The organism is Hymenobacter sp. BT491, from assembly GCF_014349165.1.
Taxonomy (GTDB): Bacteria; Bacteroidota; Bacteroidia; order Cytophagales; family Hymenobacteraceae; genus Hymenobacter; species Hymenobacter jejuensis.
Genome location: NZ_JACSJJ010000003.1, coordinates 288,358 through 346,028, shown reverse-complemented (window position 1 = coordinate 346,028; position 57,671 = coordinate 288,358). Strand labels below are relative to the sequence as shown.

Annotated in this window: 47 protein-coding genes (2 of these 47 only partly in view); 27 read left to right on the top strand and 20 right to left on the bottom strand. The window is 56.2% G+C overall.

The genetic code is table 11. The features are described from left to right. The 5 genes from H9I52_RS12955 to H9I52_RS12935 form a co-directional block, all read left to right on the top strand. Positions 1-535, top strand: partial view of a hypothetical protein gene (locus H9I52_RS12955; protein WP_187454220.1) — the 3' portion only. It extends 176 nt beyond the left edge of the window; 535 of the gene's 711 nt are visible here — the last part of the coding sequence; its start codon lies off the left edge, out of view; its stop codon occupies positions 533-535. A 221-nt stretch (positions 536-756) separates the two neighbouring features. Next, complete coding sequence (locus H9I52_RS12950; RefSeq protein WP_139516164.1) at positions 757-1,152, top strand: BlaI/MecI/CopY family transcriptional regulator; 396 nt, start codon at positions 757-759, stop codon at positions 1,150-1,152. Next, positions 1,152-3,830 carry a M56 family metallopeptidase gene (locus H9I52_RS12945; protein WP_187454219.1) on the top strand — a complete coding sequence of 893 codons (2,679 nt, stop codon included), beginning with the start codon at positions 1,152-1,154 and terminating at the stop codon, positions 3,828-3,830. Before H9I52_RS12950 ends, H9I52_RS12945 begins: the two co-directional genes overlap by 1 nt. A gap of 223 nt (positions 3,831-4,053) precedes the next feature. Continuing rightward, positions 4,054-6,603: a DUF5916 domain-containing protein gene (locus H9I52_RS12940; RefSeq protein ID WP_187454218.1), complete on the top strand. Its 2,550-nt coding sequence runs from the start codon at positions 4,054-4,056 to the stop codon at positions 6,601-6,603. A 69-nt stretch (positions 6,604-6,672) separates the two neighbouring features. After that, positions 6,673-7,068, top strand: coding sequence for a VOC family protein (locus H9I52_RS12935; protein WP_187454217.1), 396 nt, complete (start codon positions 6,673-6,675; stop codon positions 7,066-7,068). Between the two features lie 91 nt (positions 7,069-7,159). Here H9I52_RS12935 and meaB read toward each other — a convergent pair whose 3' ends face one another. The 4 genes from meaB to H9I52_RS12915 form a co-directional block, all read right to left on the bottom strand. After that, on the bottom strand, positions 7,160-8,140 hold the full coding sequence (gene meaB / locus H9I52_RS12930; protein ID WP_187454216.1) for a methylmalonyl Co-A mutase-associated GTPase MeaB: 981 nt from the start codon (positions 8,138-8,140) through the stop codon (positions 7,160-7,162). A gap of 79 nt (positions 8,141-8,219) precedes the next feature. Further along, positions 8,220-9,323, bottom strand: a complete 1,104-nt coding sequence (locus H9I52_RS12925; protein ID WP_139516169.1) for a PD40 domain-containing protein — start codon at positions 9,321-9,323, stop codon at positions 8,220-8,222. A gap of 108 nt (positions 9,324-9,431) precedes the next feature. Then, positions 9,432-9,971: an NUDIX hydrolase gene (locus H9I52_RS12920; protein WP_187454215.1), complete on the bottom strand. Its 540-nt coding sequence runs from the start codon at positions 9,969-9,971 to the stop codon at positions 9,432-9,434. Positions 9,972-10,053: 82 nt separating this feature from the next. Beyond that, entirely contained in the window at positions 10,054-10,785 is a 732-nt protein-coding gene (locus H9I52_RS12915) for a murein L,D-transpeptidase family protein (protein WP_262386068.1), read from the bottom strand. Between the two features lie 184 nt (positions 10,786-10,969). Here H9I52_RS12915 and H9I52_RS12910 point away from each other — a divergent pair, with 184 nt between their 5' ends. Continuing rightward, the gene (locus tag H9I52_RS12910) at positions 10,970-12,118 is read left to right on the top strand and encodes an NAD(P)/FAD-dependent oxidoreductase (RefSeq protein ID WP_187454214.1); all 1,149 of its coding nucleotides are present in this window, start codon (positions 10,970-10,972) and stop codon (positions 12,116-12,118) included. Between the two features lie 97 nt (positions 12,119-12,215). After that, positions 12,216-12,662 (top strand): DUF4174 domain-containing protein, encoded by a 447-nt coding sequence (locus tag H9I52_RS12905; protein ID WP_187454213.1) that lies wholly within the window; start codon positions 12,216-12,218, stop codon positions 12,660-12,662. 3 nt (positions 12,663-12,665) lie between these two features. Here the strand turns inward: H9I52_RS12905 and H9I52_RS12900 are convergent, their stop codons facing one another. The 4 genes from H9I52_RS12900 to H9I52_RS12885 form a co-directional block, all read right to left on the bottom strand. After that, positions 12,666-13,457, bottom strand: a complete 792-nt coding sequence (locus H9I52_RS12900) for an SDR family NAD(P)-dependent oxidoreductase (protein ID WP_187454212.1) — start codon at positions 13,455-13,457, stop codon at positions 12,666-12,668. A 108-nt stretch (positions 13,458-13,565) separates the two neighbouring features. Next, entirely contained in the window at positions 13,566-14,498 is a 933-nt protein-coding gene (locus tag H9I52_RS12895; RefSeq protein ID WP_187454211.1) for an NAD-dependent epimerase/dehydratase family protein, read from the bottom strand. A 495-nt stretch (positions 14,499-14,993) separates the two neighbouring features. Then, positions 14,994-15,797, bottom strand: a complete 804-nt coding sequence (locus H9I52_RS12890; protein WP_187454210.1) for a class I SAM-dependent methyltransferase — start codon at positions 15,795-15,797, stop codon at positions 14,994-14,996. 358 nt (positions 15,798-16,155) lie between these two features. Then, complete coding sequence (locus tag H9I52_RS12885; RefSeq protein ID WP_165699397.1) at positions 16,156-16,959, bottom strand: class I SAM-dependent methyltransferase; 804 nt, start codon at positions 16,957-16,959, stop codon at positions 16,156-16,158. A gap of 202 nt (positions 16,960-17,161) precedes the next feature. On the opposite strand from H9I52_RS12885, the gene H9I52_RS12880 reads away from it, so the two are divergent. Together H9I52_RS12880 and H9I52_RS12875 are read left to right on the top strand one after the other, a co-directional pair. Then, on the top strand, positions 17,162-18,139 hold the full coding sequence (locus H9I52_RS12880) for an alpha/beta hydrolase (protein ID WP_187454209.1): 978 nt from the start codon (positions 17,162-17,164) through the stop codon (positions 18,137-18,139). Between the two features lie 185 nt (positions 18,140-18,324). Next, on the top strand, positions 18,325-18,819 hold the full coding sequence (locus H9I52_RS12875) for an ankyrin repeat domain-containing protein (RefSeq protein WP_139516178.1): 495 nt from the start codon (positions 18,325-18,327) through the stop codon (positions 18,817-18,819). Between the two features lie 80 nt (positions 18,820-18,899). Here the strand turns inward: H9I52_RS12875 and H9I52_RS12870 are convergent, their stop codons facing one another. The 5 genes from H9I52_RS12870 to H9I52_RS12850 form a co-directional block, all read right to left on the bottom strand. After that, entirely contained in the window at positions 18,900-19,283 is a 384-nt protein-coding gene (locus tag H9I52_RS12870; protein WP_187454208.1) for a YybH family protein, read from the bottom strand. Between the two features lie 121 nt (positions 19,284-19,404). Further along, a complete protein-coding gene (locus H9I52_RS12865; protein WP_187454207.1) occupies positions 19,405-21,024 on the bottom strand; it encodes an SBBP repeat-containing protein in 1,620 nt (539 codons plus the stop codon). Between the two features lie 422 nt (positions 21,025-21,446). Next, positions 21,447-21,887, bottom strand: coding sequence for a hypothetical protein (locus tag H9I52_RS12860; RefSeq protein ID WP_187454206.1), 441 nt, complete (start codon positions 21,885-21,887; stop codon positions 21,447-21,449). A gap of 2 nt (positions 21,888-21,889) precedes the next feature. Then, complete coding sequence (gene scpA / locus H9I52_RS12855) at positions 21,890-24,022, bottom strand: methylmalonyl-CoA mutase (protein ID WP_187454205.1); 2,133 nt, start codon at positions 24,020-24,022, stop codon at positions 21,890-21,892. Between the two features lie 105 nt (positions 24,023-24,127). Next, on the bottom strand, positions 24,128-25,915 hold the full coding sequence (locus tag H9I52_RS12850; RefSeq protein ID WP_187454204.1) for a methylmalonyl-CoA mutase family protein: 1,788 nt from the start codon (positions 25,913-25,915) through the stop codon (positions 24,128-24,130). Positions 25,916-26,115: 200 nt separating this feature from the next. Here H9I52_RS12850 and H9I52_RS12845 point away from each other — a divergent pair, with 200 nt between their 5' ends. From H9I52_RS12845 to dnaA, 3 genes are all read left to right on the top strand, one after another. Next, positions 26,116-26,877 (top strand): 5'-nucleotidase C-terminal domain-containing protein, encoded by a 762-nt coding sequence (locus tag H9I52_RS12845; protein ID WP_187454203.1) that lies wholly within the window; start codon positions 26,116-26,118, stop codon positions 26,875-26,877. 108 nt (positions 26,878-26,985) lie between these two features. Next, a complete protein-coding gene (locus H9I52_RS12840) occupies positions 26,986-27,912 on the top strand; it encodes a bifunctional metallophosphatase/5'-nucleotidase (protein ID WP_187454202.1) in 927 nt (308 codons plus the stop codon). Positions 27,913-28,055: 143 nt separating this feature from the next. Next, a complete protein-coding gene (gene dnaA, locus H9I52_RS12835) occupies positions 28,056-29,552 on the top strand; it encodes a chromosomal replication initiator protein DnaA (RefSeq protein WP_139516186.1) in 1,497 nt (498 codons plus the stop codon). 85 nt (positions 29,553-29,637) lie between these two features. On the opposite strand, the gene H9I52_RS12830 is transcribed toward dnaA, so the two are convergent. Then, positions 29,638-30,141 carry a hypothetical protein gene (locus H9I52_RS12830; RefSeq protein WP_139516187.1) on the bottom strand — a complete coding sequence of 168 codons (504 nt, stop codon included), beginning with the start codon at positions 30,139-30,141 and terminating at the stop codon, positions 29,638-29,640. A gap of 124 nt (positions 30,142-30,265) precedes the next feature. Then, positions 30,266-30,709 (bottom strand): OsmC family peroxiredoxin, encoded by a 444-nt coding sequence (locus tag H9I52_RS12825; RefSeq protein ID WP_139516188.1) that lies wholly within the window; start codon positions 30,707-30,709, stop codon positions 30,266-30,268. A gap of 151 nt (positions 30,710-30,860) precedes the next feature. Here H9I52_RS12825 and H9I52_RS12820 point away from each other — a divergent pair, with 151 nt between their 5' ends. The 5 genes from H9I52_RS12820 (at position 30,861) to H9I52_RS12800 (ending at position 36,708) form a co-directional block, all read left to right on the top strand. Then, the gene (locus H9I52_RS12820; protein ID WP_187454201.1) at positions 30,861-32,357 is read left to right on the top strand and encodes a GH3 auxin-responsive promoter family protein; all 1,497 of its coding nucleotides are present in this window, start codon (positions 30,861-30,863) and stop codon (positions 32,355-32,357) included. A 511-nt stretch (positions 32,358-32,868) separates the two neighbouring features. Then, complete coding sequence (locus H9I52_RS12815) at positions 32,869-33,333, top strand: 3-oxoacyl-ACP synthase (RefSeq protein WP_187454200.1); 465 nt, start codon at positions 32,869-32,871, stop codon at positions 33,331-33,333. Between the two features lie 70 nt (positions 33,334-33,403). Then, positions 33,404-34,567, top strand: a complete 1,164-nt coding sequence (locus H9I52_RS12810) for a 1-deoxy-D-xylulose-5-phosphate reductoisomerase (RefSeq protein WP_187454199.1) — start codon at positions 33,404-33,406, stop codon at positions 34,565-34,567. Between the two features lie 150 nt (positions 34,568-34,717). Further along, positions 34,718-36,058 (top strand): RIP metalloprotease RseP, encoded by a 1,341-nt coding sequence (gene rseP, locus H9I52_RS12805; RefSeq protein WP_262386067.1) that lies wholly within the window; start codon positions 34,718-34,720, stop codon positions 36,056-36,058. Positions 36,059-36,213: 155 nt separating this feature from the next. Continuing rightward, positions 36,214-36,708 (top strand): DUF6702 family protein, encoded by a 495-nt coding sequence (locus H9I52_RS12800; RefSeq protein WP_187454198.1) that lies wholly within the window; start codon positions 36,214-36,216, stop codon positions 36,706-36,708. Positions 36,709-36,755: 47 nt separating this feature from the next. On the opposite strand, the gene H9I52_RS12795 is transcribed toward H9I52_RS12800, so the two are convergent. Both H9I52_RS12795 and H9I52_RS12790 read right to left on the bottom strand, forming a co-directional pair. Beyond that, on the bottom strand, positions 36,756-38,099 hold the full coding sequence (locus H9I52_RS12795; protein WP_187454197.1) for a gluconate:H+ symporter: 1,344 nt from the start codon (positions 38,097-38,099) through the stop codon (positions 36,756-36,758). A 369-nt stretch (positions 38,100-38,468) separates the two neighbouring features. Further along, positions 38,469-40,472, bottom strand: a complete 2,004-nt coding sequence (locus H9I52_RS12790) for an OmpA family protein (RefSeq protein ID WP_262386066.1) — start codon at positions 40,470-40,472, stop codon at positions 38,469-38,471. A 270-nt stretch (positions 40,473-40,742) separates the two neighbouring features. Here H9I52_RS12790 and lon point away from each other — a divergent pair, with 270 nt between their 5' ends. The 4 genes from lon to H9I52_RS12770 all read left to right on the top strand — a co-directional run bounded on the left by lon (position 40,743) and on the right by H9I52_RS12770 (position 46,930). Beyond that, on the top strand, positions 40,743-43,253 hold the full coding sequence (gene lon / locus H9I52_RS12785) for an endopeptidase La (protein WP_410403030.1): 2,511 nt from the start codon (positions 40,743-40,745) through the stop codon (positions 43,251-43,253). A 132-nt stretch (positions 43,254-43,385) separates the two neighbouring features. After that, positions 43,386-44,453 (top strand): type IX secretion system protein PorQ, encoded by a 1,068-nt coding sequence (gene porQ, locus H9I52_RS12780; protein WP_262386065.1) that lies wholly within the window; start codon positions 43,386-43,388, stop codon positions 44,451-44,453. Between the two features lie 241 nt (positions 44,454-44,694). After that, entirely contained in the window at positions 44,695-46,110 is a 1,416-nt protein-coding gene (gene hslU, locus H9I52_RS12775; RefSeq protein WP_187454196.1) for an ATP-dependent protease ATPase subunit HslU, read from the top strand. 91 nt (positions 46,111-46,201) lie between these two features. Then, positions 46,202-46,930 (top strand): SDR family NAD(P)-dependent oxidoreductase, encoded by a 729-nt coding sequence (locus H9I52_RS12770; protein WP_187454195.1) that lies wholly within the window; start codon positions 46,202-46,204, stop codon positions 46,928-46,930. Between the two features lie 80 nt (positions 46,931-47,010). On the opposite strand, the gene H9I52_RS12765 is transcribed toward H9I52_RS12770, so the two are convergent. Together H9I52_RS12765 and H9I52_RS12760 are read right to left on the bottom strand one after the other, a co-directional pair. Next, positions 47,011-48,327, bottom strand: a complete 1,317-nt coding sequence (locus tag H9I52_RS12765; protein WP_187454194.1) for a RagB/SusD family nutrient uptake outer membrane protein — start codon at positions 48,325-48,327, stop codon at positions 47,011-47,013. 108 nt (positions 48,328-48,435) lie between these two features. Then, the gene (locus tag H9I52_RS12760; protein ID WP_187454193.1) at positions 48,436-51,645 is read right to left on the bottom strand and encodes a SusC/RagA family TonB-linked outer membrane protein; all 3,210 of its coding nucleotides are present in this window, start codon (positions 51,643-51,645) and stop codon (positions 48,436-48,438) included. Positions 51,646-52,348: 703 nt separating this feature from the next. Here H9I52_RS12760 and H9I52_RS12755 point away from each other — a divergent pair. The 6 genes from H9I52_RS12755 (at position 52,349) to H9I52_RS12730 (ending at position 57,154) form a co-directional block, all read left to right on the top strand. After that, a complete protein-coding gene (locus H9I52_RS12755; RefSeq protein ID WP_187454192.1) occupies positions 52,349-53,239 on the top strand; it encodes a universal stress protein in 891 nt (296 codons plus the stop codon). 44 nt (positions 53,240-53,283) lie between these two features. Next, a complete protein-coding gene (locus H9I52_RS12750) occupies positions 53,284-54,045 on the top strand; it encodes an SDR family NAD(P)-dependent oxidoreductase (protein WP_187454191.1) in 762 nt (253 codons plus the stop codon). A gap of 113 nt (positions 54,046-54,158) precedes the next feature. After that, positions 54,159-54,881, top strand: a complete 723-nt coding sequence (locus tag H9I52_RS12745) for an MlaE family ABC transporter permease (protein WP_187454190.1) — start codon at positions 54,159-54,161, stop codon at positions 54,879-54,881. Positions 54,882-54,962: 81 nt separating this feature from the next. Then, positions 54,963-55,304 carry a hypothetical protein gene (locus tag H9I52_RS12740; protein WP_187454189.1) on the top strand — a complete coding sequence of 114 codons (342 nt, stop codon included), beginning with the start codon at positions 54,963-54,965 and terminating at the stop codon, positions 55,302-55,304. Positions 55,305-55,349: 45 nt separating this feature from the next. Further along, the gene (locus H9I52_RS12735) at positions 55,350-56,129 is read left to right on the top strand and encodes an ABC transporter ATP-binding protein (protein ID WP_187454188.1); all 780 of its coding nucleotides are present in this window, start codon (positions 55,350-55,352) and stop codon (positions 56,127-56,129) included. A 44-nt stretch (positions 56,130-56,173) separates the two neighbouring features. After that, positions 56,174-57,154, top strand: a complete 981-nt coding sequence (locus tag H9I52_RS12730) for an MlaD family protein (protein ID WP_187454187.1) — start codon at positions 56,174-56,176, stop codon at positions 57,152-57,154. 24 nt (positions 57,155-57,178) lie between these two features. Here H9I52_RS12730 and H9I52_RS12725 read toward each other — a convergent pair whose 3' ends face one another. Further along, positions 57,179-57,671: the final stretch of a L,D-transpeptidase family protein gene (locus H9I52_RS12725; RefSeq protein WP_187454186.1), read on the bottom strand. Its footprint extends 983 nt past the window's final position; the window shows 493 of its 1,476 coding nt (coding positions 984-1,476); the start codon falls outside the window, past its right edge; its stop codon occupies positions 57,179-57,181.

Sequence of the window (57,671 nt, the reverse complement as noted above, 5' to 3'; positions counted from 1 at the left end):
GGTGAAAGCCAGCGTGACCATCAACCAAGGCAAGCTCAACGATGCCCTGCTGCTGGCCGTGGACCGCACCGCCGAAGAAGTAACGGTCGCTTCGAGCTTCGACGAAGCGCTGCTGCAAACGGGCCAGCCCAGCGACTGCCCCGGCAACGGCGGCACCAACTGGAGCCAGAACAAAAACGGCAAAAGCTACTCGGTGTGCAGCGACATTCAGTTTGAAGTGACCGTGCCCACCGGCGTCGCTTTGCGCATCAACACCATCAGCGGCAACATCGAAATAAACGGCGTTACGGCGCCCATCGAGGCCAAATCCATCAGTGGCTTCGTCGATGTAAGCTGGCCAGCGAGCCAACACGCGGAAGTCGCTCTCAAAACCATCACCGGCGAAGTCTACACCGACCAGGAAATTGCCTTTGTCAACCGCAAGGAAAATCCCGGTCCGGTGGGCTACCAAGTGCGCGGCACGCTAGGCGGCAGCGGCCCGCTGGTAAAGCTCGAATCCATCAGCAACGACATTTACTTCCGGAAGCGGAAGTAGCATCGAAGGGCGTTGGGCCTTCCGGGCCGATGTTGTGGGCGTCGAGAGGCGCTTAATCTAAGGCAACCAGATCATAAGCAGAGTATTCAAGCTGCATAAATATTTGATAATCAATAGATTATAGAATAAGCAAAAAAATCATTTGGGAAACACTTGCATCTACGATAAGCTTCGTATATGTTTGGTATACGAAAGTCTTCGTATACCATAACCTCATCATTATGAGCAAGTCACCTCCCCCCAAGCCAACCGAATCTGAGCTGGAGATTTTGCAGGTATTGTGGCAGCACGGCCCCAACACCGTCCGTTTTGTAAACGACCAGCTGAGCCAAAAGCGCGACGTGGGCTACACCACCACTTTGAAGCTGCTGCAACTCATGCTCGAAAAGAACCTCGTGCACCGCGAAGACGACTCCCGGACCCACGTGTACCGCGCCGCGGTGAAGGAAGAAGAGACGCAAGGCGTTCTGCTAGACCGCTTTGTAGAAGCCACGTTTGGCGGCTCGGCCATGAAGCTCGTGATGCAGGCGCTCGGCAACCGCAGTACTTCTAAGGAAGAGCTGGACCAAATCCGCTCGCTGCTGAACGAAATCGAAAAGCAAAAAGACGAAGAGTAATGAACTGGCTCGAACATTTTTTGTCGCCGGCATTGGTGCGCGCCTTGGGCTGGACACTGGTGCACTCTATTTGGCAGGGTGCCGTGGTGGCGCTGGCCCTGGCGGGGTTGCTGCTGCTGTTGCGTCGGCACAGCGCACAGGTGCGTTATGCCACGGCCGCTGCGGCCCTGGTTACGTTGCTGAGCCTGGCCGTCGTGACCTTCGGGCGGCATTATTATGTCGCGCTGCGCCAAGATGCCGTGGCCGCCTCGGTGGCCGCCGCTGCCAAGGCCGAGCCAGTCGCTAGCACTTCGCACGCCCTTACCCACGCAGCGGCATCGACGCCTGTAGTGGCTGCTTCGGCCGCCGAAGCCCCAACTACGAGCATTCGGGCGTGGCTAAATTATTTCGACCAGAATATACCCGTGATGGTAGCGGCTTGGCTGCTGGGCTTGCTGGCCATGACGCTCCGGTTGCTGGGCGGCCTGGCCTACGTGCAGCGGCTGCGGCATTACCGCGTACAGCCGCTCGCCCCGGAGTGGACGGCCCGCATAGCCGTGCTGGCCGAGCAGGCCGGCGTACGGCACCCCATTGCGCTGCTGGAGTCGGCGCTGGTGAAGGTGCCGCTGGTGGTAGGGCATTTGCGGCCGGTTATTTTGCTGCCTTTCGGCACCGTAACGGGCCTGAGCCAGAGCTATATGGAAGCCATTCTGGCCCACGAGCTGGCACACATTGCCCGCCGCGACTACCTGATGAACCTGTTGCAGTCGATTGCCGAGATTCTGTTTTTCTACCACCCAGCTGTGTGGTTCGTAACGGCTTGCATGCGTACCGAGCGTGAAAACTGCTGCGACGATGCCGCCACGGCCCTGGTCGGTGGCGATCCGTTGCGGTTGGCGCGGGCCTTGGCCGCCCTAGCCGAACTAGGGCTTGAGCGTACGCCCGCCGCACGGCTCGCGCTCTCGGCAGTAGGCCCCGATGGGTCGTTGCTGGGCCGGATTCGGCGGCTGGTGCAGGGCCGTAGCGCCCCGACTTTCTCCGAAGGCTTTATGGCGGCTTGCGTCGTGCTTTGCGGGCTGGTGCTGCTGACCACGGCCGTGGCCATGGCTGATCCTCGACCGCTGTCGGCCAAAACCGGTACTCTGGGCAAGCTCAGCAACCTTCCGTTAGGCCAAAAGCTCGCAGAGGAATGCACTGACCTGCCGGTTGTTGCTACGTCGCTTGCACCATTGGCCCAGACGGAGCCGCTGGCGCCGGTTGCTGCCGCGCCTCAACAGGATGGTGATAATGACGGCGATAAAGACAAAAACAAAAAGCGCAAACGCACCGAGCGCGTGGTAGTTGTGAACGGCTCGCGTCGGTCGGGTGGCACGGTGGTCATCGAGAAAGATAAGAAAGGCCGCATCACGGATATGTTCGTCGACGGCGAGCGCGTGGAAGGAGTAGCGTCAGGCTCCAAAAGCAAGACCACCCTTAGCAAAATCAAAGACGACAAAGGCGGCAAGCGGGTAGAAGTGGTGAAGGTGGTGCCCAACGGCAGCTTCTGGTCGAAGGACGGCGACAACTTCACGTATTTCTACGACCCCAACTTCAAGCGCAACTTTACCTTCCGCATTCCGGCCGGCGACCAAGCCGAGATCGAGCGGTCGGTGCGCCGGGCTCAGGCCAATGCCGACGCCGCCACGCGTCGGAGCCTGCAGAACCTGCGCCTGAACCAATCTTTCACCTACAGCTTCCCCGGCGACCAAACGCCGGAGGATGCCAACGAACTGGCCCGCCGCGCCTTGCGCCAAGCCGACGAGGCCCTGCGCCGGGCCGAGCAAGCCGAGAAATCGGAAGAAACCCGCGCTCGACTGCGCGAGGAGCGTGAGCGCATCCGCGAAAAACAGGAAGAGCTGCGCGAGCGGTTGCGGGAAGAGGAAGAATCTCGCCGCGACAGCGACGAAGCCCGCCGCGAAGTGGACGATGAGCGTCGCCGCACCGTAGATGAAAGCCGCCTCGCTATCGAAGAAAGACGGCGCGAGCTGGAAGAAAAACGGCGCGATATGGAGGAAATGCGTCGTGACCGCGAAGCGGAGCGGGCTGAGCGCGAGCGCCATCGGGCCGACGAAGAGCAGAAGCTCAAGCAGGAGTTGGTCAAAGACAAATTGATCACCGACACCCGCAATTACGAGTTGACGCTCACGGCCAGCGAAATGACGGTGAACGGCAAAAAACAGCCCGAAAGCATCCATCAGAAATACCTGAAGCTCTACGAAGCACGCACCGGCCACAAGATGACCGGCTCGTCGATGTGGCGGGCGCGCGAAAACAACGACAGCCGCTCGTCGGAAACTCCGCCCACCCCGCCGAAAGCTCCGCAAGCGCCCAAGGCTCCTCGGGCACCTCGTATGCCTCGGCCCTCGGGCTCTCAGGTAACGCCTCCTACGCCTCCAGCTCTCGAAGCCCCCGCTGCGCCTACTACGCCTCCGGCCCCAACGCCTCCTACGGGTGATGTAATTATCACTCGGCCAGCTTCTTACACGGTAGAAGTTGTGAACTCGGAAGTGCTGAACAAGCTGAACGAGCACGTAGCGCTGGTGCAGCTGACGTCCAGCAGCCAAAGCCAGACGCTGGAAAATCTCAGGCAGTATCGTCGGCTGGTGAAATTGAATGCAATTAAAACCAGTTGCCCAGACCAAAAACCAAGCAACGAATAAACTTTTCGTTGGCGAAAAACCGGCTTTCTATCTAGGGAAGCCGGTTTTTTTATTCTTTCTAGTCGGCAAGGCAACCCTTTGCGGGCTGGGTTCATCTATTGCCTTATCTGAATATTGTTTTTGATGAGGAACCGCGGCAGAGTAGGGAAGTGAAGTGTGAACCCGCAGTTAACGGTTTGATAATCAATTGTTTGTAAGTTTTATTCCTAGCTGTTCTGCCGCGATGCGTGCGTGCCTGCTTTTCCTCTGCGGACTTCTCTGGTCTGCCACCGTGGCTACGGCCCAAACTTCTCCGGCGTCGGCTACTACCACGGCGTCGGCCATGGCGCCCAAGCGGCAGCTAACGGCCCTGCGCATTACGCAGCCCATCAAAATCGACGGTGCGCTCGACGAAGCCGCGTGGCAGGAGGCGCCCGTGGCTACCAAATTCATTCAGGAAAAACCAAATCCTGGTCTGCCCGAAAAGCTGCCTACCGAGGTGCGCGTGCTCTACGACGATGCCGCCCTGTACATCGGGGCCGTGCTGCACGATGTGTCGCCCGATTCTATCATGCAGGAGCTAAGCCAGCGCGATAATTTGGAGAATACCGACTTCTTTGGGGTGTTCATCGATACCTACCACGACCGGCTGAATGGGTATGGCTTTCTCATTACGCCCGGTGGTGTGCAACTCGACTCGCGCTACTCGCCCGCCGGGGGCGAAGATTTTGGCTGGAATGCCGTATGGGAAAGCCGAACGAGTCTGCGCGGCACCGACTGGATCGCCGAAATTCGCATTCCGTACTCGGCCATTCGCTTCAGCAAAGCCCCCGAGCAGCTGTGGGGCCTCAATTTTATGCGTCAGCGCAAACGCGACAACCAGCGCTTCTTCTGGAACGAGGTGCGGCCCGCCGTCGATGGTTTCGTGAACCAATGGGGCGACCTGACGGGCGTGCGCGACATCAAGCCGCCGTTGCGCCTCTCGCTCACGCCGTACGTGTCGGCCTACGTCAACCATTATCCCTACCACCAGCAAGGGGTGCGCAACACGGACATGTCGTTCAACGGCGGCGCCGATATCAAGTACGGCATCAACGAAAGCTTCACCCTGGATGCCACGTTGGTGCCCGATTTTGGCCAAACCCAAAGCGACAACGTGGTACTGAACCTTTCGCCCTTCGAGGTGCAGTACAACGAAAACCGCACGTTTTTCACCGAAGGCACCGAGCTGTTCAACAAGGGCGGCTTGTTTTATTCGCGCAGGGTAGGGGCCCAGCCGATGGGCTTTTACAACGCGGAAGGGCAGTTGCGGAAGGGCGAGCGCTTGGTCAGCAACCCCGGCGTTTCACGGCTCATTAACGCCACCAAGGTTTCGGGCCGCACGAGCAAAGGCTTGGGCATTGGGGTCTTCAATGCCGTGTCGAAGGAGATGTTTGCCACGGTGCGCGACAGCCTCAGCGGCGACGAACGCCAAGTGATAACCCAGCCGCTGAGCAACTACAACATCGTGGTGCTGGATCAATCGCTGAAAAACAACTCCTATGTGAGTTTGATTAACACCAATGTCACGCGTGCGGGCCAAGTGTACGATGCCAACGTGACGGGCGGCTTGTTTCGCATTGCCAACAAAAAGAACTCTTACGCCGTCGATGGGCAGGTAGTGTATTCGCGGCGGCGCGGGCAGGCATTTGCCAGCGAAGCTCCTATCGACAACAAAAACGGCTACAAATACTTGGTGGGCGTGGCCAAAATTGCCGGCAACTTCACCTGGCGCCTGAGCCAAAGCATCACTTCTAATACCTACGACCCCAACGATTTGGGCCTCCTGTTCAGCAACAACGCCATCACGCAGGTCGCCGACTTTTCGTACAACAAATACAAGCCGTTCTGGAAGGTCAACAACATGTACACCTACTGGGGCGTAAGTCAGTCGTTGCTCTACAAACCAACTCGCTACCAAGATCTTAGCGTTTATGGCGGCGGCAATACCACGTTCACCAAGTCCTTTATTACGGTGGGTTTTAACGTGGATGCTTCGCCGGCCACGCACGACTTCTACGAACCGCGCGTCGAGCCCCTGGGGCGCTACTTTGTGCGCAAACCGGCCAACGTGGGCGCCAACGCCTTCATCTCCTCAGATTACCGCAAAAAGATAGCCTACGATGTTTCCGCCGCGATTCGTGGGTACGCCCACGACGGCAGCCGCCACGGCCGCGATGGCTACGGCCTGAGTTTTTCGCCGCGCTACCGTGTGAGCAATCAGCTCACGTTTCGCTACAACTTCGACTGGCAGATGCAGCGCAACCAGATCGGGTTTGCCGGGGGCCTCAACGGCGACGAGCCCCTGGATAGATTTTTTTATGACCGGGGCGATATCATGCTGGGACGCCGCCGGGTAGTGACGGTAACCAACACATTATCTGGCTCTTATACCTTCAACAACCGCATGTCACTTACCATCCGGACGCGCCACTACGTGAGCACCGTGCACTACCGCGACTTCACCCGCCTGCTCGACGACGGCAAAGAAGAAAGCATAGACTACCGCCGCAACCGCGACACCAGCTTCAACGCCTTCAACGTGGACGCCGTGTATGCGTGGTGGTTTGCGCCGGGCTCGCAGGTCAGCATTGTCTGGAAAAACGCCGGCTCGTCGTCCCTGATCGCTGATGAGGCCACACCGCAGTATTTCCGAAATCTCAATAATACGGTCAATACGCCACACAATAACTCCTTGTCAATCAAGGTGTTGTATTATATCGATTATCTGATGCTCAAGCCCAAGCGCGGTTAGTGCGACCAGTGGCAATCCGTAAATCCGTTTGAGCGTAAATCTCGTCTAACTGCATTTGCACCCGCATTTATGGCTCAACGCATTGCCCACGTAACGCTAGTAGTGCGCAACTACGACGAAGCAATTGCCTTCTACACGCAAAAGCTAGGGTTTGAGGTGGTGGAAGACGTCGCGCAGGGCGACGGCAAACGCTGGGTGGTGATTGCGCCCGCCAATTCGCCCTCTACCAGCCTGCTGCTAGCCCAAGCCGCCTCCGACGAACAGCTTCAAGCAGTGGGCAACCAAGCCGGCGGCCGCGTATTTCTGTTTCTGCACACCGGCACGTTCTGGGACGACTACCACCGCATGAAGGCGCAGGGAGTTACGTTTCTGGAAGAGCCGCGGCAAGAACCCTACGGGAACGTGGTGGTATTTCAGGACTGCTACGGCAACAAATGGGATTTGCTCGGTCCGAAACCCGCTTAAATAAACACCCTACCCAATCTTAATAAACCCTCACCCAGTCATGCAGAGTACAGCCCAGCATGACTGGGTGAGGGTTTTTGGTGCGCTGTTTTTAACCCAGCCCCAGCAACTCTTCGGCCGCCCCGAACGCCGATTTACGACCGTCCATGACTTGCTGACGTAGGCTAGGAAGCTGTTGCTGGACAGCGGGTTGCGCATAGAAGCGTTCTTCCAGCGCCTGCCGGACTGTTTCGTAGAGCCAATGCAGGTTTTGCTCTTGCCGGTGCTTCTGGAAATATCCGTTTTGTTGGGTGTGTTGCACGTACTTCTCCACCACTTGCCACACTTCGGGCACACCCGCGCCGGTAAGCGCCGAGCTGGTCGTCACCTTGGGGCTCCAGCCGGAAGGCCCTAGCGGAAACAGGTGCAGGGCACTGCGGTATTCGCCTTTGGCGCGGCGGGCAGGCATTTTGTTGCTGCCATCGGCTTTGGTAATGACCACTGCATCAGCCATTTCCATAATGCCTTTTTTGATGCCTTGTAGCTCGTCGCCGGCACCGGCCAGCATGAGCAGCAGGAAAAAATCGACCATGCCGTGCACGGCTGTTTCGCTCTGGCCCACACCCACCGTCTCGACGAAAATTACGTCGTGGCCTGCGGCTTCGCAGAGCAACATTGCCTCGCGGGTGCTGCGCGCGACGCCGCCCAAGCTGCGGCCGGCCGGCGATGGCCGAATAAAAGCCCGCTCGTGGGCGGCTAGCTGGTTCATGCGCGTTTTGTCGCCCAGAATGCTGCCGCCGCTGCGTTGGCTGCTTGGGTCGATGGCAAGCACCGCCAAACGCTTGCCCAGTTGTCCCACAAGGTGCAAGCCCAGCGCTTCGATAAAGGTGCTTTTGCCCACTCCCGGCACGCCCGTAATGCCCACGCGCACCGAGCGGCCGGTGTGCGGCAACACCCGGTCGAGCACTTGCTGCGCCAGTGCCTGATCGGAAGGGAGCGTACTTTCGACGAGCGTAATGGCGCGGCTCAGCAAGATGCGATTGCCGGCCAAAATGCCATCGGCGTACTGATCAACGGAAAAGCGTTTGGGCATGAAAACGAGCGTGAGCAGCCGGCACCGTCGGTTGGGCGGGAAAGGAGCGGGTTGCGTGCGGTGCAAGCTAAAACTTGCGCTACATTTTTCCGGGTTCGCGGATGAAATTAGGCAAGCCCAGCTTGCTGCGCCGGCCTCCCAGGTTGAGGCCATTGTCTACGTAAGTACACGCCGCACCGGCCGCATTGGGGTTTTGAATGACCGCCAGATACGGGTTGTCTTCGCGCGCCACGTAGATTTTGCCATCCGGAGCGAGTTGCAGCGAGCCTACCTTCCGGTTTTTGGAGCTGCCGATGGCTGTCACTTTCTTAGTTGCCAAGTCGATCTGCCAGATCTGAGCGTTGCCGCCACCGGTACCGTTGCTGGTGCCGTAGAGCTTGGTGCCGTCGGGCGAAAACTCGACGCCATACGCTTCTTCGTAAGGCCCAAAGGAGCGCGGCTTGCTGACCACGCCCGTATTGGTGTCAAAATCAAACACTTCGAACTTGTTGCTTTCGCGCCAGATGGCCGCGGCCAGCTTGGTACCGTCGGGCGAAAACTTCATGCAGCCGATGGCATTACGGCCCGGTCCGGCGTGCATGGTGCCCACGTTGCTCATGATGGGTTTGGCCGCTACGCCATCGGCCGTGACGAGGTAGGACACAAAAGCATTCGAGTTCCACCGGTGGCCCACCACCCACACATCGCGCCCGTTTTTGTGGCGCACGGCGGCCAGCTTTTCGGCTACCGGTGTGATTAGCAAAAGGTTAGCGCGCGGCACGTCGCCGAGGCCGTTGTCGCGGGTCATATCCACTACCGAATAGCGCATGCCGCCGCTCCGGCCCTGAAAGTCAGTGGTGAACACGTAAAAGATGTTGCCGCTGCCCGGATCGGGAACGATTACGGCGCCCTGCGTGCTTTCGGGGCCGCCCATGATCTTGCGGCCGTTGGGCATGGGCTGGTGCTGGCGGTTGAAAATGGTGCCTCCGTTGGTGTAAAACAGCAGCTGACCGCGGCTGTTGGTAGCCACGGCGCAGTTTTCATAGCTCACCATTTTGCCATCCAGCAACGGGGTAGGGGCACCGTTGGCGAAGCTCAGGCCGGCTTGCCCGCCAAAATACCAGATGGATTGCTCGCGCTGGGCGTGTACAGCCGCTGGCAGCGCCAGCCAAAGCAGCAACAGAAGAAAGGAAATTCGTTTCATAAGCTCAGAATTGGGCGGCAAATTAAGCAACAGCGCCAATGCCGGGATAAAACGGAATTTCGTGCCAGATTGGTGTAAAGACTTATGGTTTGGGCTTTTCCCTAGGAATCAGATATCCCATTTCCCGGCCAGCAACGGCGCAATGAGCGGCCGAATGATGCGGTAGCTTAAGCCCCACAGCCGGTATTCGCCTACGCGGTAGAAAGCAATTTGCTGAGGATCAGGCCAATTCGGGAACTGTACCAGCTCTTCGCCGTGCGTAGCCGGGTCGGCAAGGTGCCGGACCGACACTTCCAGTACTTCCGCAATCTCGTGTTCCATCCAACGCCACTCCTCGGCCGGGCGGGTGATGCGCCCCAGAAATGGCGTTACACGAAACCCCGACGCGTTCGTCGAAACGGCCGGAAGTTGCGTGAGTACCTCAACTGAAGTAGGCGGCAGATGAATTTCTTCTTCGGTTTCGCGTAACGCCGTGGATAGTAATGAATTATCATCTGGGTCGCGTTTGCCACCCGGGAAGGCAAGTTGCCCGCCGTGTACGCCAAAGTCGCCGCGCCGCACAAGCACCAACTGCAAATCACCGGCTGCGTCGCGGTACACAGGCACCAAAACGGCAGCTTCCCGAAAAGTGGTGTGAATGGTTGACAAAGGAAAGCTGAGTTCAGATTTTGAAACGTAATATACTAATTATCAGTAAGTTGCGGTAAGGTGCTTTCAAATGGGCAAGTTTTCATTCGAAAGCATAAAGCCCCGTAGGTTGTACCAGAACCTTTGGCAAATCGTGGTGCTTTTCAAAGTACTGGTAACCAAGTTGTAAGCTTTGCCAAAAATAATGATGGGCATGGTGTTGATACGTAGTCAAGTTCTCATCGCATAACTCAAACGGGAAAATGTGCACGGGGATCGTCGCCTGGCCAGCATTGCGGGCTTCTACGGCCAGCACATATACCTCTTCAATCAAGGCATCGGTAATGGGCAGACAGCCAATGGTTTGGTCGGAGCCATGGATGAAAATATCGCCGCCGGGGTCGGAGCCGCTTAGGAGCATGTCGGAATTGTTTGGGTAGTCAAGCCCCAGCGACAGATGGTACAAACTGTTGGGGTTGAAGCGGTTGACTGAATAAAACCCTTCGGGTACCTGGCCATCGCCGGCGCAGCGCTTGGGCCCTAAGGTGCCTGAGGTGCCTGCAATAAAGTATGTGCGCAACGGTTGAAGCTGAGCGTCACCGCGGTTGCGGCCCCACACTTCCAGCCGCCGCCCGATTTTGAAGGCGCGCACGAAAATTTCCAGCTCCGAGGCCCTGATGCCATGCGAAATCAGAAGCCGTTGCAACTCTGGCCATTTGGCGGCGTACGCGGCCCGCACCCGCGGATATTGCAATTGTTGCTCCCGAAACGAAGGCGCGCTCGAACGGGCGCCCAGAGTCGCCAACAGGCCCAGGGCCAGCAGAAAATAACGCATAGAAGAGGTGTTGCCGCAGCATTCCCAGCCTGCAAAATACAGCGGGTGCCGCAGCCAAGCCCGAACGCTGTGCAGTATTAAAATAGTATAATATTCTATATCGTAATTTTTTGAGCGCCAACGCACGTGGCTACGCTGCAAAATGAGCCGAGTGTATCTTTAAGCGTTCCTCTACCCATTGCCTTTGAACCAGCACTACGACGTCGTTATTATTGGGGCGGGACCAGCGGGCACGGCTTGCGCTTTGGCCCTGCACGGCAGCGGTTTGCGCGTGGCGCTGGCAGACCGGCAGCAGTTTCCGCGCGATAAAATCTGCGGCGATGCCATTCCGAGTCCGGCCCTAAAAGCCATCCGGCAGCTTTCGCAGGCTTGGTACGACGAGCTGTTTGAACTGACCACCAAAGCCGAAACGCGCAACAGCCGCCTGGTAGCCCCCAACGGCACCGAAATCGTGGTGCAGTGGAAAGCACGTACGTTCAACAGCCCCCGCCTGCACTTCGACCAGCACCTGCTTTCGATGGTAAAACGCCACACAAAGACCGAAGTGCTGGAAAATTTCGGCGTTAAGCGTCTGGAAATCAGTGCGCAGCAAGCCACAGTTTTTCCTTCCACCCAAGCCGCGCCGCTGACGGCCGCACTCGTGATTGGGTGCGACGGAGCTAACTCCGTGGTGGCGCGCCAGCTCACCAACCGTACGCTTGACCGGACGCGGCAGTGCGCGGCGGTGCGGGCGTATTTTACGGGCCTGAGCGAGTCGGATGAGCAAACCAGCGAGTTCTTTTTCCTCGACGAATACCGCTCCGGCTACTTCTGGATTTTTCCGGTGGGGCAGGGTGTGTTCAACGTAGGTTTCGGCATGCTTTCGGCCCAAATAGCGGCCCGCAAGCTGGATTTGAAGCAGGCACTTCGGCACATGACTCAAACGCATCCGCGGCTGGCGACCCGTTTTGCACAAGCCAAGCAACTTTCCGATATTCAAGGGTTTGGCCTACCGCTGGGCGGGGTGCAACGCCTTATTTCGGGCGCGCGTTTTCTGCTGGCCGGCGATGCCGCCGCGCTCATCGATCCGCTGCAAGGCCACGGCATCGATAAAGCAGTCCAGAGCGGAATTCTAGCGGCTCAACAAGCCGTGCGCTGCTTTCAAACGCATGATTTCGGTGCCGCGCAATTGTTTGAGTATGATCGCCAAGTGCAGACGCACATCGGCAAGAGACTAGCGCGCAGCTACCGCCTTATGCACTTTCTATCGGCGAAGGCGTGGCTGGTAAATGGCGCCTTTCGCCTCGGACGGCACCCGTTGGTTAAAAACCTGCTTCTGAAAGCCGTGGGGTAACTAATTGATTATTAATAACTTATAAAAATAGCTTTTCCTGCCACTTCGCGCCACCGATTGCGTAAAGACACAAGGTGCACTTCTAATCTGAGCCTTGATGTCTATTGCTTTCGTTCGCAGTCTGTTGTTGGCCAGTGGGTTGTTGCTGCCGTTGGTCGGTTTGGCGCAGGCCGGCAGCGATACCAGCTTGGCCGAAACCCTAAAAGCCAATCGCTGGCAAAAGCGGGTGCTGCTACTCTGCGCGGCTTCGGCCGATCAGCCAGCCTTGAAGCAACAACAAGCATTGTTGGCGCAGGATAAAGCAGGCTTGCAGGAGCGCGACATGCTCGTGCTTGATCTCGTAACCACCGAAATGAGCACGGCCGACAAACAGTTTCTGCGCCAGAAATTAGGCGTAGCAGAAGCTCCTTTTACGGCCGTGCTCATTGGCAAAGACGGGGGCATCAAGCGCAAAGACACCGCGCCGATTACGCCGCTGCGCCTCTTTGGCACCATCGACACCATGCCGATGCGGCGCCAAGAGGCAAAGGGGAAGAAGCCGTAGCCGCTAGCCGATGCTGCGAATCACGCCGCCATCGACGCGCACCGAAGCGCCGTTGGTAGCCGAGGCCAGCGGGCTGGCCAAGTACACAACCATGCTGGCCACTTCCTCAGTCGTCGCGAAACGCTGGAGCAGCGACGAGGGCCGCGCATTCTGAAAAAACTCGGTTTCGGCCTCTTCCGGCGACTTGCCCTCCGTCGACATTTTTTGCAAAAACTCCTGCACCCCTTCCGAAGCGGTGGGGCCGGGCAGCACTGAGTTTACCGTCACGCCAGTGCCCTTGGTGAGCTCAGCTAGGCCGCGTGCCACGCCCAGTTGCGCCGTTTTGGTAGTCCCGTAATGAATCATTTCGGCCGGAATCTGGAGGCCCGATTCGCTGGAAATGAACAGCACACGGCCCCAGTTTTTGCGCAGCATCAGCGGAAAATACTGGCGCGAGAGCCGCACGCCGCTCATCACGTTCACTTCGAAGAAGCGCATCCACTCCTCGTCGGTAATTTCAGCGAACGGCTTGGGCTCGAAAATGCCGACGTTGTTTACCAAAATATCTACTTCGGGCACCTCTCGCATCAAGTGCTGCACTTCGTCGGCGTGGCCAAAATCCACGGCTACACCGCGCACCTTCGCGCCGCTTACTTGCGCCGAAATGCTGCGAATGGCTTCCTGAATGCGGCCTTCTGTGCGGCCCGTGATGATTACTTCGGCACCTTCGGCGGCCAACTGTTGTGCAATGGCCAGCCCGATGCCGGCTGTGGAGCCCGTAACCAGGGCAATTTTATTGGTGAGTTGCAGATCCATGAGACGTACTTAGCTAGTTGACTTAGCTAAACCCCAAAGTGGCAAATTTGTCTGCGGACTGGAAACCTGTTATTGTGTAAATGATTGATTGTGTGACGTTTATGCAGGTTAATCGCCTGCACCTTGGTTTCCACTTGCTACAATTTGCCTAACGCCTTCACGTGCACTGATGGGCGTGTAGCCGAAGCGTTTTTCAAACTTGCTGCTGTCGAAAAAGTAATCCTGGCTGTATTGATAAGCCATTTCGCGCAACTCGCGCATCACGGGCACAAACAGGCCCAGCAGGCTCATCAGCCACAGCGGCACCACCCGAAACTGGGGCGCGACGTGCATTTCCTGCGCAAACATTTCTACCCACTGCCGGCCCGTAATAGGGGCTTTGTCGGTGGGCAGGTGCCAGACTTGGTTGTAGGCGTCGGGTGTGTTGCCCAGCAGCGCGGTGGCCTTGGCGGCGTCCAGCACGTTGGTCCAGTTATGGATTTTGTCGGCGTTGGCCAGCCAGTCGGCCCGTTTGCCCTTGCTCAGATTTTTGTAGACCGTTTCCACAAGCACGCTGTTTTTCAGGCCCAGAAAGTCGGCCGAGCGGGCGATAAGGGCCTGCACCTGGCCGCTTTGCGCTGCAGAAAGTAGCATTTGCGCTATCTGCGCCCTGATTTCGCCTTTTTTGCTGGTGGGCCGTACGGGCGTTTCTTCGGTCATGTGCGCAATGTAGGCGCGGTCGTACATGTACACGTTGTCGAAGAACACGAGCTTAGCTTGGTGCTTCTGGCAGGCATCCAGTACGTTGCGCATGGTAGCTGGCCATTTGGCGCGCCACACCCTCCGGTTGTATTCATAGCCGACGGTAAGGTACACGACGTCCGAGCCCGCCACTGCCCGCTCGACCTGGGCCGCATTGGTAAGGTCGGCCGAAAACAGCTCGTCGGTTGGGTTGACGGCTACGGGCTTTCGCCCCACCAACCGCACCCGGTCAGTGTAATGCCGGAGTTCGCGGGCGAGCTCGGTGCCGATGGCACCCCCGGCACCTAAGATGGTTTGCATGGCCATGGAGTTTGGGTAACAAATAGGCGAGCTTTTTCGGCCTATATAGCGAAAACTAACTGTTTGCCGATGCACAACAGTAGTTCGGATAGAATACGCTGAGGTTGGGCGCAATTAACGGCATTTAGTACAATCGCTTCGTTGCTTTGTACAGCAAATAAGTCAGGGCAACGCACCTGACGCGCCATCTTACCGTCCTGTTTTCGCCCTTCTCACACTTTTATGCACACAACATTCTTTGCTCGTCTCACCACTTTATGGTTGGTAACGATATTGCTTTTCAGTATAAGTGCTTATGCAACAACGCCTTGCACTCGTGCTCAATACAAAGGCCATCGGTTTGTGCACCGCCCGTATTATAAACTGTACAAACACAGTAAGTCCCGCACGTTTTTGAGCTTTGGTAAGTAAGCCCAAAGCGCAGAAACGGCGCGTCGGCTCGCTACTAAGCTGAAAATTGGCTTAGCAGATGCGGGACGACGCGCCGTTTCTGCGTCAACTCTTTTTGAGCAGGAAGTACGCGTAGCGTTCGCCGAGCTCGACTGCCTGCTGGCGCTCCAGGGTGACGAGTTGGGGGGTGAAGCCGCACTGCTCGGCGTTCTGCCAGAACTCCTCGATGCGGTAGGTAGTCATGTGCGGCAGGTTCTGCGCGTAGCCCCACCGGTGCGGCTGACTGGCCGATGTGCCATCGTCGTAACGGATCTGAATAAACGCCAAGCCGTCGTTGGTCAGCAACTTGCTTGCGATGTTCAACACCCGGCTGCCGTATTCCTTGGTGGGGAAAATCTCAAATACATAGGTAGAAAAAAACAAGTCACACGCCTTGGGAATGTGCTCTAGCGCGTGTTCGGGCTGGTCGGCCTCAAACTGGACGGGGACGAAGGCCTCGCAGGCCAGGGCCTGGAGCTGGCGGTGGCACTCGCGCAGGCTGGCGGCGGTGATGTCCACGCCGTAGTAGCGGGCCGCGCCGGGGGCGAAGTGCACGGCGTTGGCCCCGCCGCCGCAGCCCCAGTCGACGATGCGGCGGGGCGTGCGCAGGTAGGCCGGGCCGGCCAGGCGGGCGAACTGGGCCAGGTTGTGGCGGCCCATGGCCAGCCAGCGCGCGTCGTCGCCGGCAAACACCCCGTTGCCCCGCCAGTGCGCGTTGCCGGGAATGCACGAGCGGTCGGTGCGATTCCAGTAGCGCTGCGAATCCGCAATGAGCTTACTTTCAGGATCGTATAAGTGGAGGTTTTCGCGTATTACTCGTTCGCCAGAGCGGTATACATGAGCAATCACGTTACGAAGTTGCGTAGCCATAGCCATGACAAATACAGGCTGGATAAGTCGACTAAAAATGTTTCGTAAGGCCTTAGAGAACCGCCTATCTATCGGGGCAGGCGTAGTAGGAATGCAGTAAATATTTGATATCACAAATATTTAGGAGCTCAACCCGGCTTGGGGAGCAAGAGTTGTGAATGTATAAAATTTATTATAAGAAATCACGGTAAAATTATCTGTTGGGATAAATTTTTACCGTGCTTCTTTTTTACCCTGCATTTCGCCAGCCCAACCGACGAAATGCAGTTATCCTTACAACGCGCAGAGCCCGCCTGCACTTTGTAATGGATTGTCTATCAATGCATTGCAAAGTGCAGGTGCGCTACGTACTACTGACTCAGTCTTTTTTGAGCAGGAAGTACGCGTAGCGTTCGCCGAGCTCGACTGCCTGCTGGCGCTCCAGGGTGACGAGTTGGGGGGTGAAGCCGCACTGCTCGGCGTTCTGCCAGAACTCCTCGATGCGGTAGGTAGTCATGTGCGGCAGGTTTTGCGCGTAGCCCCACCGGTGCGCTTTGCTCTTGCTGCTCTGATCTTTGTACTTGATCTGGATAAAAGCTAACCCGTTAGTATCGAGTAGTTTGTAAGCGATATCCAGAATGCGTTTCCCATAGTCCTTGCTTGGAAACAGCTCAAATACATAGGTAGAAAAGAAGAGGTCGCAGGGCTCAGTAATCAAGGCGAGTGTGCGTTCGGGCTGGTCGGCTTCAAACTGGACGGGGACGAAGGCCTCGCAGGCCAGGGCCTGGAGCTGGCGGTGGCACTCGCGCAGGCTGGCGGCGGTGATGTCCACGCCGTAGTAGCGGGCCGCGCCGGGGGCGAAGTGCACGGCGTTGGCCCCGCCGCCGCAGCCCCAGTCGACGATGCGGCGGGGCGTGCGCAGGTAGGCCGGGCCGGCCAGGCGGGCGAACTGGGCCAGGTTGTGGCGGCCCATGGCCAGCCAGCGCGCGTCGTCGCCGGCGAACACCCCGTTGCCCCGCCAGTGCGCGTTGCCCGCCACGTAGTCGCGGTCGGTGCTGTTCCAGTAGCGCTGCGAATCCGCAATTAATTTGTCTTCCGACTCATAAATTCGGAGGTTTTCGCGGATCAGGCGCTCACTTGATCGATAGGCACGCGCAATAATACTACGTAATGATAAAGGCATGAACTGGCTGAGAAGGCGCTTGGGAGCGTTTCCTAGGGATTTAGAAAACGCGCTAAGATCTGAGTTGGAGTATGAAGGCCACATGAAGAGTATCGAATGCTGAAGCGCCCTCTGGGCTATACACACGTAGTTGGTTTTTGCTGATTGAAAGATATGGCAAATAAGTTATAATAAATCACGAAATAATATATTGGCTTGGACTATGTCATTCGCTCCTCCAACATACGTGCCCGATGTATTGGGCGAAGGGTTTGAACAACACTCCATTGCGCAACCCAATGATTATGAAGGGCCTGTGCGCTGCACAATTATTCGGAAGCGAAACCCGCGAGCTGCTGCCAACCGGGCGGTGCTGTATTTGCACGGCTTTACCGATTATTTCTTTCAGCGGGAACTGGCCGAGCAGTGGCTGGCCCACGGATTTCAATTCTATGCCCTGGATCTGCGCAAATACGGCCGCTCGCTGCTGCCGCACCAGCGCCCAAACAACGTCCGCGACCTGCGCGAATATTTTCCCGATCTGGACGCTGCCCTCGACCTGGTTCGGGCGGAAGGCAACCAGACCGTTGTGCTCAATGCGCACTCAACCGGCGGCCTGATTGCCGCGCTCTATGCCGATGCCGGGGCGCACCGCGCTGCGTTGGCGGCGCTGGTACTTAATAGTCCGTTTTTCGAAATGAACCTGCCGTGGCTCGTCCGCCGGGTTGCCCTGCCGTTGCTTACGCGGGTGGGCGCAATATTCCCTAATCTGACGCCGCGGGCCTCGTTGGGACGCGGCTACGGCGAAAGCCTGCACCGGCAGTTTCGCGGCGAGTGGGACTACAACCTGGCGTGGAAGCCGGTAGAAGTATTTCCGGTCAATGCCGGGTGGTTGCGCGCCATTCGCAAGGGGCATCGGCAAGTGGCGCGGGGCCTGAGCGTGGCGCAGCCCGTGTTGGTGCTGCACTCCGACCGCACGCTCCGCCGCTACCGCCCCTTCAACGACGATTTTTTCCGGACCGATGGCGTGCTGAACGTGCAGCACATTCGGAAGCTGGCGCCGCGCCTGGGCCCACGCGTGACGGTGCGGGCCATCGAAGGCGGCATGCACGACCTGATCTTGTCGCGCGAACCGGTGCGCAGCGAAGCCTACCGCCAGATTTTCGAATGGCTAGCCACGGTTTTGCCGCCCGTAGAGTGAAATACTTCTATTATATAAGCATTTGATTGTTAAATATTTAGCTTGTTGAATACTGACTTGTTAAACAAGTGCCGACGTAAGTGGTTGGCACTCCAACCGCAGCAAAACCCTGTAGCTCTGCGCCCGACTCTTCTGGCGCAATTCCCGTATGGACGGTAAATCGTCCGCCAAACTGCTTTTTTCCGATGTCCTTTTACTCCACTCAACCCGAAGACCTGTTGTTTGATGCCGCTCGCAAAGGCGATGTGGCGTATTTGCAGCAGCTGGTCGCCAACAACACCAACGTCAACATCCAGAACAGCAAGGGCTTTACGCCGCTGATTGTGGCCGCCTACGATGGTCACCTGGAAGCCACGCAACTGTTGCTCGACGCCGGCGCCGACCCCAACGTGCAGGACGTCGCCGGCAACAACGCGCTCATGGGCGTGTGCTTCAAGGGCTACCCCGAAATCGCGCAGCTGCTGATCGAGCGCGGCGCCGACCTGAATCTGCAAAACGGCAACGGCGGCACGGCCCTCATGTTTGCCACCCTGTTTGGGCGCAACAACTTGGTAAAAGTCATGCTCGATGCCGGCGCCGATACCACCATCCGCGACGTGCGCGGCCTTACGGCCCACGACTTGGCCATTCAGCAAGGCAACGAAGAAGCTTTGCAGATATTCGAGCAAATTAGTAAGTAATTGACTGTAAAGCACATAGAAAAAGCCCCGGCTGGATGGTCGGGGCTTTTTCTATGTGCTTGATGCAGAAATGCCGGGCGTTATTCGCCGCTGGTGTTCCAGATGTCGCGCTGAATTTTCCAGTCGTTGCCTTCCTTCTTCCACATCACGATGTACTTGCCGTGGTCCATTTGTTGGCCTTCGGCGCCGTTGAGGCGGTATTGGCCCAGCTCAATGGCCGTATCGCCGAAACTTTCTACCTCCATCGAGTGCAACCGCACCTGCTTGATGCCCATGTCCATACCGCCCTTCCAGAAGGACGCAATGGCCTCGCTACCCGTAATCGGGCCGCTGCCGGGGGGCAGCAGCGAGCCTTCTTTGGTGTAGAGGCTGGCAATGGCGGCCACGTCGCCGCGGTCGAAAGAGCTTTCGAACTGGTCGTTGGCGTGACGGATTTCGTCAAGCAGGGTGTCGATGATTTCCATGGGCAGGCTGGCGGTTAAGAGGGTGGAAGTAAAAGATGTGGGCCTGGCTAAACCTACTCTTTTTTCGCTTGCCTACCAAGGCGTTAGCCTAGCTGGCGGGAGATGATTTTCGACGTCTTTGTTAGTGGTGCACCGTGACCATGCGGAAGCTGATGCCTTGTTTATATTCGAGCTGAAGCACGTACAGGCCATCCGGAATCTTGGTCGTGTCGAAATTGATTTCGGCCAGATTGGACAGGGGCTGGAGCGCATGCGACGCCACTGCCCGGCCCTGATACGAGTACAACGTGGCTTGCAGGGCCTCCACCTTTTCGCTGCTGGCGAGCTGGAGCGTAAACCGGCTCTGCACGGGATTGGGGAAGATGCTGACCGTAACCGAAGGCGGCGTGCTGACCTGCGACACGGATTTGATGCTGTAGCGCCCGATGTAGCCTTGCGTGTGCACGCTTTTCAGCGAAACTGGACCAAATCCGCAGCTTCCCGTGAAGGCGCCGGTCGTGTAGAGGTTGTGCTTGGAATCGATGGCCAGCTTACCCGCCGAACTGGTGCCTGGCCCACTAACGAGCTCGGAAAACTCCTTTTGCCCATCAGGATTGAGTTGCGCCAAAAACGATTGATTAGTAGAGTTATAGGTAAAGTTCATCATGCCCGTCGCAAACACTTTCCCCGACTGCTGATCGACGGCAATGTCGCTGATGTAGTCGCTTTCGGGGCCGCCCAGCGCAGTAGCCCATTTTACGTTTCCCTGCGGGTTGAAGCGAGCCACAAACCCGTCGGTGTTGCCAGCGCTGGTGAGGGTAGTGGTACCGATGGTGGCGGTGCCGGAGAAGTTGCTGGCAATGTAGATGTTACCTTTTCGGTCGGTGTCAATGCTGCGGCCGTCGCCGTACGGCAGCTGCCCCTTGGCCCATACCAGTCGCCCTTGCCGAGCGTTAAATTTGGCCAAGAAAACGCTGCCACCCTCGCTGGTCACCGTGGTGCCATCGAGCGTCCAGCCCGCGGTGAAGTTGCCACTTACGTAGCAGCTGCCCGCATTGTCTACGGCCACGCCGCCGCCCTGGCATACGCCATTGTCGCTCTGACTTGACCACACCCGCGCCCACCGCAACGCCCCCTGTGGGGAATAGCTGGCCACAAAGGCCTGCCGGCCGAAGTGCTGGGGAAAGGTGAGCGATTCGAAAGCAATGTTTTCGCCAGATACTGAGCCGGTTACGTAGCTGTTGCCGGCCAGGTCAACCGCTACGCCCCAGCCGGAGCTGGAGCCGCTGGGGCTGCCTCCTTGGTTGCCGGCCTGCTTGATCCAGCGCACCACGCCGTTGGCGCCGCACTTCAAAACAAAAATATCGCTGCCGGACACCGACGTTACCGACCCAGACTTCGGGCCGGTGGCGTAGCTCAGGGTGCCCGAAAAGCTGCCCGTGAGATAGCTGTTGCCGGCCTTGTCGACGGCAATGCTGGTGGGTAACGCATCGCCGGAAGCTGCCAATTGAATGACTTTGGCTACTTGGCCGTTGGGTTTGCACTTGGCAATGTACACGCACAGGCCCGAACTAGTTAACTGCTTGCCACCCAAGGACATAGAGCCTGTGAAGCGACCCGTAACGTAGAAGTTGTTATCGGCATCCGTTGCCACGTCCATTGCGCCATTTAGGTCGCTAATGGGGTAGGCAAAAGTCCACGCCGATTGTGCGCTGGCCGTAAGAGAGACCAACCAAAAAAGAACCGAGAAAAAGTGTTTCATCACAAAAAAGCTCAGAGTATAGAAATTGAGAAAAGGGCCTGTATCAAGGCGCTGAGCGGTACTACAAGACAGATACGATACTCTGTTTTTGCGTCGGCATCATCCGACATAGCTTCTACACACTCCTCCGCCACACGTTGCTGCCGATGCGCTATTTACCGACAGTCAGTCTCCATCCCGCCTAAAGCGGCTCCATGAACCTTAGCTATAAGGCTCGCGGATTTGATTTACAATTTTAATAATTAAAGTCATAATAAAAATTGATATAATTATATAATATAAAAATGTCCAACTATGCTGTGAGCAAGGTTAGCCTTTAGCAATTTTAAATAAGGGCAGGTAGCAATTTTAAATAAGGGCAGGCGCTCATGTACCGCTTAAACGAAACCGGCCCGCTGGAAGAGCGGGCCGGTTTGAGGTATTTATAAAATGGTAGCTGCGTCGAAAGCGTTTTGCTGGGCGACGGAACTTGGAAGCTGGGTTCGGCGCAGCAGGGTGGCAATGTCCTTGGGCAGTTCCGCCACGGTAAGCGGGCGCTGGGGCCGGGCCACTAAATAGTAGCGCGTATCAGCCCGGTCGTGGAGGCGGGTTTTGGCAAAGGAAAACAGACCGCGGCGGGCGTAGCGTGCAAATCCTTGGTAGCTGCCTTCATCGGCCCCGGCATCCGCTTCTGTTACCACCGGCGAATCGGTTTCTGGGAGCGTCAGGAAATACTGATGAAGCTCCAGCAGTGCTTCCTGCGAAGCGGCAACTGATTCGGGCAATATCCCGCCGCCAGAGGCAACGTGTAGAATACAGCCGTTGCTGTCCGTAGCGAACCAGTCGATATCCGCATCTTCTTGGTCTATTTCGTCGATGCGCATTATTAGGCTTCTTGTTGCTCCGTCAGCTTCCTGAGTATCTCCTGCGCGGCCACAGCAATCACAGTCCCTGGCCCGTACACGCCGGCCACGCCCGCATCATACAAAAACTGATAATCCTGAGCCGGAATAACGCCGCCTGCAATCACCAGAATATCAGCACGATCCAGTTTCTTTAGCTCCTCAATCAGCTGCGGAATCAGGGTTTTATGGCCGGCGGCGAGGCTGCTCACGCCCACTACGTGCACGTCGTTTTCGGCGGCTTGGCGGGCTACTTCGTCGGGGGTTTGAAACAGCGGCGCAATATCCACGTCGAAGCCCACGTCGGCGAAGGAAGTGGCGATGACTTTGGAGCCGCGGTCGTGGCCGTCCTGGCCCATTTTGGCCACCATGATGCGCGGGCGCCGGCCTTCGCGGGCGGCGAAGTCATCGGTCATTTGCTTGGTGCGGGCAAACTCTTCGTCGTAGTTCATCTCCGAGGAATACACGCCCGAAATGGCGCGAATTGTGGCTTGGTGACGGGTGTATACTTTCTCCAGCGCGTCGGAAATTTCCCCCAGCGTGGCACGCACGCGGGCAGCTTGCACGGCTAGTTCCAGTAGATTGCTGTTGCCGGAGCGGGCGGCTTCGGTCAGGGCGTCGAGGGCTTGCTGCACGGCTTCGGAGTTGCGCTCCGCCTTGATTTGGTTGAGGCGCGCAATCTGCGATTCGCGCACGGCGGCGTTGTCGATGCTGAGTACATCGATTTTCTGCTCCTCGCTGGGGCGGTATTTGTTTACACCCACAATGATTTCCTTGCCCGAGTCGATGCGCGCCTGCTTGCGGGCTGCGGCTTCCTCGATGCGCATTTTGGGCAACCCGGTTTCGATGGCTTTGGCCATGCCGCCGAGCGCTTCCACCTCCTGAATCAGCGCCCAGGCCTTGTCGGCGAGCTGGTGCGTGAGGCTTTCGACGTAGTACGAGCCACCCCACGGATCGACGACGCGCGTGATATCGGTTTCGTGCTGAAGGTAGAGCTGGGTGTTGCGGGCGATGCGGGCCGAAAAGTCGGTGGGCAGGGCCATGGCTTCGTCCAGCGCGTTGGTATGCAGGCTCTGGGTGCCGCCCAGCGCCGCTGCCAACGCCTCAATGCAGGTGCGGGCCACGTTGTTGAAGGGGTCCTGCTCGGTGAGCGAGTAACCCGACGTCTGGCAATGCGTGCGCAGTGCCAACGACTTGGGATTCTGCGGGTTAAACTGCTTCATGAGCTTGGCCCACAGCAAACGCCCGGCGCGCATCTTGGCAATCTCCATGAAGTGGTTCATGCCGATGGCCCAGAAGAAGGAGAGGCGCGGCGCAAACTGATCAACGTCCATGCCCACGGCTAAGCCGGCGCGTACGTATTCGAGACCATCGGCCAAGGTGTAAGCCAACTCCAGATCGGCGGTGGCGCCGGCTTCCTGCATGTGGTAGCCGCTGATGCTGATGGAGTTGAAGCGCGGCATGTGCTTGGCCGTGTAAGCAAAAATATCGGCAATGATGCGCATGCTCGGCTCGGGTGGGTAGATGTAGGTGTTGCGCACCATGAACTCTTTCAGGATGTCGTTCTGAATAGTGCCCGCCAGCTTTTCCGGCGTTACGCCCTGCTCTTCGGCCGCCACGATGTAAAAGGCCATGATGGGCAGCACCGCCCCGTTCATGGTCATCGATACCGACATCTGATCCAGCGGAATCTGGTCGAAGAGGATTTTCATATCCTCCACGGTATCAATGGCTACGCCGGCTTTGCCCACGTCGCCCACCACGCGTGGGTGGTCGGAGTCGTAACCGCGGTGCGTGGCCAAGTCAAACGCCACCGACAAGCCTTTTTGCCCGCCCGCCAGGTTGCGCCGATAGAAGGCGTTCGACTCTTCCGCCGTCGAAAAGCCCGCGTATTGCCGAATTGTCCAGGGGTTCTGCACGTACATCGTGGCATAGGGCCCGCGCAGATACGGCGCCACGCCCGCCCCAAAACCCAGGTGGTCGAGGCCGGCCACGTCGGCAGCCGTGTAGTAGCTTTTTAGCGGAATCTGCTCAGCAGTAGCGGCTTCGGTGGCTTCGGCAGGGGCCGGGGGCAGGGGCGAGGCGTTATAGGCAATGCGGGAAAAGTCGGGCTTCATGGCGGTGGATTGTGAGCTTTATTGTTATTTATAAATTATTGATAATCAATTACTTATGATTATGCCTTTGGTGATTATAAGCAGCGAATAATTTTTGAAGACCGTTTAGCGGCCCTGCAAACGGGCGAGCACGTCTTCGGTGCTGTAGCCTTGCACCGTAAATTCCTCAAACCCGAACAAGGCAATGGCTTCCTGCATGGTGGCCATGTCGGCGGTGAGCAGGTGCGGCGGAATAAAATCGTGGTCTTCCTTCGAGACGTGGCACACGACGCGGGCAAACAGGCCAAACTGATCGGGCGTCGCGTACATCAGCGTTGCGGCTTCGGGCGAGGAAAACAGCACCGACAGCTTACCGTCCGGCGTGCGGGCATCTAGGGCAGCTCGTTCCTCGGCTGGCAACAGCCGCAGAAACGACTCCAGAATCATCTGGTTGGTGTGCGGGCCCAGCAGCACGACTGCCGCCCGCTTATGCTTTTTTTCGCGGCGCTGAAAATGCAGAGCCGTTGCCAAGCGTAGCACTTCGGTCGGGTATGCAGCCCGGGTGGCGTCGAACTCGCGGCTGCGCAACAGCTTTTTGGGGTTGTAATCGAAGGTTTCGTTGGGGTCCTGAAAGCGGTTGGTCCCTACTACTACCTTTTCGCCGGTGGCAATGTCTTTAAACTGCTGCTGCGCGACCACCAGCAACTCCTGCATCATCAGGCCCAGCGCGCTCGGCATTCCGCCTTGCGCTTCGATGCGTTGGAACAAAGCCCACGCTTCCTGCGCCAACTGATCGGTGAGGGTTTCTAGGTAATAAGAGCCCGCCGCCGGATCGGTAACCAGATCAAGGTGCGATTCTTCGCGCAGGATGACCGACAGATTGCGGGCCAGACGGTCGGAGAAATCATTGGGCTCGTGAAACAGCTTGTCGAAAGGCGCCACGCTTACGGCATCGGCGCCGCCCAGCACGGCAGCCATGGTTTCGGTCGTGACGCGCAGCAGGTTGGTGTACGGGTCGAGCGTCGTCTGCGACCAGGTAGCAGTGCCGGCAAAGAGGCGCAGCTGGGCAGCGGCCTCCACGGGCAGTCCGTAGGCGCAAAGCAGTGTAGCCCAGAGCTTGCGGAAGGCCCGCAGCTTCGCGATTTCCAGAAAATAGCTGGGGTTGACGGCCACATTTACTTGCATGGCCGCTGCCACCTCGGCCACGGAGAGCGCGGCGGTCGGCAGGCTGCTCAGGTAGGCCGAAGCCGCCGCCAACGCAAAAGCTATCTGCTGCGTAGCCGTGCCGCCCCGGTTGCCGAAAAATGCGCCATTCAGCGCCAGACTGCGAAATTCGGGCATGTCGTGGGTGAGGGAAATGGCTTCCCGCAGTTCCGCCAGCTGGTGGTGTAGGTCGGGCGCATGGTTAGTGATGGGGTCGCAGCGCAAAAAGCCCCGCAACACCGTAGCGCCGGTAGCCAGCAGGCGTTTCACGAAAGCCCCCGGCCCCGTGCGGATGGTATAGCCCACGTAAGCGGTGTCCAGCGGCAGGCGCTCGTGCAGATATGTTAGGTCGAAAGCTGTGGTGTCAGTCAGCTCGAAATGGGCACCGTCGGCACCGCTCGCGATTGCGTCCGCTGCCCGATCTATGAATGCGCGCCCCGTGTCTGATGCCCCTACGAAATGCGTGGGCACGTTCAGCCACGCGTTGCCGGCAGTGCCAGTACGTATTTGGGGCGGCGGCAAGGTGCCAAGGGCTTCCAGGGCTTCGCGGTGGTAGAAAGGCTGCACGATGAGGCCATCCGGCAGTCGCCATTCCAACTCTGCCGGATCAGCGCCTTTCAGGTCGCGGCGGATGCGCTCCTGCCAGGCCGCGGTCGTCACGGGTTCGAACTCAGAAAAAGAAACGGGCACGGTGGGCGGCGTATCAGCCATAGCGATAGGGGGTGGAAACCTAGCAAATCGAAGAACAGACTGCCCTAAAGATACCAGATTGGCCTTAGACAGCCGAAACGGGCTTGCTGATTCGAAACGCAGGCAGCAATTCCGCGCCGACTTTTGCATCCAACGCACCAGTTCTGAACCAAATAATCTGAGCCGGGCTTACCTTTGCCAACTACCCAGCCCGTTTTTCAATGCAATTCTTTCGTTCCCGCGTCGCAGCCCTGAGCTTATTGGCCGCTGTAGCGCTCACTCCTGCCTGTCAGCGGGGTAGCTATGTAGCTAAGCCTGAGCTGGCTCCGGTTACGGCCCAGCCCGTCGGCAAAGCCTACGCCGAGGACCCCAAAGTGGCCGCCGTCATCGAGCCCTATAAGCAGCGTGTAACCCAGCAGATGACCGAAGTAATCGGGATGGCACCTGTAGCCATCACCAAAAACAACGGCGAATCACCCTTGGCCAACTTTGTGGCGGATATTCAGCGCGAACGGGCTTCCAAAGCGCTGAGTCAATCCATCGACGTTGGCGTGATGACCAACGGCGGCCTGCGCGCGGCCTTGCCCGCCGGCAACATCACGTTGGGCTCAGTGTTTGAGTTGATGCCGTTCGAAAATGAGTTGGTAGTCCTTGATACGCCCGGCCCGGTTATGCAGCAGCTATTTGACTACGCGGCGCATCTCAAAATGGCGCTTTCCAACGTTACCTATAGTGTAGGCCCGGATGGCAAGCCGGCCAACATTCGCGTGGGTGGCAAGCCCTTCGAGCCGGCCCGTACGTACACCGTCGCCATCTCCGATTACTTAGCTGGTGGCGGCGATAACATGGTGTTCTTCAAGGCGATAAAGCCCCGGAGCACTGGCGTATTGTTGCGCAATGCCATCGCTGACCACATCCGCAGCCTGACCAAGCAAGGCAAGCCGATCGAAGCCAAAGTGGAGGGCCGCGTAAAAGTTATGTAATCAGGGTTGAAAAGAAAGGATAATATTTTATAAATAATTGATTGTCAATAGCTTATAAGTTAATTTACTGAATACGAAACATTGGCTAACCGCCACCATTTCAACAACATGAACCGTCGCGACTTCCTTAAAAATACCGCTTTTGGTGCCGCCAGTGTAAGCCTGCTCGGGGTGAGCCTGCCCGCGATGGCCCGCGATTCCAAGGGCGCCCGGCTTACTATCCTGCACACCAACGACATGCACTCGCGCATCGAACCCTTCCCGGAGGGCAGCGGGCAGTGGGCGGGCCTGGGTGGCATGGCCCGTCGTGCCGCGCTGATTGAGCAGATCCGGCAGCAGGAGCCAAACGTGCTACTGCTCGATTCGGGCGATATTTTTCAGGGCACGCCGTATTTCAACTTTTTCGGCGGCGAGCTGGAGTACAAGCTCATGACCCAGATGGGCTACGATGCCAGTACCCTCGGCAACCACGATTTCGACAACGGGCTGGAGGGCTTGCAGAAGCAGCTGCCCAACGCTGGCTTTCCCTTTTTGATCGCCAACTACGATTTTTCTCAAACTATTTTGGCCGGCCGTTTTCAGCCCTACAAAGTATTTGAGAAAGCCGGGCATCGCATCGGCGTGTTCGGCCTCGGCATTGAGATGGCAGGCCTGGTGTCCGACCGCAACTTTGGCGCTACCAAATACCTTGATCCTGTGGCCACGGCCACGGACATGGTAGCCAAGCTTCGCGGCCCAGAGCGCTGTGACATGGTTATTTGCCTTTCGCACCTCGGCTACAAGTACGAAAGCGCCAAGATCGACGACCGCAAACTGGCGGCACAGGTAAGCGGCATCGACCTGATTTTGGGTGGTCACACCCATACTTTTATGGATGCGCCCGAGCCCATTGTCGGCCCCAATGCGCATCGCACGCTCATCAACCAAGTGGGCTGGTCGGGAATTAACCTGGGCCGTTTGGATTATTCTTTTGCCCATGGCACCCGGCAACCGACCGTAGCAAGCTCAGCAGTCATGCCTGTGCGCGCCGCCTGACAAAAGCAAGCAATAGGGGGTTTTTTTCTCTCCTGACTTTTCCACATTTTTGTCTCCCTCCTGAAAAAACGGGCGCCTAAACGTCCGTGCCCGAACCCTTTTTCCCGCCCCAAGCACCTGTTGCTTTTGCACCTAATTGATTGATGCTGAAGGATTGCCGAACCGTATGGGCCAACTGTCTTCGCGTCATCAAGGCAAATATTGGTGAGCAGAGCTACCGTACGTGGTTCGAGCCAATTGTGCCCGTACAGCTCCACAATAACGTTTTAATCATTCAGGTGCCTAGCCAATTTTTTTATGAATGGCTGGAAGAGCACTATGTGGACGTACTCAAGAAGGGCATCTACCAGGAGCTGGGTCCGGAAGGTCGGCTGGAGTACTCGATTGTTGTAGACCAGGGCAATAGCCAGAACAAGCCCCGCACAGTCAACATCCCGACTTCGCGCAAGACCGCGGCGCCTTCGCCGGTGGCCAGCCAAGCCGCTGCCGTTGCGGCCGGCGCCATGACGGCTTCGGCCCGTAACGTGGCCGCCGCTGCCGCCGCTCCTGCCAAAGACAACACCACGCTGCGGAATCCTTTTGAGGCGGTCAAGTCTATCGACCGGAATTACCTCAATTCGCAGCTCAACAATACATATTCCTTCGAAAACTACATCGAAGGCGACTGCAATCGTTTGGCGCGCTCGGCGGGCTTGGCGGTGGCCAACAAGCCAGGCACGACAAGCTTCAACCCGCTGATGATTTACGGCGGCGTCGGACTAGGCAAAACGCATTTGGTGCAGGCCATCGGCAACCACATCAAGGCCACCACGCCCGATAAGTTTGTGCTCTACGTGTCGGCGGAAAAGTTTACGAATCAGTTCATTGAGAGCCTGCGCAACAACGGCGTGCAGGATTTTGCCAACTTTTACTTGTTGGTGGATATCCTGATTTTGGACGACGTGCAGTTTCTGTCGGGCAAGGACAAGACGCAGGAGATGTTCTTCCACATCTTCAACCACTTGCACCAAGCTGGTCGGCAAATCGTGATGACGTCGGACCGGCCTCCCCGCGACCTCAACGGCTTGGAAGATCGCCTGCTGTCGCGCTTTAAATGGGGCTTGACAGCCGATTTGCAAAGCCCTGATTTTGAGACGCGTATGGCCATCATCCAGAACAAAATGGAGCAGGATGGCATTGATATTCCGCCGCAAGTGGTAGAGTATCTGGCGCATTCTGTCAATACCAACGTGCGCGAGCTGGAAGGCGTGCTCATTTCTCTAGTTGCCCAATCGAGCCTCAACCGGCGCGAGATTGACCTAGAAATGGCCAAACAGGCACTGCGCCACATCATTGAAGAAGTAGAGGCGGAAGTAAACCTCGATTTCATTCAAAAGACTGTGGCTGAATACTTTAGCATTTCAGTAGATCTGCTAAAAGCCAAAACTCGCAAGAAAGAAGTGGTAACGGCGCGGCAGGTGGCTATGTATTTTGCCAAAGAGCACACTAGCCATTCGCTCAAAAGCATTGGGCACAACTTCGGCGGCCGCGACCACAGCACCGTCATTCATTCCGTCCAGACGGTTTCGGACCTGATCGACAGCGACAAAAACTTCAAGCAGACCATTCAGGAACTGCGCAAGAAGTTTGCCGGTAAGTAGTTTGTAACTATCTGGCAATCAAGAGATTACGAAAAAGGCCTGCTGAACAGCAGGCCTTTTTCGTAATCTCTTGATTAGGTACACCTTATTTCTTGGGCAGAGAATCGCGCAGCGGAATATTGTAGGTAGTAGCGAAGGAATGAATCTGGTCGCGCAGGCGGGCTTTGCGTTTGGTGCCTTTCACCTGGCGCAGGCTGAGCGCGTACACGTTGCCATCTTTGAGGCGCACGCGCAGTTGTTGGGCCACCATGTCCAGCGATTCCATGTCTTCGGCCGCGAATACTTGCTTGGCCCGAAACAAGCCATTTTTGTGTACGATGTAGCCCGGCGTAAACTCGAGGTAGCTTTGGGTGCCGAAAATAGGCGCGTTGTGCACCAACACGTACCCTACGTACACGAAGCTGAAAATGAGGAACGCGTAGTTGAGAAAGTAAAACGACTGCCGCATGCTGTCGTCGGCATCGTCGTGGGCCCACAGCGAAAACACGGTGTAGGCAATCCAAAGGCCTCCGATGATGAGCTGCCCCCAGAAGGGAATGCGCGAAGTATTGGCGGGCTGGAGGCGAATGCGGGTAGAGGTGGGGGGCATAGAAGCAAATAACGGCCGGATAAACGACAAAGTAAACGAAAAACCGGCAAGGCAGCGTGCTTTGCCGGTTCTAAGTCTTGGGGTTGAGTATCCGGGTTACAAAGTCAGCAACGGGCCGACCCCGTTACACAGATTGCGTCTGCTTCAGCGTGGCAGAAGCCAGCTCCATTTCGGGTACAGCGCTAAGGAGCTGTGAGATAGGGCAATGCGCTTTGGCATCTTCGGCAAACTGCCTGAACTCTTCTGCTGAGAGGCCGTCCACTTCGCCTTCGGTGGTCAGGCTGATTTTGACAACCTTCGGCACGTCGCCGGAAGTGTCGAGGCTGACCTTCGATTCGGTGCGGATCTGCTTTACTTGTTTGCCCGCCTTGGTAAGCTGGCCGGTCAGGAACATGGTGTAGCAACCGGCGTGTGCCGCCCCAATAAGTTCTTCAGGGTTGGTGCCCTTTTGTCCTTCAAACCGCGCCCCTACCGAGTAAGGTGCGCTGACCGTCCCGCTTTGGGTGCTGATCGTGCCACTGCCTTTAATGTCGCCGTTCCAAACAGCGTTACCGCGTTGATTGATCATAATTGAGAAATTTGAAGCGAAAGAATAGACAAGTACCTAAAGCAATACCGTTCGTACTTACGTAAGGTTGCAACGACTGAAGGCGGCTCCCCAATAAGGCCGGCTACCGTTGTGCTACATTTGCCTCTTCTGGTTTTTTCTTTTTCCGTTTATGGGCCTCAAATCTGCCTTGAGCCGTCCGCTGGCCGCCTTTGTGCACCATCGCTACCAACAGTGGATGCGGCAGCCCGTGGCTACCCAGCAGCGGGTGCTGACCAGCATCACGTCCGCGGCCGATCGCACGGCCTTTGGGCGCGACCATGATTTTCCGTCCATTGCGTCCCACGCCGATTTGGTGCGGCAGGTGCCCATTCGCGATTACGAGGCCTTGGCTCCGTACTTCAACCGGGTAAAAGCCGGTGAAGCCGACGTGCTGTGGCCCGGCCGGCCGCTGTATCTGGCCAAAACTTCGGGTACAACCTCCGGCGCCAAGTACATTCCCATCACGAGCGCCAGCATCCCCAACCACATCAACGGTGCCCGCGATGCGCTGCTTCACTATGTGCATGAAACTGGCAAAAGTCAGTTTCTGGATGGCAAGCTGATTTTCCTGTCCGGCAGCCCGGAACTTGAAAAGGTGAACGGCGTGCCTACCGGGCGCCTTTCTGGCATCGCCAACCACCACGTGCCCGCCTATCTGCGCCGTAACCAAATGCCGAGCTATGCTACTAATTGCATCGAGGATTGGGAGGCCAAGCTGGAACACATTGTAGATGAGACACTTACCGAAAGAATGACCCTGATCTCGGGGATTCCGCCGTGGGTGCAGATGTATTTCGACCGCATTCGCGAGCGTACGGGCAAGCTGGTGAAAGACGTCTTTCCCGACTTCAACCTGTTCGTATATGGCGGCGTCAACTTCGAGCCGTATCGTGCCAAGCTATTCGAAAGCATCGGCCGCCCCGTCGATAGCATTGAGTTGTTTCCGGCTTCGGAAGGCTTTTTTGCTTTTCAGGATCAGCCCGGAAATCCCGGTTTGCTGCTGCTGCTGGATGCGGGTATCTATTACGAGTTCATCCCGATTGAGCAGTTTTTTGAGCTTAATCCGCCGCGTCTGTCTCTTGCTGATGTGGAGCTGGACAAACAATACGCGCTCATTATCAACAACAACGCAGGGCTTTGGGGCTACAGCATCGGCGACACAGTGCGTTTCGTGAGCAAAGATCCGTATCGCATTGTGGTATCGGGACGCGTAAAGCACTTCCTGTCGGCATTTGGAGAGCACGTCATCGGCGAGGAAGTAGAGCAGACCTTGCGCGAGGCGATGACACAATACCCTGAAGTAGAGGTAGTTGAGTTTACCGTTGCGCCACGTATCAGCAACGACGCGTCCGAGCCTTCGCAGCACGAGTGGCTGGTGGAGTTTGCCCGCCCGCCGCAAGATGCCGCCGCCTTCTCTGCGGCCCTGGACGCCGGCTTGCGCCGCCGTAACGTGTATTACGACGACCTGCTCAGCGGCAACATCCTAGCACCGCTCCGACTGACGGCTTTGCAACCCGGTGCTTTTCAACGCTATATGAAAAGCCAAGGTAAGCTAGGTGGGCAGAACAAAGTACCGCGGCTGAGCAATGACCGACAACTGGCGGATGGGTTACTTATAGCAAGCTAAAAGCCGTACAACTTTATTAGTTTGGCTGACTTGCGAAAGAACAAAGCTCGCACTGGCCGCTATAAATATGCTGCCGACCTGCGCAGTCTTAATGAGGTAAAGGGAGGATGACAGAAGGCTCAATTGAATTTGTTGTTAGTATAGACTATGACGGAGACTGTGTATTCGACGTGACTGTTCTGAAAGGAAAAATGGAAACGCACGTACACTTCTATGCGGATGCCGATATATGGAAAGATTTTGGCAGGCGCCTAGCAGACTTTCCTCAGGACAGTTTAGAGCGAGTAGGTTTTGACACTAGATCAACCTACGCCCATACAGATTCTTTCATTCTTGAGGCTTACTGCTACGATGAACAAGGCCATGCGGCTATAAGAGTATCGACCGACAATAATAAAAGTGATCCTCACAGATGCCGGCTTGAATTTTCGATACCTGCAGAAATAGCTTCTGTTAACCGTCTGGGCCGGCTTTTATTGAATTGGCAAGTAGAAAATGATTCTAAAATAACATGGCAGGCTCAAACCAGCTGACCAAATCACAACTTTACGCCGCCTGCCAAGCCTACGTCCAGCAACGCATCGACGCGGCCCAGCACGCCATGCAAGCGGCCCAAGAATCGGCCAACTCCGAAACCAAGAGCAGCGCCGGCGACAAGTACGAAACCGGCCGCGCCATGGCCCATGAAGAGCGCAACCGTAATGCCGTGCAGCTGCAAGAAGCACTAAAACTGCGCGCCGAACTGGAGCGCATCGATATCCAGAAGCCCTTCACCATGGCCCTGCCCGGTGCTTTGGTCATGACGACGCAGGGCAACTATTTTCTGAGCATCAGCGCGGGCAAGATATCCCTTGAAGGCACCGATTATTTTGCGGTTTCGCCAGCTTCTCCAATTGGGGCGCAGCTCAAAGGAGTGCATGCGAAGGACAAGGTGACATTCAACAACCGTTCCTTCACCATAACCAATATTCTGTAAGCCGGTTGCTTAGTATACCGCGCCGCTTCCGGGCAAATGGCTGTTACCTTTGTCTGGCAAATTCCCCCGTATGAACTCTCTTAAACGCGTCACGCTGCTCGGTTCTACCGGCTCCATCGGGACCCAGGCCCTTGACGTTATTCGTGCGCATCCCACTCGCTTTCAGGTCACGGCGTTGTCGGCGCATGCCAATGCCGACTTGCTGATCCGGCAAGCACTAGAGTTTCGGCCGGCCGCCGTGGTCATCGGCGACGAAAAAAAACGAGCCACGGTGCAAGCCGCTTTAAGCGGACAAGCCACGGAGGTGCTGGCCGGCGCCAAAGCCCTGGAAGAAGTGGCCTCCCGCCCCGACACCGACGTAGTGCTGACCGCCATGGTCGGCTATGCGGGGCTGCTTCCGACGGTGCGCGCTATTCAGGCCGGCAAAACCATCGCGTTGGCCAACAAAGAAACGTTAGTCGTTGCAGGTCAGCTTATTACGCAGTTGGTCAAGAAGTACGGTGTAGGTTTGTATCCCGTTGATTCTGAGCACTCTGCGATATTTCAGTGCTTGGTAGGCGAGGAGCGCAACCCAATCGAAAAAATCATCCTGACGGCATCGGGTGGCCCGTTTCGCGGACGCTCGGCCGAGCAATTGGCCAGCGTTACCAAAGCGCAGGCGCTGAAGCACCCAAACTGGGACATGGGCGCCAAAATCACCATCGATTCGGCGTCCTTGATGAACAAAGGCCTGGAAGTGATCGAGGCCAAATGGCTTTTCGGCCTGCGCAACGACCAGATCGACGTGGTGGTGCACCCGCAGAGCATCATTCACTCGTTGGTGCAGTTTCACGATGGTTCCTTGAAAGCCCAACTGGGCCTGCCCGACATGAAGCTACCGATTCAGTACGCGCTGGGCTACCCCGAGCGGCTGCCGTCAGAGTTTCCGCGCTTTTCCTTCCTCGATTACCCCCAACTCACCTTCGAGCAGCCCGACCGCGCTACGTTCCGCAACCTGCCGTTGGCGTTTGAGGCCATGCGCCAGGGTGGCAACGCGCCGTGCGTGCTCAACGCGGCCAACGAAATTGCCGTAGCCGCTTTTCTGCGCGACGAAATCGGTTTTTTGCAAATGCCTGACCTTGTCGAAAATTGCCTCTCGAAGGTTTCGTACCTTGCCGATCCGTCGCTGGACGACTACGTACAAACCGACAACGAAACCCGCCGCGTTGCGCAAGAACTGGTTGGGGCCTTGTAGGTGTTGTGCAGGCATCGGTTATCCTGAATTTGCGAAGGAACTTGCCACACCAAAGCCAACTTTGCGGTTGACTACATAAGGGCAGTTATTTCGTAAATATCTGATAATCAGATATTTAAATTTTATTCTCAATTCAATCTCTTTTTTGCTTTGGAAGGATTAATCATGGCTGGCCAGATGCTGCTGGGCCTCTCCATCTTGGTGGGCCTGCACGAATTTGGTCACTTTGCCGCCGCCAAATACTTCAAAATCCGCGTCGATAAGTTTTACATCTTCTTCGATTTTCTGTTTCCCTTGCCCGGCGTGGCCAACTTCGCCCTATTCAAGAAGAAAATCGGGGAGACAGAATACGGGTTGGGCTGGTTTCCGCTGGGCGGCTATGTCGCCATCCACGGCATGATTGACGAAACCACCGACGCCGATCAGCTTTCCGCTGAGCCGCAGCCGAACGAGTTTCGGGCCAAGCCGGCTTGGCAACGCCTCATCGTAATGCTAGGTGGCATCATCATGAACGTGATCACGGGCATCGTGATTTTCACCTTGATGACTTATGCCTACGGCGAGAGCTATTTGCCCGCGTCGGAAGCACGTTACGGCGTGATTCCGAATGAGTTGGGGAAAGAAATCGGTTTCCGGAGTGGCGACAAAATCGTGAAAATCAACGGCCGTCCTTTCACCGAGTTCGACGACGTATACAACCCCGACGTGGTGCTGGGCAACCACAGCTACTACACCGTTGATCGTAGTGGTCAGCTGGTAGATATCACCGTGCCCGCCGACTTCATGGATCGCCTCTCCGACAAAGGCCAAACGGCTTTCGTTGAGCCGCTTAACCCGTTTGTTGTCGATGAAGTGGTGTCGGGCAGCGCGGCGGCCAAAGCGGGCCTCAAGCCGGGTGATCGCATCCTGCGAGTAGCCCAGCAATCGACGTTGTTCTTCCCGGAGTTGCAACAGGCCCTGAAAGCCAATGCTGGCAAACCTACTCCGCTGTTGGTGGAGCGAAACGGCGGTAATGTCACCCTGACTGCTAACGTGGAAGATGACGGCACCATCGGCTTCCGTCCCAAATCGTTGTTGCACCTGGCAACTCGCCATTTCAGCTTTGCCGAATCGGTGCCGGCGGGTACTAAAAAGGCTTTTGGCATTGTCACGACCCAAATCAAGGCCTTCGGTAAGATCTTCCGCGGGGAGGCCTCGTTGCGCAAATCGTTGGGCGGACCTATCGAAATTGCCCAGCAGTACGGCGGCAAATGGGACTGGATTCGCTTCTGGACGCTCACCGGTATGCTGTCGATGGTGCTGGCTTTCATGAACTTACTGCCCATTCCGGCCCTCGACGGCGGCCATGTGCTGTTCCTGCTCTACGAGATGATTGCCGGCCGTAAGCCCTCCGATGCTTTCCTCGAAAATGCGCAAAAGGTAGGCATGGCCTTGATTCTGTGCCTGATGGTGTTTGTGCTGGGCAACGGCCTTTTCAAAACGCTGTTTTAAGCTAAGTAGCTCTAAATCTGGAGGCTGACTTTGGAACGAAGGGCCTTCCTTGCACGGTTGCATAGTGGTTTCCGATACTTGGAACTACTATTGCAACGTGCAGGGAAGGCCTTTTGCTTAGGTCTTAGCTCTGCTTTTTACCTCTGTTTTTCTGTATGCGCCGTTTGTTTTTCCTGTTTTTTGCCCTGCTGATCAGTGTTGCTGCCTGGGCGCACGCCTACCATGCCAGCATCATGGACGTGCACTACAATGCCAAAAAGCAGCAGTTGGAAGTGGCTTTGAAAGTATTTACGGATGACTTTGAAAAAGCGCTCTCCATTGGGCAACCCGCTGGCATCAGCCTCGAGCAGTCGCCTAAGCCGCAGGTAACTATGCTCACTACCAATCTGTTGCGTAAATCTTTGGCATTCGGTAGCAAGCCGGGCGAGGCATTGCCCATGCAATTTGTGGGCATCCAACGCGAAAACGACGCGCATTGGCTCTACTTTACCGTGAAACTTGCCAAGCCGCTAACTGGTATTTATCTGCGCAACAGCTTATTGCAGAGCACCTTCCCCGACCAGATGAATATCGTGAACGTCGACGCGGGCGGGAAAAAGGAAAGCGCCTTGTTTCGCGACGGGGAAGAAAGCCAGAAGTTAAGCTGGTAGGGCTTGGTATAAGTACTTTATAATCAAATACTTATACCGTATATCTGCTATACGAACTGCGAAAGCACAAGTACTAGTGCAAAAGCAGCCACCGACAGCGCTGTTTCCATTACGGTCCAGGTTTGCAGAGTTTCCTTCACGGTGAGGCCCAGGTATTCTTTCACCAGCCAAAATCCGGCATCGTTGACGTGCGATAAAATCAGGGAGCCAGCGCCGGTGGCCAACACCATCAGCTCGGGACTGGTACCCGGCACGCGGGCTACGATTGGTACCATCAAGCCGGCCGTGGTCGTGAGCGCGACCGTGGCCGATCCTGTCGCGACCCGCACCAGCGCCGCAATGGCATAGGCAACTACCAGCGGCGACCAGTTGGCGCGCACCGCTAGGTCGGCAATGGCTTTGCCCACGCCGCTTTCGATCAAAATGGCTTTAAAGCCTCCGCCCGCCCCGATGATCAGCAGCAGGCCGGCCAGTGGAAGCAGGCTTTCGGAAGTGCTCATGAGCAACCGGCCGGCACTCATCCCGCGTGCCAGCCCCAGTACTTGATACGCCAGTAGTACGGCTAATAATAAGGCAATCACGGGGTTGCCAATAAAAATCAAAACAGATCTGACCGCCGAACCGGGGGGTAACATTAACTGCGCCGCCGTAGCCATGAGCATCAGGGCAATCGGAAACAGTACGGTCAGGAGAGTAGCCGGCAAACTTGGCAAGGGATCGCTCGTTGCGGCAGTGGTTTGCGCGGCAGCCCCCGACCACGCCGGCCCGCTGGGCTGGATGCGCTTCGCGAGCCACGCCCCTAATAAGGGTCCTGCGACTACCCCGCTCGGCAATGCCACCAGCAAACCGTACAGGATAGTTAGGCCAATGTTGGCGTGGTAAGCATCGACTGCAATAAGAGCGCCGGGGTGGGGTGGCACGAGGCCATGGGTAATCGAGAGGCCCGCCAAAACCGGAATACCGATTGCCAGCATCGACTGCCGCGACTGACGTACCACCGTCAACAAAATGGGCAACAGGAGCACCACTCCGACTTCGAAAAACACGGTGACGCCGATCAGCAGGCCCAAAAACAGCATGGCCCACGGCAGTCGGCGCTGCCCAAACAGCCGAATTAGCCAGCTAGCCAGTTGATCGGCTCCGCCCGAATCGGCCAGAACCTTCCCCAGAATCGCGCCAAGCCCCAGAATACCAGCCAGATGGCCCAGCGTAGCGCCGACGCCTGTCTCGTAGCTGCTAACCAGCTTGTTGGCTTCCATGCCGGTGGCCAAACCCAGAAAAAGGCTTGCCAGAAGGAGCGCTAAGAAGGCGTGCAAGCGCAACACGGCGACCAGCACAATTACAAGCACAATGGCTGCTGCCGCAAGCCCAATCAGGGTACTGCCACCCATAAGATTTTGGTAGTATAGAGCTGTAAGTTAGGATGTTGCTCCTTACCGCCACGTGGTAGTTGTCGAGTTTGGCAAAGAAATTTTATTTAATCGCTTGATTCGCACATGGCCTAAACGTGCCGCTCCGAAGCACTACTTGATAAGTTTCAAGGCCACAAGCCACAACGCAAAAGGACAAACACTTGCCGTCAGTTTTGCCCATAAGGGCTTCCTGAGAAAGAATACTTGGACTGCTAAGATGACGTACAGAGGCAGCAGAAAGACAAAAGCCCAAGGAATCAGAGATAAAAGCAAGCAAACCACCTCGGCAGCTATATATCGCCAAAGACGGTATGTGTCTGATTTGTAAGGCATTAAACTGGCAGCGGTTTACCAACCCGCGCCACTTGCTTCTTTCTTCTCGCTGCCATCGGGTTTGAGCAAGCGAAACTCTACGCGGCGGTTGATTTGGGCTTCGGCTTCGGAAACTTCGTCCTTCAGGGGTTGCGTACTGCCGTAGCCCATGCTGTCGATGCGGTTGGGCTTGAGTTTGCCCTTTTGCTCGATGTATTTGCGAATGGCTTCGGCCCGGTCCTGCGAAAGCACAAGGTTGTCGTCGGGGTTGCCGCTGCCATCGGTGTGGCCTGAAATGCTGAGGCGGAATGTCGGGTGATCGACCATAAACAGCGCGATCCGGTCCAGCGTGGCGTGCATCGAAGGCAAGATATTCGACTTTCCTGCGTCAAACTCTATGTTCTTGAATATTAAGGGGATGCGATAGTTAATCGAATTCGTCATCAGCTTCATCACCGTATCGCCTTTTAGCGCGAAGCTTTTTTCGACGCTGAAAAAGTCGGGGCTCTGAATCAGCATGACGTAGTGCGAGCCTTCGATCAAATCGAAGTCGAAGCTACCATCGGGACGCAAGTATTTGCTGGCTACTTCAATGCCGTTGTCGGTGTCGATGACGCTCACTATGCCGTTGAGCGGCTTGCTGCTCACCGAATCCAGCAGACTGCCTTCCACGTGCGTCGTGGCCAACGGCTGCGCTTCCATGGGCAGCGGGAAGGAGTAGAGGTCCAGGTTTTTTAAGTCTTGGGCCTCAGAGCGAGCGTAATACAGATCCTTCGACTCGCTGTCGATGGTAAAGTAATACTCTGATCCTTTGCCGTTTACCAGCGGGCCAATGTTCTTGGGCTCCTGCCAGCGGCCGTTGGCGCGGTAAGTTTTGTAGATGTCGAAATCGCCAAAATTGAGCAGTTGGCCGCGCGAGCTGAAATACAGCACGTTGTAGAGCGGGTGGTAAAAAGGACTTACCTCGCTTTCGCGGGTATTCACCACCGGGCCCATGTTTTCGGCCTTGGCCCACTGCCCGTTTTTGAGCTTGTAGGTGTACCAGATGTCCGACAAGCCGAAGCCGCCCAAGCGATCGGAGGCGAAGTAAAGTGTATCTTCGGTGCGCGACAATGTAGGCTGCGAATCCCAGGCGTTGGAATTGACAGTTGTTCCCAGGCTCTTGGGCACCGACCACTGGCCGTCTTTCAGCGACGAGACAAATAAGTCGCAGTTGCCGTGGCAATCGGGGCATTCGCACCGTGCGAAGTAGATGGTTTTGCCATCTTTGGTGATGCACGCCGAGCCTTCGTTGTAGGTGCTGTTGATGGGCTTGGGCAGCGGCTCGGCATCGGTCCAATAGTCGCCTTCTTTGCGGGAAGTGTACAGGTCTTCATCAATGACGCTGTTGATGCCGCGCATCTTGCGCTTCGAGGAAAAGATAAACAAGCCCGCTTCCGAGTTCAGCGTGGGGCCGTAGTCTTCAGCTTTGGAATTGATGGCCGTGCCCATGCTGGTGTACACCCCTTTGGGCGGGTGAAATGTAGCAATGCCCTTGCGGTATTCAACCAAGTCATAGTACGTCTTGAGGGGCACGTACAGATCCGCTTCCTTCTGCTCGAGCGAGTCGTAGTAAAGCTGAATTTTGCGTACGTCGCGTCGGCGGTGCTTGAGGGCCAGTCGATAGTAAGCTTTGGCTTTTTCTTCGTTGCCGGCGCGGTCCCAGAGCTGACCTAAGTGCCACAGTAACTGCGTGTCACGCGCAAAGTTGGCAATACCAAACTTGCTCACGTAGGCTTCGAGCAGGTTGCGGGCCTGTACCCAGCTGCGGCGCTTTTCGGCGCGCTGAATTTCCTTTAGCTCTTTTTTATTCTGGTAGTAAGCAACGTGGTTGATGTTGGGGAAAGTAGGCGTGCCATCGTTACGGACCCGCAGCGTACGTCTGGCCTTAGCAGGCAACGGTCGAGGCCGAACCGGCGTATTGCCGGATTGTTGAGCTAGCGCCACACTGCCGCCTACAACCCAGATCAGCAGCAACAGAAAACAAAAAAAGCGGGGCATAATGAATTTTAGCGCGACTGCCGCCCCAAGTAGGCGCAGTAAAAGTCAAAAATAGGAATTTTTTGATGCCTTCTAATGTCCTAATGTCTGCCGGAGTGGCCGATAGATGTGTCTCCTTGTCGGAGCAAGGAGCTGTTTCTAGCGGCTGTAACTTCATGGCACACCGCTTGACAAAACCGTATCTTCGGAAGATCGCTGTTCCAGAGGCCCCCTCTACTGCGGTGGGTATGCCAATCTGGCACCGGCTTTCCATTACCCCGAACACAACCCATGAGTCAAGACCGTAATTCGCCAACATCCTTTCTTTCTCCTTTTATGCTGATGGCGGATGATCCGGCTGAGATGGTATCTATTGTAGCCGCTGATCCTGACCAGTTGCTATCGGAGCAGGACGCGCCGGACACGCTGCCTTTGTTGCCTGTGCGCAACACAGTTCTGTTTCCGGGAGTCGTGCTGCCCGTTACCGTCACGCGCAAGAAGAGTATTCGTTTGGTGCGCAAGGCGTACCGCGGCAATAAAATAGTAGGTGTTGTAGCGCAGAAGAATACCAGCAGCGACGATCCTACGCTGGCCGATCTGTTTGAGGTGGGCACTATGGCGCGCATCCTGAAGCTGCTGGTGCTGCCCGACGGCAATACCACCATCATCATTCAGGGCCAGAGCCGCTTCAAGATTGAAGAGGAAAAGCAAGCCACGCCGTACCTGACGGCGCGGGTGAGCTATTTTCCCGAAGCTTTCCCAAATAAAAATTCTAAAGAAGTGAAGGCTCTGGTAGCGTCGTTGAAAGATGCCGCCGCCAAGATGCTGAAACTCAACCCCGAGATTCCGCAGGAAGCGCAGGTGGCGCTCGAAAACATCGACTCGCCCGCTTTCCTGACGCACTTCCTCTCCTCCAACATCAACGTGGAAGTGGGTGTGAAGCAAAAGCTGCTCGAAATTAACGACGGCGTGGAGCGCGGCACGAAGCTGCTGGAACTCATGCTGAAGGAAATTCAGCTGCTTGAGATCAAGCGCGAAATCCAAACCAAGGTCCACACCGACATCGACCAGCAGCAGCGCGATTACTTCCTGCGGCAACAGATCAAGGTGTTGCAGGATGAACTCGGTTTCGACGGTCCCGATCAGGAGGTGGAGAAACTGCGCCTACGCGCCAAAGCCAAAAAGTGGCCCGAAGCCGTAGCCAAGCATTTCGATAAAGAGCTCGACAAGCTCAGCCGCGTCAACCCGGCCGCAGCCGAATACCCGGTGAGCGTCAATTACGTGGAGTTTCTCCTGGACTTGCCTTGGGCCGAATACACCAAGGACAACTTCAACCTGAAGCGCACCAAGAAAATACTGGACACCGACCACTACGGGTTGGAAAAAGTAAAGGAGCGCATCATCGAATACTTGGCGGTTCTGAAGCTGAAGCAGGACATGAAGGCGCCCATTCTGTGCCTGTATGGCCCGCCCGGCGTTGGCAAAACATCGCTGGGGCGCTCTATAGCTAAGTCCTTGGGTCGCAAGTATGTACGCATGTCGCTGGGCGGCGTGCGCGACGAAGCCGAGATCCGGGGCCACCGCAAAACGTACGTGGGCGCAATGCCTGGCCGCATCATTTCGCAGATCAAAAAAGCCGGCGCTTCTAATCCGGTCATTATTCTGGACGAGATCGATAAGGTAGGTTCCGACTTCCGCGGCGATCCGTCGTCGGCGTTGCTGGAGGTGCTCGATCCCGAGCAAAACTCCACGTTCACCGATAACTACTTGGAGGTGGAGTACGATCTGTCGAAAGTGCTTTTCATTGCCACTGCTAACTCGCTCGATACCATTCATCCGGCCCTGCGCGACCGCATGGAAATCATCGACCTGACGGGTTACACGCTGGAAGAAAAAACCCAGATCGCCAAGAAGCACCTCTGGCCCAAATTGCTCACGGAGCACGGCCTGACGCTCAAAGATGTAAACATCACGACCACTGCCTTGCAACGCGTCATTGATGATTACACGCGCGAATCGGGCGTACGTAGCCTCGAGCGCAAGCTGGGCGGCGTTGTGCGCAACGTGGCCAAGAGCAAAGCGCTGAAAGAAAAGTTTCCGGAAACGCTGGAGCCCAAGGACATATCGCGCATTCTGGGCGCCGCTATTTTCGACCGCGATCAGTACCAGGATAACGAAACTGCCGGCGTCGTAACGGGCTTAGCCTGGACTTCGGTAGGCGGTGATATCTTGTTCATTGAGAGCCTGTTAATTCGCGGGCGAGGCAAGCTGACCTTGTCTGGACAACTGGGCGATGTGATGAAAGAATCGGCGATTACGGCGTTGTCGTACCTGCGCAGCCGCGCCGAGGAGCTGAACATCGACTATCGCCTTTTCGACCAATACGACCTGCACATTCACTTTCCCGAAGGTGCTGTACCCAAAGACGGTCCTTCGGCGGGCATTGCCATTTTCACGAGCATTGCGTCGGTCTTCACGCAGCGCAAGATCCGTTCGCACTTGGCCATGACCGGTGAAATCACCTTGCGCGGCAAAGTCTTGCCAGTGGGCGGCATCAAGGAAAAGATTCTGGCAGCTAAGCGTGCTGGTGTGCGCGACGTGATTCTGTGCGTGAAAAACCGCAAAGACATCCAGGAAATCCCGGCTGAATACCTCAAAGACTTGAACATTCACTACGCCGACCGCGTGGATGACGTGCTGAAAGTGGCGCTGCTGGATGAGTTGGTGGCCAACCCCCTAAAGCTGGTGGTGCGCGACGAACCCGTGCCCGCTTTGACAGGGCCAAGCGTGGAAGTATCATGATGTAGCGGACTCTTTATCCACAACCTATTGACAATCAATGGGTTGTGGATAAAGAGCTTTTAGCCTTTTTTAGAAGCTACAAAATCAGGTTCTGGGCGCCTTCCCATCACACTTCCGACTTATCTTGAGACGATGATTCGACTGCTACGGGGCCGCTTTCTGGGTGTCATGGTCGCCGGGGGCATGGGGATGCTGGCAACTCGCACGGCGCAAGGGCAAATAGGGGGGCAACAGGCCTTTCCCTTTCTGAACCTGCCGACGAGTGCCAAACTAGCCGGAGTGGGCGGAGTGAATGTTTCGTCGCGCGACGCCGACCCGACCATGCTGTACGGCAATCCGGCGCTGCTAAACGCTGACATGGATGGCCGGTTGGCGCTTGGCTACGTCGACTACTTGGCTGATATCAAGCAGAGTACGGCTGCATACGTGTTCAATACACAGCATGCAGGCCGTTTCGGCGTGGCCCTGACCTATCTGAACTACGGCAAGTTTGAGCAGTTCGACGCGGCGGGCAATAGTTTAGGCGATTTCTCGGTGAACGAGTACGCGGCGAGCGTATCGGATGCCTATACGGCCGGCAACTTTACGTTGGCTGGCACCCTGAAGCTGGCCGTTTCGGGCATTGCAGGCAATCATTCGGTGGCTACTCTGGCCGATGTGGGCGCCTTGTTCAAGCACCCGGAGAAAGATTTTACAGTTGGACTGGTGGTGCGCAATGCTGGTTACCAACTGAAGCCGTATACTGGCTCTCAGCGAGAGCCGATGCCGTTGGATGTGCAGTTGGGCGCTTCCATCAAGCCCGAGCACATGCCGTTGCGGTTTTCCCTGACCGCGCATCATTTGCAGCAGCTCGACATCGTGTACCTCGATCCCAATCAACGCGGCCAGCTCGACGAAAACGGCAATGAGATTAAGCCCAAAAAGACGTTAGGCGATCAAATTGCCCGCCATTTTGTGGTCGGTGCCGAGCTTATTCTGAGTAAAAATCTAAATGTAAGGGTGGGGTATAACCACTTGCAGCGCCGAGAGTTGCGCTTGGAGAATGCCTCGGGCGGCGCCGGTTTGAGTTTTGGGATGATGCTGCAAATCAGTCAGTTTCAGCTTGATTATACCCGGGCTTATTACCACGCTTCGGGAGCCGCCAACTACTTTACCATCGCCCGTAACCTCGATTCTTTGTTTAAAAAGAAAGAAATATAACTAATTGATAATCAATCGTTTAATCTAAATTGATTTTTGATCTTTCATCGTTGACTCATCTGTCTATTACCGTTTTCCAACTGGGTCGTTCATCACCGGCGTCGGCCACAGGAAACGAATTCTACTCAGCGGCTGAACAAAAACTACAGCGCCAGACAACGGTTTGCGTTACACCATTATCTGTTCTTTCAGGTAAGCGGGCTTCCCCATTCGCTTGCCTTAACTTCATCATCCTACCACAATGCTGGATTCTGCTAGCTTTCTGACCCCGGCCCAAATCGTGGCCGAACTCGACAAATACATTATTGGCCAGCACGATGCCAAGCGCCACGTAGCTATTGCCTTGCGCAACCGCTGGCGTCGGCTGCACGCACCGGCCGACATGCAGCGCGAAATCGTGCCCAACAATATCTTGATGATTGGCTCCACGGGCGTCGGTAAAACCGAAATCGCGCGCCGACTGGCCAGCATTTCCGGGGCGCCCTTCACCAAGGTAGAAGCGTCTAAGTTCACGGAAGTCGGCTACGTGGGCCGCGACGTCGAGAGCATGGTGCGCGACCTTGTAGAGCAGTCGGTAAACATGGTGCGGCAGCGCCGTAAGGACGAAGTGAAAGTGCAAGCGGCGCAAATTGTGGAAGACATCATCCTGGATGCCCTGATTCCGCCAGTTTCCAGTGGCGTTGCTGCCAGCCCAAAGCCCTCAATCGGTTACGGCGGTGGGAGCGAGGCTTCCATGCCCGAAAGCGATTACGAACTGAATGAGCGCACGCGCGAGAAATTCCGCCAGAAGATTCGGAACGGCGAGTTGGAAGATCGCAAAATCGACATCAAGATTCAGCAGAATAACACGCCCGGCATAGGCGTAGTAGGCGGCCCAGCGGGCCTGGACGAAGCTTCGCTTTCGGGTTTGCAGGACATGTTGGGCAGCATGCTGCCGAAGAAAACTCGCAAGCGCAAAGTGACCATCGCCGAAGCCCGCAAGATTCTGCTCGACGAGGAAGCCGCCAAGCTCATCGACATGGACGAGGTGAAAGACGAAGCCATTCGGCAAGCCGAGAATGCCGGCATCATCTTCATCGACGAAATCGATAAGGTAGCCAGCCGCGGCGGCAAAGGCGGAGGCGGCCCCGATGTGAGCCGCGAAGGCGTGCAGCGTGACCTGTTGCCCATTGTGGAGGGCAGCGCCGTAAGCACTAAATACGGCATCATCAACACCGACCACATCTTGTTTATTGCCGCCGGCGCTTTCCACGTAGCCAAGCCCAGCGACCTGATTCCGGAGCTGCAAGGGCGCTTCCCCATTCGGGTCGAGCTTCAGAGCCTGACCAAAGAAGATTTCTTCCGCATCCTCAAAGACCCTAAAAACGCCCTAACCAAGCAGTACGAAGCCTTGCTCAAGGCCGAGGACGTAGAGCTTTCGTTTGATGACGCAGCACTGGAGCGAGTGGCTGAAATTGCCTCGGAGGTGAACGAAGAAGTAGAAAACATCGGCGCCCGGCGCCTGCACACGGTTATGAGTCGCTTGCTCAACGACATTCTGTTCGATGTGCCCGACGTTATCGGTGCCAATGCCCACATCCTGATCACGCGCGAACTGGTGGACGAGCGCCTGCGTGATATGGTTAAAAACCGCGACCTGTCGCAGTATATTCTGTAGCAGCTTTGGCAGCAGAGACAACCAAACTCCTTTGGTTGTTGCGTATAAGAAAGGCGGCCCCGGTGGTCGCCTTTCTTTTTATCCTAAAGCGATGCACTATTACATCATTACAGGCGCCAGCCGCGGACTTGGCAAAGCGTTGGCCGAGAATATTTTACGTCAGCCGGATACGGTCGTGGTCGGCGTTTCGCGCCACGCTACCATCGAGCACGACCGCTACCACCACCAACCCCTAGACTTGTCCGATATCCTAGCGGTAGAGAACAACCTGCACAAGGTGTTTCCCCAAAGTCCGGATGCTGCTAGTGTCACGCTCGTTAACAATGCGGCCGTAATCGGCGAGATAGGCTATATGGGCGAGTACGGTAACGATCAGTTCAATTTTGTGTTTGACGTGAATGTAATCGCGCCAGCTATGCTAATGAACACATTCATAAGTGCTTACGGGCAACTTAAGTGTCCACGCACTATTCTCAACATCAGCAGTGGCGCTGCCCAGAGGCCCATCGATGGCTGGGCAGCCTACTGCGCTTCCAAAGCAGCCCTGGATTCTTTGTCGCAAACCGCTCAGAAAGAGCAGGATCTGCGCGGTTCGGGTATACGCATCCGCAGCTTAGCACCCGGCGTGCTCGATACGAGTATGCAGGAGCACATCCGCACGGCCGAAGCGGAAAGCTTCAGTGAGGCTTCGCGCTTTGCTGCGTTGCATGAGCAAGGCAAGCTCGTTAAGACAGAAGATGTAGCGGCTAGTATCGTGGCGTGGCTGCAAAGGGATATGTCACAATCCGAGCAAGTAGTTGTTAGGATATCCGACTTGTAACCTGTTGGTTGATAAGCATAAAAAAGCCCCGGCGTGAGCCGGGGCTTTTTCGTGGTAACTACACAAGCTGTATGTATGAATTAATACAGCGGGTTCTGGGCAATCAACCCATTGGTAAGGCTAACCTCACGCAGCGGAATTGGGAACAGATTGCGGAACGTTTGTGTGTAGGTAGGTAAAGCAGTTTGTACCGTGTTGGTACGGCGCAAATCATACCAATACACTCCTTCGTAGGCAAGCTCCAAACGACGCTGCAACAGAATGTCCTTGATCAGGTCGGTGGCTGTGGTGGCTGTGGTAGGAGCCAAGCCTGCCCGTGTCCGGATGATGTTCAGCTGCGTGGTAGCCGTGGTAAGGTCACCGGTTTGCGCAGCTGCTTCCGCAACAGTAAGCACTACCTCTGCATAGCGGATCACGTTGAATGCATCATCACGCGTAGTAGTACGGAAATACTTCCGTGTGGTGCCGGGCTGCAAAGTGTACGGTGCGCCCGATACAGTAACGGAAGTTGCAGCTGTCACTACGTTAATTGGGAGCCGGAGATCGCCAGCAGGGTGAGCTGCTGCAATAGTCGAACCTGGGTTGAACTCGTCACGACCGCCGGGCGAGGGGTACCAGTAGAAAGCGTACTGACTCTGGTCGGTATTAGAGAAGAAGATCGACCAGAGTGCATCAGGAGCCGTAGTGCCGGTGGGCGCCGTAGTAGCAAAGTTGGCAACGGCTGGCACCTGCTTGGCAAAAGTCAGCGCATCAGCATAGTTGCGCATACGAAGCTCAAAGCGAGCCCGAAGTGCCAAAGCCGAGCTTTTGGTGATGCGGTTGCCCGTTCCCGTTGCCAAGTTGGCAATTGCAAAATCTAGGTCCGACCGGATAGCAGCGGCAACTTCGGCTTCTGTAGCGCGCGGAACGAAGGCTGTCTCGGTGCCAATAGCAGTAGTAGGCGTAAGCCGTAAAGGCACCCCTAAACCACCAGTGTAACCATAACCCTGAGGAGTACCACCCCACAAAGCCAGCAAGTTCATGTAGTGGAATGCCCGCAGAGCCCGCGCCTGTGCCTGCGTAGAGAGCTTAGCAGTGAAAGTTGGATCCGTGATCTTGTCGGTCTCTTGGAGCAGGTAATTTACCCGGTTGATGGCGTTGTAGATGGTGTTCCAAGAGTTGCCGATCTGGATGTTATCGGGCAGCGCCTGGTTCTGACCTATTACCCCATAGGTAGTAGTGAAAGTACCCCGGAAGGTGATCTCTCCAGCGATCAAATCAGAGATTGTGGGGAAAGCCAAGCCATAGTAATCGGATGATTGAACGGCATCGTACGCGCCCAGCAAGCCGGCGGCAGCATCTTCTTTGGTCGTAAAGCCGGTATCGGAGCTAACGCTGTTCGATGGCTCTACATTCACTGCATCATCACACGATCCTACTGTCAGTCCTAAGCTTAAAAGCAGTGCTGAGCGGATAGCAAGCTGACGAAAATTAAATATTTGCATGATTGTATTAAAGCAACAAGGTTAGAACCCTAGCGTAACACCACCAGTGATGGTGCGGGCTTGTGGGTAAGTGAAGAAATCGGTGCCCAGCGAAGTGTTGGTGCCGCTGAAGGTGTTCACTTCAGGGTCGAGGCCCGAGTAGTTGGTGAACGTCACCAGGTTTTGTGCCTGAGCGTAGATACGCACGGTGCGTACGTGTGCCCGGCTTGCCAGCACAGCAGGTAACGTGTAACCTAACGTTACGCTTTTGAAACGTGCATACGAACCATCTTCCAAGAACCGGTCGGAGTTACGGGCGTTGGTATTGGGGTCGCCGTATACGGCACGCGGGATTTTGGTGTCCGTGTTGGTAGGAGTCCAACGATTCAGAACAACAGCATCCTGCCCGTAGGTCGTGCTCATGCCCTGGGTGTTACTAGCAGCTGAGTTATAAATCTTGTTGCCAACGCTAAACTGCAGCAGGGCGCTGAAGTCGAAGTTCATGAAGCGGAAGGTGTTAGTAAAGCCTCCGATGTACTTAGGCTGGGCGTTGCCGATAACTTCCTGGTCATCAGCCGTGATGCGGCCGTCGCCATTCAGATCCTTAAACATGATGTCACCGGGGCGTGTAGCCGTCGATTGGTAAGTGGCTGTGGTTGAACCACTTTTGACTTTAGCATTGGCGTCCAAAGCCGTAATTTCTTCCTGCGTCTGGAAGATGTGGTCTACGCGGTAGCCATAGAAAGCACCGAGTGGCTGTCCCACGAGCAGGCGGCTAGCAAAACCAGCAGCCGATCCCGTTGGGCTGGGGTCAGACAGCTTCGTTACTTTGTTACGGTTGAAGCTCAGGTTGAAGTTGCTTTCCCAGTTGAAGCCGGTTCCTTCATTGCGGAAGTTGATGGTCGTCAGGGCAAATTCGAGGCCTTTGTTTTCCATGTTGCCGATGTTGGCGCTGTAGCTTAGGAAGCCAGTGTCAGCACCAAGGCGCTGGGCCAGCAGCAGGTCATCCGTTTTGCGCTTGTAAATGTCGGCCGAAACGTAGAAGCGGTTCTGCAAGAAGCCGAAGTCCACGCCCACGTTGGTCTGGCGCGTGCGTTCCCATTTCAGGTTAGGGTTAGCCAACTGGCTCAGGGCGAGGCCGCCTTGGTCTAGGTAGTTGTAGCCGGGGCTGATCAAGCCGCGCGAGCCAAAGTTGGCAGTCGGCTGGTTACCGGTTTCGCCGTAGCTACCGCGCAGCTTCAGTTCGCTCATCACATTCTGATCCTTGAAGAATTTCTCCTCAAGCACGCGCCAGCCAGCCGAAACAGCCGGGAAGTAACCTACTTGGTTGTCGGCACCGAAGCGCGAAGACTGGTCACGACGAACCGAAGCGCCGAGCAAGTAGCGGCCTTTGTAAGAGTAATCTACTTTGGCCAGCAAGCCAAACAGCGCGTTGCCGGTTGAGCTAGAAGTAGCAGCCGTTTTGGTAGCACCAGCCGAGAGTTCGCGGATAGCGTTGCTGGGGAAGCCGGTAGTTTGAGCATACGTGTCGCTATAGGCATCACGCTGATACTCACCTACTAACAGGGCGCTCAAGCTGTGAGCTTCAGCGAATGTCTTGTTGTAAGAGAATGCGCTGATGTGGTTGTAGTTCAGATCCTGCACAGTGGCAGCAGTCGCTTCACCACGTACAGCGGCGCCCGCATTCGTCAGGGTTGAGTAGAAGCGGTTGTCACGGCCATACGTGTAATCGATGCCAAACGTAGCCCGGTATTTCAGGTTCTTGATCAGCTCGAACTCCGTGTATTGACTGCCAATCAGACGGTTGTTAGTGCTCTTGATATAAGGCTCTTTGGCCGCAGCCACTGGGTTTTCCAGCGAACCGTTCTTGTAGTAAGTGCCATCAGCGTTATAGATGGGCAGGTCAGTAGCGTACAGCCGCGAGGTCGTCAGAACGCCGTAGATGCTGTTGTCGTTGTTGATGCGGTTGTTATTGCTCTGGGTTAAGCCAATGGATGCTCCCATGCGTACCTTTTCCGACAGCTTGTTGTCCAATGTCAGGCGGGCACTGCCACGCGTAAAGCCCGAACCAACGATGGTGCCTTGCTGGTCGAAGTAGTTCAGGGCTAGGCGGTAGCGGCTGGCATCTGAACCACCCGAGAAAGTAAGCCCGTAATTGCTGATTGGGGCCGTGCGCAAAACCTTGTCGCTCCAGTCGGTATTGGTAGCCGTGGTGGGGTCTTGGAACTGAGTCAGCGGACGAATTGGGTTGCCGGCAGGGGTAACGTAAGGCACAACACCGTTTACGGGAGCACCCACATCGCCAGGACCGTAGATGTAAGCAGCCAAGTCAGCCTTGCTGCGGAATACATAGCCAAAAGCGGGATAGTTGCCGTTGGTGTTAGCAGGGTAACGGTTAGCTGCAGCGTCCAGGAACAGCTCGGTTTGCTGCTGGCCGTTCAATATATCTGGGCGCTTCCATACCGTTTGCGCACCGGTATAGTAGTCCAAGTCGATGCGGGGCTTGCCTGATTTACCGCGTTTGGTAGTGATCAGTACTACGCCGTTCGAAGCACGCGAACCGTAAATAGCTGCCGAAGCCGCATCTTTCAGTACTTCGATCGACTCAATGTCGTTAGGGTTAACGTCGTTCAGCCCGTTCGTGCCTTGGTTACCGGCGCTTAGCTGCGACGTGTTGCCTGTAGTAATCGGCAGACCGTCAACTACATACAGTGGTTCGTTGCTGGCTCCGATGGAAGCCGCGCCACGTACCCGAACCGTGATGCCCGAACCGGGAGTTCCCGAGTTCTGGATAACCTGTACGCCGGCTGCACGGCCCTGCAAGGCCTGGTCAACCCCGATAATGGGCTGGTCTTTGTAGGAGGCTGAGTTCACCGAGGCTACGGCTCCGGTTACTTCCCGACGCTCAAGCTGCTGACCGTAACCGGTTACAACAACTTCGCTAAGCTGTTTGGTATCAACTGCTAGCGTTATGTCAATACGGTTATCCGTGCCGATCTCGCGCTCGGTATTGAGGTACCCTACCGAAGTGATTTGCAGCGTGCCGCCCGAAGATGGAACGGACAGGGCAAAAGTGCCATCAGCATTGGTTGAAACCCCAGTGGTCGTGCCTTTTAATAAAACTGTAGCACCCGGCAGGCCCTCACCAGAAGTGCGATCAGTTACGCGCCCAGAGATATTCCGGGTTTGTGCCACTACCTGATGTAGTAGCGTAATCATGAGCAAGAAACCCATGAGTAAGGATTTTTTCATGCAGAAATAGGTTGGTAGAAAAACGAAAAAGAAGCTTGTGATGAATCCTAAAAATAGGTAGGAAATTTATAATGCAAGTTGTTTTTGAAAAAATACTGGATAATTACTGTCAAAATAAAGGTTAACGGATATTATATTGTGTTTTTTAAATAAATAATATAATAAAATTGCAGCAAATTTTTATCCATATCACTGTTGCGTCCAATTCGATTGGTATATAGGTGTATCGGGTTTATAAGGTCTTGTGTATCAGATTGCTACCAATTTACATCGATCTGCGAGCGTAGGGATTTAAAAGGTGTGACAGTAATATGTAGTGCCTAGTTATATAGCATAAAGGCTATGAGATGTTTATTGTTCTGATTTAAAAGCTTGATAAACACATGGTTATTGTCAGGCTGCTTTCTTAGACAATAGTTTGGTGTGCGATAATTAGCTGTATGGGTTTCGCAAGCGCAAGTATTTCGGGAGCTGAGAGAAACGGCAAGTGCGAACGACGAAATAACATGACATATGTCATTGTTTTAGAGGATATTAGTTCTGGTTTTGGAGGCAAGTTCAGCGGTACTTGGCTTCCGAAATCCTGTCGAGCTGGCAGCTGCTGTTGCATCTAAAACTACAGCTGCGAAGACGCTGGCTGCGAAGCCACTGTCGGTGATTGGGATGCTTTGCGAATGGAATACCCAATTCAGTAATACGTCTTATGAAACCTTCCTTTTTGGTGATCAGCGATCTGCTGGATGTCACGCAGCGCGCGGCAGCCTGGGCCGCTCGGCTGGCCGCCCCGGCTGGTGCTCAGTTGGTGTTGCTGCATGTTGAAACCATGCCCGTTATCGATCCTACTTCAGGCATGATGGTTACGCCGGTCATGTATCTGTCGCCCACGCAAGAGATCAATGACGCCCTCACGGAGCTGGCGCAGCAACTGCCCGTAGAAACGACGGTGGAAGTGTGGGGCGGCGTTCTGTCGGCGGTGTTGCCGGAAATGATTGCCCGATATCAACCCGAGTTGCTCGTGCTGGGGCTGAACGAGGAGCATGATGTACTGGATCGGTTGCTGCTCAACCAAGCACTGCCCTCCTTGCGCGACACGCGACTGCCGCTTCTGTTGGTGCCCGCGGCTACATCCAATCCCACCTTGCCGCACCGGGTAGCCTTAGCCGTAGACGGCGAACCTTTCCACCTAAGCAAACAATCGGAGGCGTTGAAGCCAATCCTGAGCGCTTGGGCGGCCGAGTACTCGGTGGTACACGTAGCGCGGGCCAGCTCCGCACCCGAAAAAGAGATGCGGCAGGCGCTGGCGAGTGTACAGATGAGCGGCCTGTTGCCGGCGGTGCCAAACGAATGCGCCCACGAAGTGCGGCATGCGTCGCCGGCTACTGGGGTGCTGCGCGCCGTGGCCGAAATGCAGGCCGATTTGTTGGTGCTCATTGCGCGGCCGCGCAGTTTTCTAAGCGCCCTTTTTCATCACAGCGTCACGGCGGAAGTAGCACGCCGCAGCTTGGTGCCGATGCTTGTGCTGCCTGTACTGGAAGAGCACAGTCCAATTGCCAAAACGCAGCCAAACCCGTCTGTTGATCTAAAGGCTTATTAAGTAAGTAGTTGTCTCGTGTGTAATCAATTGTAAATCAGTAATATATGCAACAATTTGAAAACCAAGTAGTTATCATTACCGGTGCCTCGTCAGGCATTGGCAAGGCAGCCGCAGTGGCTTTTGCCCAGGCCGGAGCCCACGTAGTAGTGGCCGATGTAATAGAAGAGGCCGGGCAAGCTTTGGCACAACAACTTAGCGCCTCCGGGCCGCGCAGCCTCTTTGTAGCCTGCGATGTGGCCTCCCCAGCCAGCGTGCAGCGCTTGGTGCAGCAGACGCTCAGCACGTTCGGCCGCCTCGATGTGGCCATCAACAATGCTGGGGTGGGCGGTGCCTCCGCGCTGAGCGCCGATTATCCGGACGAAGAATGGCAGCGCGTGATCGGCATCAACTTGAGCGGCGTCTGGTACTGCCAGAAATACGAGTTGCAAGCCATGGTCGCGGCGGGCCGGGGTGTCATTATTAATATGGCTTCCATCTTGGGCAAAGTGGGATTTGCGGGCGCTTCGGCTTATGTGGCGGCTAAACACGGCCTCATTGGCCTGACCGAAACGGCTGCGCTTGAATATGGTCCGCAGGGCATTCGCATTAATGCTGTGTGCCCTGGGTTCATCGAAACGCCCATGCTTACCAAAGCCGGCATCGAAGACAACCAGCAACTGCACGACCAGATTGCGGCCAAACATGCCTTGCAGCGGATGGGCAAGCCGGAAGAAATCACGGGTGCGTTGCTCTGGTTGGCCTCCGATCAGGCCTCCTTCGTGACGGGCCAAGCCATTGTGGTGGACGGAGGGTACTTGGCGCAGTAGCGAGCTGTTCCGCGCAGCCTTATTACGGCTAACGCAGTGGGCTATATTCTGAATAGGTATTTGACGATATTTACAACGTGTTGGATAATAGCTTGTTATATCAGACAGGCGCGATGACGCGCTTCGCCGGCCGCTTCTTCCGGGAGGGGTTCCGGCCGCGCTATGAGCTGGCCGAATTGCTGTATCAATGCTACGTGATTGGCTACCAATCGCTGCCCTTGGTGGGCATTACGGGCTTTATTATGGGCATTGTGCTTACGTTGCAAAGCCGGCCGACCATGGCGCAATTCGGCGCTGAATCGTGGATTCCGACCATGGTTGGCCTGACCATCATCCGCGAAATGGGCCCCATCATCACCGCCCTGATTTTTGCTGGCAAAATCGGCTCCAGCATCGGGGCAGAGCTGGGCTCGATGCGCGTAACCGAGCAGATTGACGCCATGGAAGTATCGGGCACCAATCCGTTTAAGTACTTGGTAGTCACGCGTGTACTGGCCACCACGCTTATGCTGCCCGTGCTCACGCTGCTGGCCGATGCCATCGCGCTGTACGCTTCTTACCTCGGGATCAACCTGAAGGGTGTGACGACCATCGCGCTGTTTGTCAACAACATTTTGAGCCGGCTCACCTTCGGCGATGTGTTGCCGGCCGTGATCAAGACTTTCTTCTTTGGGTTTGCCATCGGGATAATTGGCTGCTACAAAGGATATTACTCCGAGAAAGGAACCGAAGGCGTAGGCCAGGCTGCCAACTCGGCCGTGGTGGTGTCGTCGCTGGTGATCTTCATCCTCGACTTGCTGGCCGTGCAAGTGACGGGCATGCTGGGATTGAATTAAGAGGAAGACGCCGCAAGACGTGCAGGCCGACCGAATTTGGAAATCTATAAGTATTTGTCTATCAAATAGTTGTAAAGTGATATGGCAAAGCTGTTAACCTTGGGCATTATAAAAGCGGTCCATACGCTGATCTGGCTGTTTTTCAACGCCGTCATTTTTTATCTGCTCTACGCCGCCGTCAGCGGCCGAATCGGCGTGTGGGTGTGGCTCGGGTATGGCCTGATTGCGCTGGAAGGCTTGACGTTGCTGGCGTTCAACTTCTTTTGCCCGCTGACCCTGATGGCCCGGCGCTACTCCGATTCGGCCGCCGACAACTTTGATATTTATCTGCCCAACTGGCTGGCTAAGAACACCAAACGGATTTATACATCGCTGGTCCTCATCAGTGCGCTGCTCACGGTCTACCAGTTGCTGAAGCCGTAAGACTTCCGCCGGAAATATATCCAGTTTGCTCTACCCCCTGCCATCATGCTCCCCGAGACTCTCACCCAACCTGCCCCGGCGGGCGCACCCAGTGCCCGCGAAGCGGTGCTGACGGTTGCGCACGTCAGCAAGTCGTTTGGCGAAAACCACGTGTTGCAGGATTTTTCGCTTACACTACACAAGGGCGAAAATGTGGTGGTGTTGGGCAAATCGGGTTCCGGCAAGTCGGTGCTGATCAAGTGCATCATTGGGTTGCTGCCGGTTGATGCCGGCACCATCACGGTGCTGGGGCAGGATGTAGCGCTGCTCGACCACGCGGCGCTCGATCAGCTGCGCGCCAAAGTCGGCTTTCTGTTTCAGAGCAATGCCCTCTACGACTCGATGAGTGTGCGCGAAAACCTGCTTTTTCCGTTGCGCCGCCACTGGCTGGCACATCGGCGCGGTGAAGAAGCCGAATTGGTGCGGCAGGCGCTCGACGACGTTGGGCTGGCGCAAACGGCCAATATGATGCCCGCTGAGCTTTCGGGTGGCATGCGCAAGCGCATTGCGCTGGCCCGCACGCTCATTCTGCGGCCCGAAATCATTCTCTATGACGAACCCACCACGGGACTCGATCCGGTAACGGCCCGCGAAATCGACGAACTGATCCGGGAGGTGCAGCAGAAATACAACACTTCCGCCCTGATCATTTCGCACGACATGAATTGCGTGCGCCTCACAGCCGACCGCGTGGCCCTTCTTGAACAGGGCCGCTGCTACGCCGCAGGCACTTTTGCCGAGCTACAGCAGCGGCCCGATCCGGTGGTACACGAGTTTTTCGCGTGAGATGCTTCGGCCTATCGCTTCTTACTTTTTTAGACCCGCAGACCATGCCTGAACGCAACGCCAGTAACCACATCCGCCTGGGCCTGTTCGTACTGGCTGGGCTGGGTTGTCTGATCGCCATTCTCTTTCTGCTCGGGCGCAAGCAGAATCTGTTTAGCTCCTCGCTGCAAGTGCAGGCCGACTTCCGAACCGTATCGGGTTTGCTTACCGGCAACAACGTACGCTTGGGCGGCATCGACGTGGGCACCGTGCACCGCATCCAGATTCTGAACGACAGCACCGTGCGCGTGGTGATGAACCTAAACCGCGAGGTGCGGCCGTTTGTGAAGAAAAACGCCGTGGCTTCCATCGGTACCGATGGGCTGGTGGGCAACACCATCGTCAACCTAAACGCAGTGGCCGCGCCCGCGCCGCCCGTAGCGCCCGGAGATGTGCTGCGCACGTCCACGCCGCCCACCATCGATGGCATGCTTAGCACGCTCAACGTGTCGAACAAAAACCTAGTGGGCATCACGCAGGACCTGCGCCAGATTACCGGCAAGCTCAACAACAGCAAGGCCCTCTGGCAGCTCCTCGACGACCAGCAACTGGCTACCAATGCCCGCCAAAGCCTACGCCACCTAGAAGCTACTACAGCGCAGTTACAGGCGGCCGCGCGCGATGTGCAACAGCTTACCTTGGGCGTACGCCAGGGCCGCGGGCCGGCCGGCTACTTGCTCACCGACACTGCTTTTGCCGGCCAGCTTCGGCATACCACGCGGCAGCTGGCGGGCGCCTCCGATACGCTGGCCAGTACCTTGGCTGGCTTGCAGCACCAGGTGCAAACCGAGGCGGGGCCGCTCAATACATTACTCACCGATACGGTCTTCAGCCGGCAGCTACGCCAGAGCATGCGCCACGTCGAGCAGGGCACGGCCGGTTTCAGCCGCAGCATGGATGCTTTGCAACATAATTTCTTGCTGCGCGGCTACTTTCGTCGTCAGCAAAAACAACAAGCGCGCGCCGCCGAATCAGTGGGCAGGTAAGATAACTTATTGCTAAATAATATTTTACAATATCGTGGCTGCTCTGGTGCCGAACAACTGGCGCCGCAAAAGCGCATCCCGACCATACACATCGGCGTAAAAGCGCGGCTTGCCACCCACAACGGCACACGTGGCATACCGAACGTGCAGCGGCAGCGGGCGCTTCAGGTAAAAGGTGCGCGAGCGAGGATTGGCTTCGCATTCGCCGTCTTTGGGCAATGCGGCCCGGGTGCTGTCGGGGCCCAGCAGATAGGCCGCCAGCCGCATCGGGCGCTCCACGTGCATACATCCTTCGGCCAGCGCCCGGTACGTGCGCTCAAAATCTTTGGGTTCGGAGGTGTCGCTGATGTAGAGCCCGTAGGGGTTGGCAAATCGGAACACAATGTTACCCAGCAAGTTACCGCACCCCGGCTTTTGGCGAATGGCATAAGTAAAATTCTGCTCCGTAACCTGTAGCCAGTTGATGGTGCTGGGGTCCAGCTCCCGACCCTGCGCATCGTACAGGGCGTAGTTGTTG

Coding starts and splice junctions, on each gene's coding strand:
- H9I52_RS12950 (WP_139516164.1), top strand. CDS start 757: ATGAGCAAGTCACCTCCCCCCAAGCCAACCGAATCTGAGCTGGAGATT.
- H9I52_RS12945 (WP_187454219.1), top strand. CDS start 1,152: ATGAACTGGCTCGAACATTTTTTGTCGCCGGCATTGGTGCGCGCCTTG.
- H9I52_RS12940 (WP_187454218.1), top strand. CDS start 4,054: ATGCGTGCGTGCCTGCTTTTCCTCTGCGGACTTCTCTGGTCTGCCACC.
- H9I52_RS12935 (WP_187454217.1), top strand. CDS start 6,673: ATGGCTCAACGCATTGCCCACGTAACGCTAGTAGTGCGCAACTACGAC.
- meaB (WP_187454216.1), bottom strand. CDS start 8,140: ATGCCCAAACGCTTTTCCGTTGATCAGTACGCCGATGGCATTTTGGCC.
- H9I52_RS12925 (WP_139516169.1), bottom strand. CDS start 9,323: ATGAAACGAATTTCCTTTCTTCTGTTGCTGCTTTGGCTGGCGCTGCCA.
- H9I52_RS12915 (WP_262386068.1), bottom strand. CDS start 10,785: ATGCGTTATTTTCTGCTGGCCCTGGGCCTGTTGGCGACTCTGGGCGCC.
- H9I52_RS12905 (WP_187454213.1), top strand. CDS start 12,216: ATGTCTATTGCTTTCGTTCGCAGTCTGTTGTTGGCCAGTGGGTTGTTG.
- H9I52_RS12900 (WP_187454212.1), bottom strand. CDS start 13,457: ATGGATCTGCAACTCACCAATAAAATTGCCCTGGTTACGGGCTCCACA.
- H9I52_RS12895 (WP_187454211.1), bottom strand. CDS start 14,498: ATGCAAACCATCTTAGGTGCCGGGGGTGCCATCGGCACCGAGCTCGCC.
- H9I52_RS12890 (WP_187454210.1), bottom strand. CDS start 15,797: ATGGCTACGCAACTTCGTAACGTGATTGCTCATGTATACCGCTCTGGC.
- H9I52_RS12885 (WP_165699397.1), bottom strand. CDS start 16,959: ATGCCTTTATCATTACGTAGTATTATTGCGCGTGCCTATCGATCAAGT.
- H9I52_RS12880 (WP_187454209.1), top strand. CDS start 17,162: ATGTCATTCGCTCCTCCAACATACGTGCCCGATGTATTGGGCGAAGGG.
- H9I52_RS12875 (WP_139516178.1), top strand. CDS start 18,325: ATGTCCTTTTACTCCACTCAACCCGAAGACCTGTTGTTTGATGCCGCT.
- H9I52_RS12870 (WP_187454208.1), bottom strand. CDS start 19,283: ATGGAAATCATCGACACCCTGCTTGACGAAATCCGTCACGCCAACGAC.
- H9I52_RS12865 (WP_187454207.1), bottom strand. CDS start 21,024: ATGAAACACTTTTTCTCGGTTCTTTTTTGGTTGGTCTCTCTTACGGCC.
- H9I52_RS12860 (WP_187454206.1), bottom strand. CDS start 21,887: ATGCGCATCGACGAAATAGACCAAGAAGATGCGGATATCGACTGGTTC.
- scpA (WP_187454205.1), bottom strand. CDS start 24,022: ATGAAGCCCGACTTTTCCCGCATTGCCTATAACGCCTCGCCCCTGCCC.
- H9I52_RS12850 (WP_187454204.1), bottom strand. CDS start 25,915: ATGGCTGATACGCCGCCCACCGTGCCCGTTTCTTTTTCTGAGTTCGAA.
- H9I52_RS12845 (WP_187454203.1), top strand. CDS start 26,116: ATGCAATTCTTTCGTTCCCGCGTCGCAGCCCTGAGCTTATTGGCCGCT.
- H9I52_RS12840 (WP_187454202.1), top strand. CDS start 26,986: ATGAACCGTCGCGACTTCCTTAAAAATACCGCTTTTGGTGCCGCCAGT.
- dnaA (WP_139516186.1), top strand. CDS start 28,056: ATGCTGAAGGATTGCCGAACCGTATGGGCCAACTGTCTTCGCGTCATC.
- H9I52_RS12830 (WP_139516187.1), bottom strand. CDS start 30,141: ATGCCCCCCACCTCTACCCGCATTCGCCTCCAGCCCGCCAATACTTCG.
- H9I52_RS12825 (WP_139516188.1), bottom strand. CDS start 30,709: ATGATCAATCAACGCGGTAACGCTGTTTGGAACGGCGACATTAAAGGC.
- H9I52_RS12820 (WP_187454201.1), top strand. CDS start 30,861: ATGGGCCTCAAATCTGCCTTGAGCCGTCCGCTGGCCGCCTTTGTGCAC.
- H9I52_RS12815 (WP_187454200.1), top strand. CDS start 32,869: ATGGCAGGCTCAAACCAGCTGACCAAATCACAACTTTACGCCGCCTGC.
- H9I52_RS12810 (WP_187454199.1), top strand. CDS start 33,404: ATGAACTCTCTTAAACGCGTCACGCTGCTCGGTTCTACCGGCTCCATC.
- H9I52_RS12800 (WP_187454198.1), top strand. CDS start 36,214: ATGCGCCGTTTGTTTTTCCTGTTTTTTGCCCTGCTGATCAGTGTTGCT.
- H9I52_RS12795 (WP_187454197.1), bottom strand. CDS start 38,099: ATGGGTGGCAGTACCCTGATTGGGCTTGCGGCAGCAGCCATTGTGCTT.
- H9I52_RS12790 (WP_262386066.1), bottom strand. CDS start 40,472: ATGCCCCGCTTTTTTTGTTTTCTGTTGCTGCTGATCTGGGTTGTAGGC.
- lon (WP_410403030.1), top strand. CDS start 40,743: ATGAGTCAAGACCGTAATTCGCCAACATCCTTTCTTTCTCCTTTTATG.
- porQ (WP_262386065.1), top strand. CDS start 43,386: ATGATTCGACTGCTACGGGGCCGCTTTCTGGGTGTCATGGTCGCCGGG.
- hslU (WP_187454196.1), top strand. CDS start 44,695: ATGCTGGATTCTGCTAGCTTTCTGACCCCGGCCCAAATCGTGGCCGAA.
- H9I52_RS12770 (WP_187454195.1), top strand. CDS start 46,202: ATGCACTATTACATCATTACAGGCGCCAGCCGCGGACTTGGCAAAGCG.
- H9I52_RS12760 (WP_187454193.1), bottom strand. CDS start 51,645: ATGAAAAAATCCTTACTCATGGGTTTCTTGCTCATGATTACGCTACTA.
- H9I52_RS12755 (WP_187454192.1), top strand. CDS start 52,349: ATGAAACCTTCCTTTTTGGTGATCAGCGATCTGCTGGATGTCACGCAG.
- H9I52_RS12750 (WP_187454191.1), top strand. CDS start 53,284: ATGCAACAATTTGAAAACCAAGTAGTTATCATTACCGGTGCCTCGTCA.
- H9I52_RS12745 (WP_187454190.1), top strand. CDS start 54,159: ATGACGCGCTTCGCCGGCCGCTTCTTCCGGGAGGGGTTCCGGCCGCGC.
- H9I52_RS12740 (WP_187454189.1), top strand. CDS start 54,963: ATGGCAAAGCTGTTAACCTTGGGCATTATAAAAGCGGTCCATACGCTG.
- H9I52_RS12735 (WP_187454188.1), top strand. CDS start 55,350: ATGCTCCCCGAGACTCTCACCCAACCTGCCCCGGCGGGCGCACCCAGT.
- H9I52_RS12730 (WP_187454187.1), top strand. CDS start 56,174: ATGCCTGAACGCAACGCCAGTAACCACATCCGCCTGGGCCTGTTCGTA.